This window comes from Streptomyces sp. NPDC043726 (assembly GCF_056436565.1).
In genome coordinates this window covers 115,344-173,014 of the sequence record NZ_JBWKCI010000008.1, presented here as the reverse complement: position 1 = coordinate 173,014, position 57,671 = coordinate 115,344, and the positions used below count along the sequence as shown (strand labels likewise).

At 70.7% G+C, this 57,671-nt stretch carries 52 protein-coding genes (2 of these 52 cut by a window edge); 45 read left to right on the top strand and 7 right to left on the bottom strand.

Translation table 11 applies throughout. The features are described from left to right. The 3 genes from AC068Z_RS23945 to thrS form a co-directional block, all read left to right on the top strand. A protein-coding gene (locus AC068Z_RS23945) for a DUF4365 domain-containing protein (protein ID WP_478559059.1) crosses the window boundary here: on the top strand, nt 1-172 show its 3' portion. It extends 395 nt beyond the left edge of the window; the window shows 172 of its 567 coding nt (coding positions 396-567); the start codon falls outside the window, past its left edge; it ends in the stop codon at nt 170-172. Beyond that, on the top strand, nt 169-1,389 hold the full coding sequence (locus tag AC068Z_RS23940; RefSeq protein ID WP_478559056.1) for a hypothetical protein: 1,221 nt from the start codon (nt 169-171) through the stop codon (nt 1,387-1,389). Before AC068Z_RS23945 ends, AC068Z_RS23940 begins: the two co-directional genes overlap by 4 nt. A gap of 91 nt (nt 1,390-1,480) precedes the next feature. Beyond that, nucleotides 1,481-3,457 (top strand): threonine--tRNA ligase, encoded by a 1,977-nt coding sequence (thrS, locus tag AC068Z_RS23935; RefSeq protein ID WP_478559053.1) that lies wholly within the window; start codon nt 1,481-1,483, stop codon nt 3,455-3,457. Nucleotides 3,458-3,484: 27 nt separating this feature from the next. Here the strand turns inward: thrS and AC068Z_RS23930 are convergent, their stop codons facing one another. Beyond that, nucleotides 3,485-4,144 (bottom strand): potassium channel family protein, encoded by a 660-nt coding sequence (locus tag AC068Z_RS23930; protein ID WP_478559050.1) that lies wholly within the window; start codon nt 4,142-4,144, stop codon nt 3,485-3,487. Nucleotides 4,145-4,222: 78 nt separating this feature from the next. Between AC068Z_RS23930 and AC068Z_RS23925 the strand changes: the two genes are divergently transcribed. Beyond that, a complete protein-coding gene (locus AC068Z_RS23925; protein WP_478559047.1) occupies nt 4,223-4,771 on the top strand; it encodes an HIT family protein in 549 nt (182 codons plus the stop codon). Between the two features lie 3 nt (nt 4,772-4,774). Here the strand turns inward: AC068Z_RS23925 and AC068Z_RS23920 are convergent, their stop codons facing one another. Both AC068Z_RS23920 and AC068Z_RS23915 read right to left on the bottom strand, forming a co-directional pair. Then, entirely contained in the window at nt 4,775-6,436 is a 1,662-nt protein-coding gene (locus tag AC068Z_RS23920; protein WP_478559044.1) for a hypothetical protein, read from the bottom strand. 222 nt (nt 6,437-6,658) lie between these two features. Continuing rightward, entirely contained in the window at nt 6,659-8,857 is a 2,199-nt protein-coding gene (locus AC068Z_RS23915) for an elongation factor G-like protein EF-G2 (protein ID WP_478559041.1), read from the bottom strand. A 206-nt stretch (nt 8,858-9,063) separates the two neighbouring features. Here AC068Z_RS23915 and pgsA point away from each other — a divergent pair, with 206 nt between their 5' ends. The 15 genes from pgsA to AC068Z_RS23840 all read left to right on the top strand — a co-directional run bounded on the left by pgsA (nt 9,064) and on the right by AC068Z_RS23840 (nt 24,705). Further along, entirely contained in the window at nt 9,064-9,834 is a 771-nt protein-coding gene (pgsA, locus tag AC068Z_RS23910; RefSeq protein WP_478559038.1) for a phosphatidylinositol phosphate synthase, read from the top strand. Continuing rightward, nucleotides 9,831-10,763 (top strand): phosphatidylinositol mannoside acyltransferase, encoded by a 933-nt coding sequence (locus AC068Z_RS23905; protein WP_478559035.1) that lies wholly within the window; start codon nt 9,831-9,833, stop codon nt 10,761-10,763. The genes pgsA and AC068Z_RS23905 overlap by 4 nt, the downstream gene beginning before the upstream one ends. Further along, nucleotides 10,760-11,926 (top strand): glycosyltransferase family 4 protein, encoded by a 1,167-nt coding sequence (locus AC068Z_RS23900; protein ID WP_478559032.1) that lies wholly within the window; start codon nt 10,760-10,762, stop codon nt 11,924-11,926. The genes AC068Z_RS23905 and AC068Z_RS23900 overlap by 4 nt, the downstream gene beginning before the upstream one ends. A 377-nt stretch (nt 11,927-12,303) precedes the next feature. Continuing rightward, nucleotides 12,304-12,846 (top strand): LemA family protein, encoded by a 543-nt coding sequence (locus AC068Z_RS23895; RefSeq protein ID WP_478559029.1) that lies wholly within the window; start codon nt 12,304-12,306, stop codon nt 12,844-12,846. Nucleotides 12,847-12,974: 128 nt separating this feature from the next. Further along, nucleotides 12,975-13,880 carry a pyridoxal 5'-phosphate synthase lyase subunit PdxS gene (gene pdxS / locus AC068Z_RS23890; RefSeq protein ID WP_478559026.1) on the top strand — a complete coding sequence of 302 codons (906 nt, stop codon included), beginning with the start codon at nt 12,975-12,977 and terminating at the stop codon, nt 13,878-13,880. Beyond that, on the top strand, nt 13,880-14,485 hold the full coding sequence (gene pdxT, locus AC068Z_RS23885; protein ID WP_478559023.1) for a pyridoxal 5'-phosphate synthase glutaminase subunit PdxT: 606 nt from the start codon (nt 13,880-13,882) through the stop codon (nt 14,483-14,485). The genes pdxS and pdxT overlap by 1 nt, the downstream gene beginning before the upstream one ends. Before the next feature lie 49 nt (nt 14,486-14,534). Beyond that, the gene (locus tag AC068Z_RS23880; protein WP_478559020.1) at nt 14,535-15,287 is read left to right on the top strand and encodes a YebC/PmpR family DNA-binding transcriptional regulator; all 753 of its coding nucleotides are present in this window, start codon (nt 14,535-14,537) and stop codon (nt 15,285-15,287) included. 120 nt (nt 15,288-15,407) lie between these two features. Beyond that, nucleotides 15,408-15,938: a crossover junction endodeoxyribonuclease RuvC gene (gene ruvC, locus AC068Z_RS23875; RefSeq protein ID WP_478559017.1), complete on the top strand. Its 531-nt coding sequence runs from the start codon at nt 15,408-15,410 to the stop codon at nt 15,936-15,938. Further along, on the top strand, nt 15,935-16,540 hold the full coding sequence (gene ruvA, locus AC068Z_RS23870) for a Holliday junction branch migration protein RuvA (protein WP_478559014.1): 606 nt from the start codon (nt 15,935-15,937) through the stop codon (nt 16,538-16,540). The genes ruvC and ruvA overlap by 4 nt, the downstream gene beginning before the upstream one ends. A gap of 21 nt (nt 16,541-16,561) precedes the next feature. After that, on the top strand, nt 16,562-17,632 hold the full coding sequence (ruvB, locus tag AC068Z_RS23865; protein ID WP_478559011.1) for a Holliday junction branch migration DNA helicase RuvB: 1,071 nt from the start codon (nt 16,562-16,564) through the stop codon (nt 17,630-17,632). Between the two features lie 185 nt (nt 17,633-17,817). Then, a complete protein-coding gene (gene yajC, locus AC068Z_RS23860; RefSeq protein ID WP_478559008.1) occupies nt 17,818-18,300 on the top strand; it encodes a preprotein translocase subunit YajC in 483 nt (160 codons plus the stop codon). Nucleotides 18,301-18,434: 134 nt separating this feature from the next. Continuing rightward, nucleotides 18,435-20,198, top strand: coding sequence for a protein translocase subunit SecD (secD, locus tag AC068Z_RS23855; RefSeq protein ID WP_478559005.1), 1,764 nt, complete (start codon nt 18,435-18,437; stop codon nt 20,196-20,198). 1 nt (nt 20,199) lies between these two features. Continuing rightward, nucleotides 20,200-21,321 carry a protein translocase subunit SecF gene (gene secF / locus AC068Z_RS23850; protein ID WP_478559002.1) on the top strand — a complete coding sequence of 374 codons (1,122 nt, stop codon included), beginning with the start codon at nt 20,200-20,202 and terminating at the stop codon, nt 21,319-21,321. Beyond that, nucleotides 21,318-21,857, top strand: a complete 540-nt coding sequence (locus tag AC068Z_RS23845) for an adenine phosphoribosyltransferase (RefSeq protein WP_478558999.1) — start codon at nt 21,318-21,320, stop codon at nt 21,855-21,857. Before secF ends, AC068Z_RS23845 begins: the two co-directional genes overlap by 4 nt. A 304-nt stretch (nt 21,858-22,161) precedes the next feature. Next, nucleotides 22,162-24,705: a RelA/SpoT family protein gene (locus AC068Z_RS23840; protein ID WP_478558996.1), complete on the top strand. Its 2,544-nt coding sequence runs from the start codon at nt 22,162-22,164 to the stop codon at nt 24,703-24,705. A 76-nt stretch (nt 24,706-24,781) separates the two neighbouring features. Here the strand turns inward: AC068Z_RS23840 and AC068Z_RS23835 are convergent, their stop codons facing one another. Then, complete coding sequence (locus tag AC068Z_RS23835) at nt 24,782-26,011, bottom strand: DUF349 domain-containing protein (RefSeq protein WP_478558993.1); 1,230 nt, start codon at nt 26,009-26,011, stop codon at nt 24,782-24,784. A 136-nt stretch (nt 26,012-26,147) separates the two neighbouring features. Beyond that, nucleotides 26,148-26,996, bottom strand: coding sequence for a peptidylprolyl isomerase (locus tag AC068Z_RS23830; protein WP_478558990.1), 849 nt, complete (start codon nt 26,994-26,996; stop codon nt 26,148-26,150). A gap of 179 nt (nt 26,997-27,175) precedes the next feature. On the opposite strand from AC068Z_RS23830, the gene AC068Z_RS23825 reads away from it, so the two are divergent. The 5 genes from AC068Z_RS23825 (at nt 27,176) to rpsD (ending at nt 32,330) form a co-directional block, all read left to right on the top strand. Beyond that, a complete protein-coding gene (locus AC068Z_RS23825) occupies nt 27,176-27,883 on the top strand; it encodes an MBL fold metallo-hydrolase (protein ID WP_478558987.1) in 708 nt (235 codons plus the stop codon). Between the two features lie 12 nt (nt 27,884-27,895). Next, on the top strand, nt 27,896-29,158 hold the full coding sequence (gene hisS, locus AC068Z_RS23820; protein ID WP_478558984.1) for a histidine--tRNA ligase: 1,263 nt from the start codon (nt 27,896-27,898) through the stop codon (nt 29,156-29,158). 208 nt (nt 29,159-29,366) lie between these two features. Beyond that, a complete protein-coding gene (locus AC068Z_RS23815; RefSeq protein ID WP_478558981.1) occupies nt 29,367-30,023 on the top strand; it encodes a vitamin K epoxide reductase family protein in 657 nt (218 codons plus the stop codon). A gap of 43 nt (nt 30,024-30,066) precedes the next feature. Then, nucleotides 30,067-31,422, top strand: coding sequence for a replication-associated recombination protein A (locus AC068Z_RS23810; RefSeq protein WP_478558978.1), 1,356 nt, complete (start codon nt 30,067-30,069; stop codon nt 31,420-31,422). Between the two features lie 293 nt (nt 31,423-31,715). Continuing rightward, nucleotides 31,716-32,330: a 30S ribosomal protein S4 gene (gene rpsD, locus AC068Z_RS23805; protein WP_015661793.1), complete on the top strand. Its 615-nt coding sequence runs from the start codon at nt 31,716-31,718 to the stop codon at nt 32,328-32,330. A 29-nt stretch (nt 32,331-32,359) separates the two neighbouring features. Here the strand turns inward: rpsD and AC068Z_RS23800 are convergent, their stop codons facing one another. Continuing rightward, nucleotides 32,360-34,531, bottom strand: coding sequence for an ATP-binding protein (locus AC068Z_RS23800; protein ID WP_478558973.1), 2,172 nt, complete (start codon nt 34,529-34,531; stop codon nt 32,360-32,362). A 152-nt stretch (nt 34,532-34,683) separates the two neighbouring features. Here AC068Z_RS23800 and AC068Z_RS23795 point away from each other — a divergent pair, with 152 nt between their 5' ends. The 14 genes from AC068Z_RS23795 (at nt 34,684) to nusB (ending at nt 47,965) form a co-directional block, all read left to right on the top strand. Next, a complete protein-coding gene (locus tag AC068Z_RS23795) occupies nt 34,684-35,127 on the top strand; it encodes a DUF948 domain-containing protein (RefSeq protein WP_451726008.1) in 444 nt (147 codons plus the stop codon). Between the two features lie 7 nt (nt 35,128-35,134). After that, complete coding sequence (locus AC068Z_RS23790; RefSeq protein WP_478558970.1) at nt 35,135-35,485, top strand: hypothetical protein; 351 nt, start codon at nt 35,135-35,137, stop codon at nt 35,483-35,485. After that, nucleotides 35,485-38,157: an alanine--tRNA ligase gene (alaS, locus tag AC068Z_RS23785; RefSeq protein ID WP_478558967.1), complete on the top strand. Its 2,673-nt coding sequence runs from the start codon at nt 35,485-35,487 to the stop codon at nt 38,155-38,157. Before AC068Z_RS23790 ends, alaS begins: the two co-directional genes overlap by 1 nt. Continuing rightward, entirely contained in the window at nt 38,157-38,621 is a 465-nt protein-coding gene (gene ruvX, locus AC068Z_RS23780; RefSeq protein WP_451726011.1) for a Holliday junction resolvase RuvX, read from the top strand. Before alaS ends, ruvX begins: the two co-directional genes overlap by 1 nt. Before the next feature lie 121 nt (nt 38,622-38,742). Beyond that, the gene (gene mltG / locus AC068Z_RS23775; RefSeq protein ID WP_478558963.1) at nt 38,743-40,449 is read left to right on the top strand and encodes an endolytic transglycosylase MltG; all 1,707 of its coding nucleotides are present in this window, start codon (nt 38,743-38,745) and stop codon (nt 40,447-40,449) included. 11 nt (nt 40,450-40,460) lie between these two features. Continuing rightward, on the top strand, nt 40,461-41,303 hold the full coding sequence (locus AC068Z_RS23770) for a shikimate dehydrogenase (RefSeq protein ID WP_478558960.1): 843 nt from the start codon (nt 40,461-40,463) through the stop codon (nt 41,301-41,303). 50 nt (nt 41,304-41,353) lie between these two features. Next, nucleotides 41,354-41,638 carry a hypothetical protein gene (locus AC068Z_RS23765; protein ID WP_478558957.1) on the top strand — a complete coding sequence of 95 codons (285 nt, stop codon included), beginning with the start codon at nt 41,354-41,356 and terminating at the stop codon, nt 41,636-41,638. Between the two features lie 182 nt (nt 41,639-41,820). Continuing rightward, the gene (aroC, locus tag AC068Z_RS23760) at nt 41,821-43,005 is read left to right on the top strand and encodes a chorismate synthase (protein WP_478558954.1); all 1,185 of its coding nucleotides are present in this window, start codon (nt 41,821-41,823) and stop codon (nt 43,003-43,005) included. Further along, nucleotides 43,002-43,514 (top strand): shikimate kinase, encoded by a 513-nt coding sequence (locus tag AC068Z_RS23755; protein WP_478558951.1) that lies wholly within the window; start codon nt 43,002-43,004, stop codon nt 43,512-43,514. Before aroC ends, AC068Z_RS23755 begins: the two co-directional genes overlap by 4 nt. Beyond that, a complete protein-coding gene (gene aroB, locus AC068Z_RS23750; protein ID WP_478558948.1) occupies nt 43,511-44,602 on the top strand; it encodes a 3-dehydroquinate synthase in 1,092 nt (363 codons plus the stop codon). The genes AC068Z_RS23755 and aroB overlap by 4 nt, the downstream gene beginning before the upstream one ends. A 165-nt stretch (nt 44,603-44,767) precedes the next feature. After that, nucleotides 44,768-45,640 (top strand): Pro-rich N-terminal domain-containing protein, encoded by an 873-nt coding sequence (locus AC068Z_RS23745; RefSeq protein WP_478558945.1) that lies wholly within the window; start codon nt 44,768-44,770, stop codon nt 45,638-45,640. Between the two features lie 165 nt (nt 45,641-45,805). After that, on the top strand, nt 45,806-46,912 hold the full coding sequence (locus AC068Z_RS23740) for an aminopeptidase P family protein (RefSeq protein WP_478558942.1): 1,107 nt from the start codon (nt 45,806-45,808) through the stop codon (nt 46,910-46,912). A gap of 52 nt (nt 46,913-46,964) precedes the next feature. Beyond that, on the top strand, nt 46,965-47,531 hold the full coding sequence (gene efp, locus AC068Z_RS23735; RefSeq protein WP_015661807.1) for an elongation factor P: 567 nt from the start codon (nt 46,965-46,967) through the stop codon (nt 47,529-47,531). Nucleotides 47,532-47,533: 2 nt separating this feature from the next. Then, a complete protein-coding gene (gene nusB, locus AC068Z_RS23730) occupies nt 47,534-47,965 on the top strand; it encodes a transcription antitermination factor NusB (RefSeq protein WP_478558937.1) in 432 nt (143 codons plus the stop codon). 185 nt (nt 47,966-48,150) lie between these two features. Here the strand turns inward: nusB and bldD are convergent, their stop codons facing one another. Continuing rightward, nucleotides 48,151-48,651, bottom strand: a complete 501-nt coding sequence (gene bldD, locus AC068Z_RS23725; RefSeq protein WP_030607052.1) for a transcriptional regulator BldD — start codon at nt 48,649-48,651, stop codon at nt 48,151-48,153. A 249-nt stretch (nt 48,652-48,900) separates the two neighbouring features. Between bldD and pyrR the strand changes: the two genes are divergently transcribed. From pyrR to AC068Z_RS23690, 7 genes are all read left to right on the top strand, one after another. Beyond that, nucleotides 48,901-49,458 carry a bifunctional pyr operon transcriptional regulator/uracil phosphoribosyltransferase PyrR gene (gene pyrR, locus AC068Z_RS23720; protein ID WP_478558932.1) on the top strand — a complete coding sequence of 186 codons (558 nt, stop codon included), beginning with the start codon at nt 48,901-48,903 and terminating at the stop codon, nt 49,456-49,458. Between the two features lie 86 nt (nt 49,459-49,544). Beyond that, nucleotides 49,545-50,522 carry an aspartate carbamoyltransferase catalytic subunit gene (locus AC068Z_RS23715; RefSeq protein ID WP_451726023.1) on the top strand — a complete coding sequence of 326 codons (978 nt, stop codon included), beginning with the start codon at nt 49,545-49,547 and terminating at the stop codon, nt 50,520-50,522. Between the two features lie 5 nt (nt 50,523-50,527). Next, on the top strand, nt 50,528-51,814 hold the full coding sequence (locus AC068Z_RS23710; RefSeq protein WP_478558929.1) for a dihydroorotase: 1,287 nt from the start codon (nt 50,528-50,530) through the stop codon (nt 51,812-51,814). Continuing rightward, nucleotides 51,811-52,371 (top strand): PH-like domain-containing protein, encoded by a 561-nt coding sequence (locus AC068Z_RS23705; protein ID WP_478558926.1) that lies wholly within the window; start codon nt 51,811-51,813, stop codon nt 52,369-52,371. The genes AC068Z_RS23710 and AC068Z_RS23705 overlap by 4 nt, the downstream gene beginning before the upstream one ends. Next, nucleotides 52,368-53,510, top strand: coding sequence for a glutamine-hydrolyzing carbamoyl-phosphate synthase small subunit (gene carA, locus AC068Z_RS23700; protein WP_478558923.1), 1,143 nt, complete (start codon nt 52,368-52,370; stop codon nt 53,508-53,510). Before AC068Z_RS23705 ends, carA begins: the two co-directional genes overlap by 4 nt. Continuing rightward, nucleotides 53,503-56,811 carry a carbamoyl-phosphate synthase large subunit gene (carB, locus tag AC068Z_RS23695; protein ID WP_478558920.1) on the top strand — a complete coding sequence of 1,103 codons (3,309 nt, stop codon included), beginning with the start codon at nt 53,503-53,505 and terminating at the stop codon, nt 56,809-56,811. The genes carA and carB overlap by 8 nt, the downstream gene beginning before the upstream one ends. Before the next feature lie 54 nt (nt 56,812-56,865). Then, a protein-coding gene (locus AC068Z_RS23690) for a quinone-dependent dihydroorotate dehydrogenase (RefSeq protein WP_478558917.1) crosses the window boundary here: on the top strand, nt 56,866-57,671 show its 5' portion. The gene runs 301 nt beyond the window's last position; only the first 806 of its 1,107 coding nucleotides appear in the window; it begins with the start codon at nt 56,866-56,868; the stop codon falls past the right edge of the window.

The following is a 57,671-nucleotide window of genomic DNA, read 5'->3' as shown; positions in this document are numbered from 1 at the left end:
CGCCAGCCACGACCGGCTCGACCTCAGGCACTGCTGCTACTGGGTCAACCTGGCGGGGCATCCGATCACCGGCCGCACCCGGACCACGGTGCGGATCCCGATCTCACGCATCTTCGACGACCGTGCGCTGTGCGAGATCATGACGCGGGTCGGGACGGGAGGCAGACCATGACGCACCGCCCGCTCGAGGAGCCGCTGCGGCCGGTCCGGCCGCACCCCGTCGACGCCGCCGTCTGGCACCGGCCGCCCGAGCCCGGCCAGGTCGACCCCGCCGTGCTCAGCGCCCTGCTGCGCCGGCACGGCTGGCAGCGACGCGGCGGCGCCGCCGGGCGCTACGGCCGCTGGACCCCGCCGGGCCCCGGAGGCGGCGGTACGAGCCTGCTCGTCCCGGAGAACCGCGCCTTCCCCGACAGCGAGGACCTGCTCGGCGAGGCGCTGGTCGCCCTGTCCCGCAGCGGCACTCCCTCCGCGCGCGAGGTGCTGGTCTCCCTCGCCGTGCCCAGCGACGAGATCCGCTGGTGGCGGGATGTCCCGACCGGGCCGGCGGGCACCACCTCGTGGACCGTGGAGGAGCAACTGCGCGCCTCCGCCCGCCAGACGCTCCTCGCCGCCGCCCTCGCCACCCGCGCGCGGGCCGGCTACTACGGTGCCCGGCACCGCCGCCCCGCCGCCGCGATGCTGGAGAACGTCCTGGTCGGCTCCCCGGCCGGTGGCCGCCGGCTGACCGCCTTCGTGCCGGTCGGCACCGGCAGGCCGCTCGCCGTACGCCTGTACCAGGCGCTGTACGCCACCCGCGAGGCCATCGACTACCAGCGGGCCACCGGCGGCATGGACGCCTTCGACGGCGCCGTCGAGGCGGGCGTCAGCCGAGAGCTCACCGAGGCGCTGATCGCCCTGGTCCGGGGTACCGAGGGCGCCCGCGTCGCCGTGGAGTGGGCGCCCGCCGCCGGGGTGCCCGAGGACTGCGCGGCCGGCGCCGAGGCGGTGGAGTTCTCGCCGGGCGATCTGTCGGTGCTGCGCGAGGCCGGGGCCCGCTATCTGCGCGAGGAGCCGTCCGTGTCGGTGCGCATCACCGGCGCGGTGGTCCGGATGCGCCGCTCGGGCCCGCGCGGGGAGGGCACGGTACGACTGCGGGTGCTGGCCGGCGCGGAGATCCCGCACGTCCGGCTCGCCCTCGACGAGGAGTCCTACCGCATCGCGGGCCACGCCCATCTGGTCGGCCTGCCGGTGCGGGTGTTCGGGCGGCTGGAGAGCCGGGGCGGCTTCCGCAAGCTCACGGGCGTCACGGGCGTCGCCCCCGTGCAGGTGGACGAGGCCGAGCGGGACCGGCTGATGAAGTCGCTCCAGGAGAATCTGGACTTCTTCGAGGAGGCCTGCGGAGGGGACTGATTTCGCCCTGGGCGGGTGAGGGTCGGTACGATCGCTTATTGCGCGCGCTCCCGGTATGGCGCCGCACCCCACCTGCAGTCAGGAGAGACCGGTGTCAGACGTCCGTGTGATCATCCAACGCGATTCCGAGCGGGAAGAGCGCGTGGTGACGACGGGGACAACGGCCGCCGAGCTCTTCGCAGGCGAGCGCTCGATCATCGCCGCGCGGGTGGGCAGTGAGCTCAGGGACCTGTCGTACGTCCCGGCCGACGGCGAGGAGGTCGAGGGCGTCGAGATCTCCTCCGAGGACGGCCTGAACATCCTGCGCCACTCCACCGCGCACGTCATGGCGCAGGCCGTGCAGGAGCTGTTCCCCGAGGCCAAGCTGGGTATCGGCCCGCCGGTCAAGGACGGCTTCTACTACGACTTCGACGTCGAGAAGCCGTTCACGCCCGAGGATCTCAAGGCCATCGAGAAGAAGATGCAGGAGATCCAGAAGCGCGGGCAGAAGTTCGCCCGCCGCGTGGTGACGGACGAGGCGGCTCGCGAGGAGCTGGCGGACGAGCCGTACAAGCTGGAGCTGATCGGCCTCAAGGGCTCCGCCTCCTCGGACGACGGCGCGGACGTCGAGGTCGGCGCCGGCGAGCTGACGATCTACGACAACCTGGACGCCAAGACCGGCGAGCTGTGCTGGAAGGACCTGTGCCGCGGTCCCCACCTGCCGTCGACCCGCGCGATCCCGGCGTTCAAGCTGATGCGCAACGCGGCCGCCTACTGGCGCGGCAGCGAGAAGAACCCGATGCTCCAGCGCATCTACGGCACCGCCTGGCCGTCCAAGGACGAGCTGAAGGGCTACCTGGACTTCCTCGCCGAGGCCGAGAAGCGCGACCACCGCAAGCTGGGCAACGAGCTCGACCTGTTCTCCATCCCGGAGCAGATCGGCTCCGGCCTCGCCGTCTTCCACCCCAAGGGCGGCATCGTCCGCCGGGTGATGGAGGACTACTCGCGCCGCCGGCACGAGGAGGAGGGCTACGAGTTCGTCTACACCCCGCACGCGACGAAGGGGAAGCTCTTCGAGACGTCCGGGCACCTGGACTGGTACGCCGAGGGCATGTACCCGCCCATGCAGCTCGACGAGGGCGTGGACTACTACCTCAAGCCCATGAACTGCCCGATGCACAACCTGATCTTCGACGCGCGCGGCCGGTCCTACCGCGAACTGCCGCTGCGCCTCTTCGAGTTCGGGACCGTGTACCGGTACGAGAAGTCCGGCGTCGTGCACGGCCTGACCCGCGCGCGGGGCTTCACGCAGGACGACGCGCACATCTACTGCACCCGTGAGCAGATGTCGGAGGAGCTCGACAAGACGCTCACCTTCGTCCTCGGCCTGCTGCGCGACTACGGCCTGACCGACTTCTACCTGGAGCTGTCCACCAAGGACCCGGAGAAGTTCGTCGGCTCCGACGAGGTCTGGGAGGAGGCGACCGAGACCCTGCGCCAGGTCGCCGAGAAGCAGGGCCTGCCGCTCGTCCCGGACCCGGGCGGCGCCGCCTTCTACGGTCCGAAGATCTCCGTCCAGACCAAGGACGCCATCGGCCGTACCTGGCAGATGTCGACGATCCAGCTCGACTTCAACCTGCCGGAGCGCTTCGACCTGGAGTACACCGGCGCGGACGGCGCCAAGCAGCGTCCGGTCATGATCCACCGGGCTCTGTTCGGCTCGATCGAGCGGTTCTTCGCGGTGCTGCTGGAGCACTACGCGGGCGCCTTCCCGGCGTGGCTGGCGCCCGTGCAGGCGATCGGCATCCCGATCGGTGACGCGCACGTGGACTACCTGGCCAAGTTCGCCGCGGCCGCCAAGAAGAAGGGCCTGCGGGTCGAGGTGGACTCCTCCTCCGACCGGATGCAGAAGAAGATCCGCAACGCCCAGAAGCAGAAGGTGCCCTTCATGGTCATCGCGGGCGACGAGGACATGGCCAACAACGCCGTCTCCTTCCGCTACCGCGACGGCTCGCAGGAGAACGGCATCCCGTTCGACGACGCCATCGCCAAGATCGCGCAGGTCGTCGAGGAGCGGACGCAGGTCTGATCCCACGACTGAGGCCCCCGGAGAGACTCACTTCTCCGGGGGCCTGTTGTCGCTCTCACGGGAGAAGACCTGCAGGAGCCACGAGGAAAATGATCCCGTGACCGCGCCGAGCAGGGCGAGGCCGCCGGCCATCATCCCGATCGCGATCGTCCGGCCGGCCGCGGTCACCGGGGTGACATCGCCGTAGCCGACCGTGCTGAGGGTCGCTGCCGCCCACCACAGCGCGTCCCCGAAGGTCCGCATGTCGGCTCCCGGCGCCCCGCGTTCCGCCTGGTAGACCGCGAGCGAGCCGGCGAAGCCGAGCAACAGGGTCGCCAGACTCGCGTAGGCGATCACCCGCGCGTGCAGCGGAAGCCGGGGCTCCCCCTGCCGGCGCTGGATGACGTCGTAGAGCGGCACGATCCGCAGCGGCCGCAGGAGCGGCAGGACGACCACGACCGTGTGCAGGAAGTGGGACCGGGCGAAGCGCAGCAGGCGCCCCCCGAGCAGTCGCCAGCGCACCACGTAGTCCACGGCGAACAGCACCCAGAGCGCGGCCATCGTGTACCCGCACACGTCCTTCCAGCCGGACGGCATGCTCACGGCGAGAACGCGGGCGGCGTAGGCGGCGAGGAAGAGCAGTGACGCCAGGAACAGCGGGATCTCGGTGCGCTGCTCCCAGCGCCGGTAAGGGCTGTCTTCGTCCACCGGCCCAGCTTGGCCGGTGGCGGCCCTCCCGTCGCCCCGGCGACACGCCGTGAAAGGACGAAGCCATATGCTGCACGCATGACGAGTGAGCCGGAGCAGCAGTGGGGAGTGGGGACGCAGGACGCGTTCCAGCGCCTGTGGACACCTCATCGGATGGCCTACATCCAGGGCGAGAACAAGCCGACCGGCCCCGGGGCCGACGACGGCTGTCCCTTCTGCTCGATCCCGGCCAAGTCCGACGAGGACGGGCTCGTCGTCCGGCGCGGTGAGCAGGTCTACGCCGTGCTGAACCTGTACCCCTACAACGGCGGCCACCTGATGGTCGTGCCCTACCGGCACGTCGCGGACTACACCGACCTCACCGAGGCCGAGACGATCGAGCTGGCCGCTTTGACCAAGCAGGCGATGACGGCTCTGCGCACCGCTTCCGGGGCGCACGGCTTCAACATCGGCATGAACCAGGGCACGGTCGCCGGGGCCGGTATCGCGGCCCACCTCCACCAGCACATCGTGCCGCGCTGGGGAGGCGACACGAACTTCATGCCGGTGGTCGGCCACACGAAGGTGCTGCCGCAGCTGCTGGCGGACACCCGCAAGATGCTGGCGGAGGCCTGGCCGACCGCCTAGGCCTCACGCATCGTAGAGGTCGGCCTTCCTCGGGGACGGGTCCTGGACCGCGCCGCTGAGGAACGCCGACCGGTTGCCGAACTTCTCCGTGTCGACGCCGTTGTCCTCGAGGACCCGGATCGCCGCCGCGTGCACCACGCGCAGCACGGGCGTCGCGGCGCGCATCGCGTCGTCGGCCATGAAGCGGTGGCGCCACGGCTTGTCCGCCCAGACGTGCCGCAGGCCGAACGGCTCGGGCAGGCCTATCGTCCCGCCCAGCCAGTTGAGCAGCGGCGGGTACCAGGACAGCGGCGCGCGCACGGCGAGCCGTACGACCTCGTTGGTGGGGACCAGCGGGAGCTTCACCGTGCGGCTCTCCCACGGCTTGAAGGACTTCGCGACCTCCTTCGTCGGGTCCTCGGGCTTCCCCATGAACAGGGGGTTGACCGGGCCCAGCGCGTGTCCCGTCACCTCGATGCGCAGGGTCTCGTGCAGCACGGTCACGGTGATCATCATGGTGAGGATCAACTGGCCGTCCCACAGCGTCCACTGCACGCCGAGGTAGTGCCGGTCACCGCTGCCGAACTGCTGCTTGTTGCAGATCTCCTGTATGGAGTGCGGCTTGTGCTGGAACGCCTCCACGTCCGCCGACTGCTCGGTGCGGGCGACCCCCTTGGCGTTCTCCCCGATCGGCGTGACGATCCAGTGCCGTACCGACGCCTTGGGGAAGCCGCCGGTGTTGATCGTGTTCCGCTCCAGCATGCGCAGCCGGTCGTGGATCGCGCGGATGACGTCCCAGCTGCGGAAGGGGTTGATCTCGCGGGCGGGGTCGGCGGGCGTGAGGTCCTCGGCGAGCTGCCAGCTGCCCCAGCGGGTGCCCATGCCGAGGATGCCCTTGGGCCCGGCGTAGAAGACGGCGTTGGAGTGCTGCTCGCGGTTGAGCTTGGCCAGTGACTGGCGCAGCTGCTCGGCCCGGGCCTCGCTGGGGCTGCTCGGCACCGCCTCGGGCACCTGGGCGCCGACGCTGCTGCCCGCGAGCAGGCCGTCCCAGCGGGCGCGCAGGTCCCTCGTCGAGCGCTCGCAGATCTGCTTGGCCCAGAACCAGCCGAGGACGGGAGCGACCACGCACGCGCGTGCGTACCAGCCCCAGAATCCGCCGAACGGCATCCGGATCAGGAAGAGGACCGCGAGCGCCCCGACGGCCACGAGCAGGGCCGTGGCGAGGGCGGAGGCCCTCTTGTTGGTGTTCTTGTCGATGTTGGTGCGCAGGATGAACACCAGCAGCCAGACCAGCAGTCCGGGCAGGAACAGCACGCCGCACACCATCATGACGGCGGACAGCCGCTTGTCGCGGTCCCGGCGCAGCCGGTAGGCGGCCAGGCAGTGGTCGACGACGACCTGGGGCTCGGTCCCGAAGGACTGGATCAGCGGCTTGCGGCCGGTACCGAGCATGCGCTCGATCACCGCCCGGGAGAACGCCTCGCCCAGGTTCGGCCGGAAGAGCCCGCCGGCCCACTTCTGGCCGCCCTTGACGGTCGTCTCGTGCCACTCGCTGTTGGCCTTGGTGATGTCCTCGACCGGGTTGTCCCGGTAGGCCGCGGAGGCGAGGGCGAAGGTGGCCGTCTGCCCCTCGTCGCCCGTGAGGGGAACTTGCGGTCCGAAGACGTCCTCAATCCCTACGGTCATTCCCGCCCCCGATCGCCGCCCACTGTCGTCCTGCGGCCTTCCCGACTTCCGTACCCGGCACACCTGTTGATCAGGTCATCAGCGTATCCGTAGCCACCGACAGTTCGTCGGCGGACGGCCGAAGCCGTCCGCCGACTCGGAGGGGAGCGTTCCACAAAAGCCTGTCGGGTGGGGCCCGTTGGCCCTCGGGCCGGGCCCCACCTGGGTTGTGCCCGGTGCCAACTACGCGGAATCCCGCGTCTCTTCCCGGATCCTTTCGGCGATCTGCGACGGCATCGGCTCGTGCCGGGCGTAGGAGCGGTTGAAACGGGCGGTGCCGTGCGAGAGGGAGCGCAGATCGACGGCGTACCGGCCGATCTCGATCTCCGGCACCTCGGCGCGCACCAGGGTGCGCCCGCCGGCGGTCTGCTCGGTGCCGAGCACCCGGCCGCGCCGCCCGGACAGGTCGCTCATCACGGCGCCCACGTACTCGTCGCCGACCAGCACGCTCACCTCGGCGACCGGCTCCAGCAGATGGATCTTCGCGTCGGCCGCGGCCTCCCGCAGCGCCAGCGCGCCCGCCGTCTGGAAGGCGGCGTCGGAGGAGTCCACCGAGTGCGCCTTGCCGTCGAGGAGCGTGATCCGGACGTCGATCAGCGGATGGCCGGCGGCGACGCCCTTGGCGGCCTGGGCCCGTACACCCTTCTCGACGGACGGGATGAACTGGCGCGGCACCGCTCCGCCGACCACCTTGTCCACGAACTCGATGCCGGAGCCGCCGGGCAGCGGCTCGACCTCGATCTCGCAGATGGCGTACTGCCCGTGCCCGCCGGACTGCTTCACGTGCCGGCCGCGCCCGGCCGACTTGCCGGCGAACGTCTCCCGGAGGGAGACCCGGTGCGGCACGACGTCGACCTGGACGCCGTAGCGGCTGCGCAGCCGTTCCAGGGCGACGTCCGCGTGGGCCTCGCCGAGGCACCACAGGACCACCTGGTGGGTGTCCTGGTTCTGCTCCAGGCGCATGGTCGGGTCCTCGGCGACCAGCCGGGACAGGCCCTGGGAGAGCTTGTCCTCGTCCGCCTTGCTGTGCGCCTGGATGGCGAGCGGCAGCAGCGGGTCGGGCATCTGCCAGGGCTCCATCAGCAGCGGGTCGTCCTTCGCGGAGAGCGTGTCGCCGGTCTCCGCGCGGTTGAGCTTGGCCACGCACGCCAGGTCGCCCGCGATGCAGTGGGTCAGCGCGCGCTGATGCTTGCCGAACGGCCGGGACAGCGCCCCGATCCGCTCGTCGACGTCGTGGTCCTCGTGCCCGCGGTCGGTGAGCCCGTGGCCGGAGACGTGGACGGTCGCGTCGGGGCGCAGGGTGCCGGAGAAGACGCGCACGAGCGAGACGCGGCCCACGTACGGGTCGGACGCCGTCTTCACGACCTCCGCGACCAGCGGCCCGTCCGGATCGCACAGCTTCAGCTCACGGGGCTTGCCGTCGATCGTCGTGACGCGGGGTGCCTCGCGCTCCAGCGGGGTCGGGAAGCCGCCGGTGACCAGCTCCAGCAGCTCGACCGTGCCGAGCCCCTGCCGGGCGCCCTCGGCCGCGGGGGCGGCGGCCAGGACGGGGAAGAAGACCCCGCGCGCGACGGCCCGCTCCAGGTCCTCGATCAGCGTCTTGACGTCGATCCGCTCGCCGCCGAGATAGCGGTCCATCAGGGTCTCGTCCTCGCTCTCGGCGATGATCCCCTCGATGAGCCGGTTGCGGGCCTCCTCGATCAGCGGCAGCTGGTCCTCGCCCGGCTCGGACTCCTTGCGCTCACCGGAGGCGTAGTCGAACAGCTTCTGCGACAGCAGCCCGATGAGACCGGTCACGGGCGCGTGCCCGTCCGGGGCCTGCGGGCCGTGCAGCGGCAGGTAGAGCGGGAGCACGGCGTCGGGGTCGTCGGCGCCGAAGGCCTCGGCGCAGATCCGCGTCATCTCCTCGTAGTCCGCCCGCGCGGCCTCCAGGTGTGTGATCACGATGGCGCGCGGCATGCCGACGGCCGCGCACTCCTCCCAGACCATGCGGGTCGAGCCGTCCACGCCGTCGGAGGCCGAGACGACGAAGAGGGCCGCGTCCGCCGCCCGCAGACCGGCCCTGAGTTCCCCGACGAAGTCGGCGTATCCGGGAGTGTCCAGAAGATTGACCTTGATGCCGTCCCATTCGACGGGCACCAGGGAGAGCTGTACCGACCGTTGCTGCCGGTGCTCGATGTCGTCGTAGTCCGAGACCGTGCCGCCGTCCTCCACGCGGCCCGCCCGGTTCACTGCCCCCGCGGTGAGCGCGAGGGCTTCCACCAACGTGGTCTTGCCCGATCCGGAGTGGCCGACCAGCACCACATTCCGTACGGACGCGGGGTGGTCGGCCGCTGTTGCCCTGCCGGCGGCTCCGGGGTGTGCGTTCGCCTTGTCGCCCATGGCCTTGCCTCCCGTGCACGGTGAGGTCTTCAGTGGGCGCGGACATACCGATCCGCGTGCGGTGGCGGCTCCGGTGACGCCCGCGGTCCTTCGAGCTTTCCACTCCCGTCACGGTGCGTCCATACGGCGGACGTGATCGCGAGCGCCCGTCGCGCCCGCAGCGGTAGTGGGCGCCCGGCCGCCGCCCGCGCGCGGGCGTGGCTACGATGGGCCAGCCGGTGGCCAGCAGGGGCCGCGCGGCCACACCGAACCTCGGGAAGGCCATGCTGAACAAGTACGCGCGTGCATTCTTCACGCGTGTCCTCACACCGTTCGCCGCGTTTCTGATCCGGCGGGGCGTGAGCCCCGACGCGGTCACGCTGATCGGCACCGCCGGCGTCATGGCGGGCGCGCTGGTGTTCTACCCGCAGGGCGAGTTCTTCTGGGGCACGGTCGTGATCACGCTCTTCGTGTTCTCCGACCTGGTCGACGGCAACATGGCCCGGCAGCTGGGCCGCTCCAGCCGCTGGGGCGCCTTCCTGGACTCCACGCTCGACCGTGTCGCCGACGGCGCGATCTTCGGCGGTTTCGCCCTCTGGTACGCCGGTGGCGGCGACGACCTCGTCCTGTGCGCCGTCTCGATCTTCTGCCTGGCGAGCGGCCAGGTGGTGTCGTACACCAAGGCGCGCGGCGAGTCGATCGGACTGCCGGTCGCGGTGAACGGCCTGGTGGAGCGTGCCGAGCGGCTGGTGATCTCCCTGGTCGCGGCCGGGCTCGCGGGCCTGCACGACTTCGGGGTACCCGGCATTCAGTACCTGCTGCCGGTCGCGCTGTGGATCGTGGCCGTGGGCAGCCTGGTCACGCTGATCCAGCGCGTCGTCACCGTGCGCCGGGAGTCCGCGGAGGCGGACGCCGAGGCAGACGGGGCGGCCGACGCGACGGCCGACGGGGCGGCCGCGCGGGAGAACGCGCCCCAGGGGAGCGAGGCGGCGAAATGAGCGCCCAGGAGCGTCTGACGGACGCGCTGTACGGCCTGGGCTGGGGCACCGTCAAGAAGCTCCCCGAACCGGTCGCGGTACGGCTCGGCCGTACCATCGCCGACGCCGCCTGGAAGCGACGCGGCAAGGGAGTGCTGCGGCTGGAGAGCAACTACGCGCGCGTGGTGCCCGACGCGAGCCCCGAGCGCCTCGCGGAGCTCTCCCGCGCGGGCATGCGGTCGTACCTGCGCTACTGGATGGAGTCCTTCCGGCTCCCCGCGTGGAGCGCGGAGCGCGTCAAGAACGGTTTCGACCCCAAGGACCTGCACTACCTGACCGAGGGCCTGGCCGCCGGCAAGGGCGTCGTCCTGGCGCTCCCGCACCTCGGCAACTGGGACCTCGCGGGCGCCTGGGTCACCACCAAGCTGGAGACGCCGTTCACGACGGTCGCCGAGCGCCTGAAGCCGGAGACCCTGTACGACCGGTTCGTCGCCTACCGGGAGGGCCTCGGCATGGAGGTCCTGCCGCACAGCGGCGGCTCGGCCTTCGGCACGCTGGCCCGCAGGCTGCGCGACGGCGGCCTGGTCTGCCTGGTCGCCGACCGTGATCTGTCCGCGTCCGGCGTCGAGGTCAAGTTCTTCGGCGAGACGGCCAGGATGCCGGCCGGACCCGCCCTGCTCGCCCAGCAGACCGGCGCGCTGCTGCTGCCCGTGACGCTCTGGTACGACGACTCCCCCGTGATGCGGGGTCGCGTGCATCCCCCGGTCGAGGTGCCCGAGACAGGTACCCGGGCCGAGAAGACGTCTGTCATGACACAGGCGCTGGCCGACGCCTTCGCCACGGGGATCGCCGAGCATCCGGAGGACTGGCACATGCTGCAGCGCTTGTGGGTGGCCGATCTGGATCCCGGTAAGGGCTCGTCCGCGGACCCCGGGAAGGGCGCGTCGTGAGAATCGGCATCGTCTGCCCGTACTCCTGGGACGTGCCGGGCGGCGTCCAGTTCCACATCCGCGACCTCGCCGAGTACTTCATCCGGCTCGGCCACGAGGTGTCCGTGCTCGCCCCGGCCGACGACGACACCCCGCTGCCGCCGTACGTCGTCTCGGCGGGCCGCGCGGTCCCGGTGCCGTACAACGGCTCGGTGGCACGGCTGAACTTCGGGATCCTCTCGGCCGCCCGCGTCCGGCGCTGGCTGCACGACGGCGCGTTCGACGTGGTGCACATCCACGAGCCGTCCTCGCCGTCGCTCGGGCTGCTGGCCTGCTGGGCCGCGCAGGGCCCGCTGGTCGCCACCTTCCACACCTCCAACCCGCGCTCCAAGGCGATGATCGCCGCGTACTCGATCCTCCAGGCCGCCCTGGAGAAGATCAGCGCGCGGATCGCGGTGAGCGAGTACGCCCGGCGCACGCTGGTGGAGCACCTGGGCGGCGACGCGGTGGTCATCCCCAACGGCGTCGACGTGGACTTCTTCGCCAAGGCCGAGCCGAAGGCGGAGTGGCAGGGCGACACGATCGGCTTCATCGGCCGGATCGACGAGCCGCGCAAGGGACTGCCGGTCCTGATGAAGGCGCTGCCGCGGATCCTCGCGGTCCGGCCGCAGACCCGGCTGCTGGTCGCCGGGCGCGGTGACACGGAGGAGGCGGTGGCGGACCTGCCGGAGGAGCTGCGCTCGCGCGTGGAGTTCCTCGGCATGGTCAGCGACGAGGACAAGGCCCGGTTCCTGCGCAGCGTCGACCTGTACGTCGCGCCCAACACCGGGGGCGAGAGCTTCGGGATCATCCTGGTCGAGGCGATGTCCGCCGGAGCGCCGGTGCTCGCCTCCGACCTGGACGCCTTCGCCCAGGTGCTGGACCAGGGCGCGGCGGGCGAGCTGTTCGCCAACGAGGACGCCGACGCGCTGGCCGAGTCGGCCGTACGGCTCCTGGAGGACCCGGCGCGGCTCGCGGAGCTGCGGGAGCGCGGGAGCAACCATGTCCGCCGGTTCGACTGGTCGACGGTCGGCGCGGACATCCTGTCGGTGTACGAGACGGTGACCGACGGAACGACGGCGGTGGCAGCCGCGGACGACGAACGCCCGGGCCTGCGGGCGCGCCTGGGGCTGGCGCGGGACTGAGGGGGTACGGGCGCGGGCGGGGGCGTGACTGGGCGGGTGCGGGGGCTGGACCGAGCGCGTGCGGAGCGCGTGACCGGCCGCGCGTGAGTCGCTGAACTGACGCCTGCGGGGTGCGTGACCGGCCGCGTGTGAGTCGCTGGACTGACGGCCTGCGGGGTGCGTGACCGGCCGCGTGCGGGGCGCTGACCTGGCCGAGCGCGTGTGGGCCGCCTTGCCGGCCGTCCGAGGGCCGCTGACCGAGCACGCGCGGCCCGCCTGGCCGGCCACGCGCGCGTGGGGCTCGCACGGGTCCGTTCGCACGGCCCCCGTCGTGCGCTGACGCCCGCGCGCGTGGGGGCTCGTAAGGCCGGGGCGGTACGTCGGTAACCTTGCCGCCCGTGACCGCAACCCTGATCTGGATCCTCGTCGCCCTCGTCGCGATCGGCCTGTACCTGAGCTGGACCGCGGGCCGTCTGGACCGGCTGCACGCCCGCATCGACGCCACCCGCGCCGCTCTCGACGCCCAGCTGCTCCGGCGGGCCTCGGTGACCCAGGAACTCGCGACCTCCGCGGTGCTCGACCCGGCCGCCTCCATCGTCCTCTACGAGGCGGCCCACGCCGCCCGGCAGGCCGAGGAGGACCATCGGGAGGTCGCCGAGAGCGAGCTGAGCCAGGCGCTGCGGGCCGTGTTCGCCGAGTCCCAGCAGGTGGAGGAGGTCCGCCAGGCGCCCGGCGGAGAGTCGGCCGCCCGCGAACTGACCGAGGCGGTGCGCAGGGTGCCGATGGCCCGCCGCTTCCACAACGACGCGGTCCGCGCCGCCCGCGCCCTGCGCCGCCACCGCAAGGTCCGCTGGTTCCGGCTGGCCGGCCACGCCCCCTTCCCCATGGCCTTCGAGATGGACGACGAGCCCCCGGCGGCCCTGGTCGACCGGGCCGGCTGACCAGGGCCGACGCAGCCGCGGACGGGAAAAGGATCCACCGGCTTGCCATTGGCCCTTGCTGTGGCCTGGTCCATTCACGTTTCCTCAGTGCTGCAGAAACCCTCTTTTCACGTATGTGAGGTCAATCCGTGTCCATCACCGAGAACCAGGCTCCCGCAACCGGCACCGCCCGCGTGAAGCGCGGCATGGCCGAGCAGCTCAAGGGCGGCGTGATCATGGACGTCGTCACGCCGGAGCAGGCGAAGATCGCCGAAGACGCGGGCGCCGTCGCCGTCATGGCCCTGGAGCGGGTCCCGGCCGACATCCGCAAGGACGGCGGCGTGGCCCGTATGTCCGACCCGGACATGATCGAGGGCATCATCGACGCGGTCTCCATCCCGGTGATGGCCAAGTCCCGCATCGGCCACTTCGTCGAGGCCCAGGTCCTGCAGTCGCTCGGCGTCGACTACATCGACGAGTCCGAGGTCCTCACCCCGGCCGACGAGGTCAACCACAGCGACAAGTTCGCCTTCACGACCCCCTTCGTCTGCGGTGCCACCAACCTCGGTGAGGCCCTGCGCCGGATCGCCGAGGGCGCCGCGATGATCCGCTCCAAGGGCGAGGCGGGCACCGGCAACGTCGTCGAGGCCGTCCGTCACCTGCGCCAGATCAAGAACGAGATCGCCAAGCTGCGCGGCTTCGACAACAACGAGCTGTACGCCGCCGCCAAGGAGCTGCGCGCCCCGTACGAGCTGGTCAAGGAAGTCTCCGAGCTGGGCAAGCTCCCGGTCGTGCTGTTCTCCGCCGGTGGTGTCGCCACCCCCGCCGACGCCGCGCTGATGCGCCAGCTCGGCGCCGAGGGCGTCTTCGTCGGCTCCGGCATCTTCAAGTCCGGCGACCCGGCCAAGCGCGCCGCCGCCATCGTGAAGGCCACCACCTTCTACGACGACCCGAAGATCATCGCCGACGCCTCCCGCAACCTCGGCGAGGCCATGGTCGGCATCAACTGCGACACGCTCCCCGAGGCCGAGCGTTACGCGAACCGGGGCTGGTGATGACCACTCCCGTAGTCGGAGTGCTCGCACTCCAGGGCGACGTACGGGAGCACCTGATCGCCCTGGCCGCGGCCGACGCCGTGGCCAGGGCGGTGCGGCGCCCCGAGGAACTCGCCGAGGTGGACGGCCTGGTCATCCCCGGCGGCGAGTCCACCACGATCTCCAAGTTGGCCGTTCTCTTCGGCGTGATGGAGCCCCTGCGCGCACGCGTGCGTGCCGGCATGCCCGTCTACGGCACCTGCGCCGGCATGATCATGCTCGCGGACAAGATCCTCGACCCGCGCTCCGGTCAGGAGACCGTCGGCGGCATCGACATGATCGTGCGCCGCAACGCCTTCGGCCGTCAGAACGAGTCCTTCGAGGCCGCACTCGACGTGAAGGGCATCGCGGGCGATCCTGTGGAGGGCGTCTTCATCCGCGCCCCCTGGGTGGAGTCCGTCGGCGCCGAGGCCGAAGTGCTCGCCGAGCACGACGGGCACATCGTCGCGGTCCGCCAGGGCAACGCGCTCGCCACGTCGTTCCACCCGGAGCTGACCGGCGACCACCGCGTCCACGGGCTCTTCGTCGACATGGTGCGAGCCAACCGGACGGGCGAATCCTTGTAGGATCTCTGGCGTTCGTTGTTTGGATGGGTTACGCGAAGGAGACAGGCAGATGTCCGGCCACTCTAAATGGGCTACGACGAAGCACAAGAAGGCCGTGATCGACGCCAAGCGCGGCAAGCTCTTCGCGAAGCTGATCAAGAACATCGAGGTCGCGGCCCGGATGGGCGGCGTCGACGTCGAGGGCAACCCCACCCTTTACGACGCCATTCAGAAGGCCAAGAAGCAGTCGGTTCCCAACAAGAACATCGACTCCGCGGTCAAGCGGGGCGGCGGTCTCGAGGCCGGTGGCGCCGACTACGAGACGATCATGTACGAGGGCTACGGCCCGAACGGAGTCGCGGTCCTCATCGAGTGCCTCACCGACAACCGCAACCGCGCCGCCTCCGACGTCCGCGTCGCCATGACCCGCAACGGCGGCAACATGGCCGACCCGGGCTCGGTGTCGTACATGTTCAGCCGCAAGGGCGTGATCATCGTCCCCAAGGGCGAGCTGTCCGAGGACGACGTCCTGGGTGCCGTCCTGGACGCGGGCGCCGAGGAGGTCAACGACCTCGGTGAGACCTTCGAGGTCATCAGCGAGGCCACCGACCTGGTCGCGGTCCGCACCGCCCTCCAGGACGCCGGCATCGACTACGACTCCGCCGACTCCAGCTTCGTGCCGTCCGTCCAGGTCGAGCTGGACGAAGAGGGCGCCAAGAAGATCTTCAAGCTGATCGACGCGCTCGAGGACAGCGACGACGTGCAGAACGTCTTCGCCAACTTCGACGTCAGCGACGAGATCATGGAGAAGGTCGACGCGTAGCGCTGCCGTGAGTTGAGCGGGTTTCAGGCGGGCCGGTGGGACACACCCACCGGCCCGCCTCCGTTGTCAGTGGCACCGGATAGCCTGCACAAACAGGCGATCGAGAGGGAGGGGCGCGGCGTGCGCGTACTGGGGGTGGACCCGGGGCTGACGCGGTGCGGTGTCGGCGTCGTCGAAGGAGTCGCCGGGCGCCCGCTCACCATGCTGGGCGTCGGCGTCGTACGGACCCCCGCGGACGCCGAGTTGGGACAGCGCCTGGTCGCCGTCGAGCAGGGCATCGAACAGTGGCTGGACGAGTACCGGCCCGAATGCGTCGCAGTGGAGCGGGTGTTCAGCCAGCACAACGTCCGTACGGTCATGGGCACCGCCCAGGCCAGCGCCGTCGCCATGCTCTGCGCCGCCCGCCGGGGCATCCCCGTCGCCCTGCACACCCCCAGCGAGGTCAAGGCGGCCGTCACCGGCAGCGGCCGGGCGGACAAGGCCCAGGTCGGCGCCATGGTCACCCGCCTGCTCCGGCTCGCCGCACCGCCCAAGCCCGCGGACGCCGCCGACGCCCTCGCACTCGCCATCTGCCACATCTGGCGCGCCCCCGCGCAGAACCGACTCCAGCAGGCCGTGGCCCTGCACGCATCGAAAGGCCGTACGACATGATCGCCTTCGTCAGCGGCACAGTGGCCGCACTCGCCCCGGACGCCGCGGTCGTCGAGGTCGGCGGGGTCGGCATGGCCGTTCAGTGCACGCCGAACACCCTGTCCACCCTGCGGATGGGCCAGGCCGCCAAGCTGCACACCTCGCTCGTGGTCCGCGAGGACAGCCTCACGCTGTACGGATTCGCGGACGACGACGAACGCCAGACGTTCGAGCTGCTCCAGACCGCCAGCGGAGTCGGGCCCCGCCTGGCCCAGGCGATGCTCGCGGTGCACTCGCCCGACGCCCTGCGCAGAGCCGTCGCGACCGGCGACGAGAAGGCGCTCACCGCCGTCCCCGGCATCGGCAAGAAGGGCGCCCAGAAGCTGCTGCTGGAGCTCAAGGACCGGCTCGGCGAGCCGATCGGCGCCCCCGCCGTCGGCGCTCCGGTCACCCAGGGCTGGCGCGACCAGCTGCACGCGGCCCTGATCGGCCTCGGGTACGCGACCCGGGAGGCCGATGAGGCCGTGTCCGCCGTGGCACCCCAGGCGGAGGCCGCCGAGGGTGCGCCGCAGGTCGGGCAGCTGCTGAAGGCGGCCCTTCAGACGCTGAACCGCGCCCGCTAGTCCGTACCGAGGAGAACTTCCGTGAACTGGGACGACACGACCGACCCCGCCGCCGAAGAGCGGCTCGTCGGTGCGTCCGCCGACCGTGACGACCAGGCCGTGGAGGCGGCGCTGCGCCCCAAGGACCTGGGCGAGTTCATCGGTCAGGAGAAGGTCCGCGAACAGCTCGATCTGGTGCTGCGCGCCGCCCGCGCGCGGGGCGCCACCGCCGACCATGTGCTGCTCTCCGGCGCTCCCGGCCTTGGCAAGACCACCCTCTCGATGATCATCGCGGCCGAGATGGGCGCCCCCATTCGCATCACCAGCGGCCCCGCCATCCAGCACGCCGGCGACCTCGCCGCGATCCTCTCCTCCCTCCAGGAGGGCGAGGTCCTCTTCCTCGACGAGATCCACCGCATGTCGCGGCCGGCCGAGGAGATGCTCTACATGGCGATGGAGGACTTCCGCGTCGACGTCATCGTCGGCAAGGGTCCCGGCGCCACCGCCATCCCCCTGGAGCTGCCCCCGTTCACGCTGGTCGGCGCCACCACGCGCGCGGGACTGCTGCCGCCCCCGCTGCGCGACCGCTTCGGCTTCACCGCGCACATGGAGTTCTACGAGCCCACCGAGCTGGAGCGCGTCGTCCACCGCTCCGCGAGCCTCCTGGACGTCGAGATCGACCCGGCCGGCGCCGCCGAGATCGCCGGCCGCTCCCGCGGCACGCCCCGGATCGCCAACCGCCTGCTGCGCCGCGTCCGCGACTACGCCCAGGTCAAGGCAGACGGCCTGATCACCCAGGACATCGCTTCGGCGGCCCTCGCGGTCTACGAGGTCGACGCCCGCGGCCTGGACCGCCTGGACCGGGCGGTCCTGCAGGCCCTGCTCAAGCTGTTCGCCGGCGGCCCGGTCGGCCTGTCGACCCTCGCCGTGGCGGTGGGGGAGGAGCGCGAGACCGTCGAGGAGGTCGCCGAGCCCTTCCTCGTCCGGGAGGGACTACTGGCCCGTACTCCCCGTGGCCGCGTGGCCACGCCCGCCGCATGGGCGCATCTCGGCCTCACTCCGCCCCGCGCCCAGACCGCCGGAAACGGACAAGGGGACCTGTTCGGGACGTGAGGACGCCGCAGCGGCGCCCGCACGGCGCGGTATTGGCCGGGTCAGGAACCTGGGTGCCATGCTGAGCGTTGTTCCTTGCGCGCGGACTCGCTTAGACTCCGCCGATGCCGCCGTTGTCGGCGGCACACATACCCCCAACCATCAGGCCGCTCACCATCGCGGTCGTGTGAAGGAAGTTCCGACCCGTGAGTCTCGTGACCCTCCTCCCGTTCATCGTGCTCATCGGGGCCATGTTCCTGATGACCCGGTCGGCCAAGAAGAAGCAGCAGCAGGCGGCCGACATGCGGAACCAGATGCAGCCCGGTTCCGGCGTCCGCACCATCGGGGGCATGTATGCCACGGTCAAGGAGGTCAACGAGGACACCGTCCTCCTCGACGCCGGCCCGGGCGTGGAACTGCTCTTCGGAAAGAACGCCATCGGCGCCGTCCTCACCGACGACGAGTACAACCGCATCGTCCATGGCATCGAGCACGACCTGAAGGCCGATGTCGTCCCGGACGACGCCTCCTCCCTCACCGAGTCCGACGACGCTGCCGCCGCTGACGAGAAGTCCGTCGACCTCGGCAAGAAGGACGCCGACGAGGAGCCCGCCGACGGCGTCGCGGCCGCCGAGGCCAAGGCCGACAGCGAGCCGAAGAAGTCCGACGGCGACACCGACGCGAAGTAGCCGCCGCCTCCCGGAGCGCGCGGGCGTGACCCGCGCGCCCCGGGCACGCGTGGCTCTCGGACGGGATCCCGACTACATGTCATGGCCGCCGGCGCCGACCCGGCGAGAGGCGGCCCGAGAGGGAGTACGAGAAGGTGGCAGCACCTAAGAAGGGCCGGAGCGCGAGCGCCCAGAGCAGGCCGGGGCGCTCGCTGGTCCTCATCCTGATCGCCATGGTGGCGCTCACCGGGGGAATGTTCCTCTCCGGGCACACCACCCCGCGTCTCGGTATCGACCTGGCCGGCGGTACGAGCATCACGCTCCGCGCGGAGGCCGAGCCGGGCCAGGAATCCGCGATCAACAAGACCAACATGGACACCGCCGTCGACATCATGGAGCGGCGCGTCAACGGTCTTGGTGTCTCGGAGGCCGAGGTCCAGACCCAGGGCGACAAGAACATCATCGTCAACATCCCCAAGGGCACGAACTCCAAGGAAGCCCGGGACCAGGTCGGCACCACCGCCAAGCTGTACTTCCGCCCGGTCATCGCCACCGAGGTCACCGGCGCCGCCGCGACGACCAGCCCGTCCGCGAGCCCCTCCGGCAGCGCGACGGACAAGGCCACGGACAAGGCGACCGACAAGGCCACCTCCTCCTCGTCCCCCTCGGCGACCGGTACGCCGTCGGCGACCGCCACCACCCAGGGCCGCGCCGCGAGCGACGCCCTCAAGGCCGACCCCACGCCGTCGACGAGCGCGAGCTCCAGCGCCTCCCCGTCGGCCAGCGCCAGCCCCTCCGGCTCCGCCGACAGCAGCAAGCTCGAGGCGCAGTACGCCGCGCTCGACTGCACGGACAAGACGGCCCGCGCCAAGGCCGGCGACGGCGCCAAGCCCTCCGCCTCCACCGTCGCCTGCGGCCAGAACGCCGGCGGCCAGTGGCAGAAGTACATCCTGGGCCCGGCCGAGGTCGACGGTACGGACGTCGACGAGGCCGAGGCGGTCTTCAACACGCAGACCGCCGCGGGCTGGACCGTCACCATGAAGTTCACCGGTGAGGGCCGCAAGAAGTTCGGTGACATCACCGGCAAGCTCGCCCAGAACCAGCAGCCGCAGAACCAGTTCGCCATCGTCCTGGACAACGAGGTCGTCTCCGACCCGTCCGTGAGCCAGGCGCTGACCGGCGGCAACGCCGAGATCTCCGGCAACTTCGACCAGGCGTCGGCCCAGTCCCTCGCCAACATGCTGTCGTACGGCGCCCTGCCGCTGACCTTCAGCGAGGACAGCGTCACCACGGTGACCGCCGCGCTCGGTGGCGAGCAGCTGAAGGCCGGTCTGATCGCCGGTGCCATCGGCCTTGCCCTGGTCGTGATCTACCTGGTGGTCTACTACCGGGGTCTGTCGCTCATCGCCGTCGCCTCGCTGCTGGTCTCCGCCGCGCTCACCTACGTGATCATGTCCCTGCTCGGCCCGGCCATCGGCTTCGCGCTGAACCTGCCGGCCGTCTGCGGCGCCATCGTCGCCATCGGCATCACAGCGGACTCGTTCATCGTGTACTTCGAACGCGTCCGCGACGAGATCCGCGAGGGCCGCTCGCTGCGCCCCGCCGTTGAGCGGGCCTGGCCGCGCGCCCGGCGCACCATCCTGGTCTCCGACTTCGTGTCGTTCCTGGCCGCCGCGGTGCTCTTCGTGGTCACCGTCGGCAAGGTCCAGGGCTTCGCGTTCACGCTCGGCCTGACCACCGTGCTCGACGTGGTCGTGGTGTTCCTGTTCACCAAGCCTCTGCTGACGCTTCTGGCCCGCCGGAAGTTCTTCGCCAACGGCCACCCCTGGTCCGGTCTCGACCCCAAGCGCCTCGGGGCGCAGCCGCCGCTGCGCCGTACCCGCCGTCCCTCCGCCCCCGTCGAGACGAAGGAGGCGTGAGATGTCGAAGCTCGGCAACCTCGGCGCCCGACTGCACCGTGGCGAAATCGGCTACGACTTCATCGGCAACCGCAAGATCTGGTACGGCCTGTCCATCCTGATCACCATCACGGCGATCGTGGGCCTCGCGGTGCGCGGCCTGAACATGGGCATCGAGTTCCAGGGCGGCGCGGTCTTCACCACACCGAAGACCTCCGTCTCGGTCAGCCAGGCGCAGGAGTACGCGGAAGAGGCCTCCGGCCACGACGCCATCGTCCAGAAGCTCGGCGACGGCAAGCTCCGCATCCAGGTCGCGGGCATCGAGACCAAGGAGGCCGACCGGGTCTCGGCGGAGCTCGCCAAGGACCTGAAGGTCGACGAGAACGACGTCACCGGCGAGCTGGTCGGCCCCAGCTGGGGTGAGCAGATCGCCAACAAGGCCTGGCAGGGCCTCGGGATCTTCCTGGTCCTGGTGGTGATCTATCTGGCGATCGCGTTCGAGTGGCGCATGGCCGTCGCCGCGTTCGTCGCCCTGATCCACGACATCACCATCACGGTCGGCATCTACGCCCTCGTGGGCTTCGAGGTCACCCCGGGTACGGTGATCGGTCTGCTGACCATCCTCGGTTATTCGCTCTACGACACGGTCGTCGTCTTCGACAGCCTCAAGGAGCAGACGAAGGACATCACCAAGCAGACCCGCTGGACCTACAGCGATGTCGCCAACCGGTCGATCAACAGCACGCTGGTCCGTTCCATCAACACCACGGTGGTCGCGCTACTGCCGGTGGCGGGCCTGCTCTTCATCGGTGGCGGCTTCCTCGGCGCGGGCATGCTGAACGACATCTCGCTGTCGCTGTTCGTCGGCCTCGCGGCCGGTGCGTACTCCTCGATCTTCATCGCCACGCCGCTCGTCGCCGACCTCAAGGAGCGCGAGCCGCAGATGAAGGCGCTGCGCAAGCGCGTCCTGGCCAAGCGGGCCCAGGCCGCGGCCAAGGGCGAGCCGCTGCCCGCCGGCGGTCCCGTCGACGAGTCCGGCCTTGACGACGAGCAGGACGACGCCGCTCCGGCGGTCGTCGGCCCGCGCAACCAGCCCGCGTCCCGCACCCGGGGCCGAGGCCGTCCCTCGGGGAAGCGCCGATGACCGACATCCAGGAGCTGCTGCTCAGCCGTATCCGCGATGTGGCCGACTACCCGGAGCCGGGCGTGATGTTCAAGGACATCACCCCGCTGCTGGCGGACCCGGCGGCGTTCACCGCGCTCACCGACGCCCTCGCCGGGATCGCCGAGCGCACCGGAGCCACCAAGGTCGTCGGTCTGGAGGCCCGGGGCTTCATCCTCGGCGCTCCCGTGGCGGTCCGGGCCGGACTGGGCTTCATCCCGGTGCGCAAGGCGGGCAAGCTCCCCGGAGCGACGCTCAGCCAGGCCTACGACCTGGAGTACGGCTCGGCGGAGATCGAGGTGCACGCCGAGGACCTGAGCGCGGACGACCGCGTCCTGGTCGTCGACGACGTCCTCGCCACCGGCGGCACCGCCGAGGCATCGATCCAGCTGATCCGCAGGGCGGGCGCCGAGGTCTCGGGCCTCGCCGTCCTGATGGAGCTCGGCTTCCTGGGCGGCCGGACCCGGCTGGCACCGGCGCTCGACGGGGCTCCGCTGGAGGCCCTGCTCAAGATCTGAGCCACTGGGCTCAAGATCCGAGTCACTGGGGCGACCCGACGCACGCGGGGCGCACGCTTCCCGGAAGGGAGGTGTGCGCCCCGCGCGCATGTCCGCCCGGGCGCCGCCCGGACACCGCCGCGCGAGCCTCCGGAAGGCCTTCGTCCACCCGGACGACACCGCTGAGGAATCCCTGACCCGCCCCTTGTGTTTCTTCCGTACAAGGGCCTCACATCGGCCTGAAGGCGATCCTGCGGCGCAGGATCGCTACCATGGGGTCTCCGGAGCCTGACCGGGGGACCCGGATCGCGCACGAGGAGCCCTCTTGCCAGACGAGGCCCAGCACCTGACCGCCGCCAAGCCCGACGCCGCCTCGGGCCCCGCGGCCAAGCCCGCGCCGAACACGTCGAACGCGAAGACCGCGAAGAACGACGCCCGCGGGCCGGTCGAGCACGCCCAGTCCGCGCCCGTCGGCAAGTCGGCCGAGCAGTCCCGCCCCAAGCCGGCCCCGCCCGAGCAGACCGGCACGCCCGCGGTCCGCCCCAACACTGGCCAGCCGCCGCGATCCGGCTCCTCCAACCGCGTCCGCGCCCGCCTCGCCCGCCTCGGCGTGCAGCGCTCCAACCCGTACAACCCGGTGCTGGAGCCGCTGCTGCGGATAGTGCGCAGCAACGACCCGAAGATCGAGACCGCGACCCTCCGCCAGATCGAGAAGGCCTACCAGGTCGCCGAGCGCTGGCACCGCGGGCAGAAGCGCAAGAGCGGCGACCCGTACATCACCCACCCCCTCGCCGTCACCACGATCCTCGCCGAGCTGGGCATGGATCCGGCCACGCTCATGGCGGGCCTGCTGCACGACACCGTCGAGGACACCGAGTACGGCCTGGACCAGCTGCGCCGCGACTTCGGCGACCAGGTCGCCCTGCTCGTCGACGGCGTCACCAAGCTCGACAAGGTCAAGTTCGGCGAGGCCGCGCAGGCCGAGACCGTACGCAAGATGGTCGTCGCCATGGCCAAGGACCCGCGCGTCCTGGTCATCAAGCTCGCCGACCGTCTGCACAACATGCGCACCATGCGCTACCTCAAGCGCGAGAAGCAGGAGAAGAAGGCGCGCGAGACCCTGGAGATCTACGCGCCGCTCGCCCATCGCCTGGGCATGAACACCATCAAGTGGGAGCTGGAGGACCTCGCCTTCGCGATCCTCTACCCCAAGATGTACGACGAGATCGTCCGGCTGGTGGCCGAAAGGGCGCCGAAGCGTGACGAGTATCTGGCCATAGTGACCGACGAGGTCCAGCAGGACCTGCGCGCCGCCCGGATCAAGGCCACCGTCACCGGCCGCCCGAAGCACTACTACAGCGTCTACCAGAAGATGATCGTCCGCGGCCGTGACTTCGCGGAGATCTACGACCTGGTCGGCATCCGCGTCCTGGTGGACACCGTCCGCGACTGCTACGCGGCCCTGGGCACCGTCCACGCCCGCTGGAACCCGGTTCCGGGGCGGTTCAAGGACTACATCGCGATGCCCAAGTTCAACATGTACCAGTCGCTGCACACGACGGTCATCGGCCCCAACGGCAAGCCCGTCGAGCTGCAGATCCGCACCTTCGACATGCACCGCCGCGCCGAGTACGGCATCGCCGCGCACTGGAAGTACAAGCAGGAGGCCGTCGCCGGCGCCTCCAAGGTGCGTACCGACGTGCCGAAGGCCGGCAAGGGCAAGGACGACCACCTCAACGACATGGCGTGGCTGCGCCAGCTGCTGGACTGGCAGAAGGAGACCGAGGACCCGGGCGAGTTCCTGGAGTCCCTGCGCTTCGACCTGTCCCGCAACGAGGTCTTCGTCTTCACCCCCAAGGGTGACGTCATAGCGCTCCCCGCGGGTGCCACCCCGGTGGACTTCGCCTACGCGGTGCACACCGAGGTCGGCCACCGCACCATAGGGGCGCGGGTCAACGGCCGTCTCGTGCCGCTCGAATCCACCCTGGACAACGGCGACCTGGTCGAGGTCTTCACCTCCAAGGCGGCAGGCGCGGGCCCCTCCCGGGACTGGCTCGGCTTCGTGAAGTCGCCGCGCGCCCGCAACAAGATCCGGGCCTGGTTCTCCAAGGAGCGCCGGGACGAGGCGATCGAGCAGGGCAAGGACGCCATCGCCCGCGCGATGCGCAAGCAGAACCTGCCCATCCAGCGCATCCTCACCGGCGACTCCCTCGTCACGCTCGCGCACGAGATGCGCTACCCCGACATCTCCTCGCTGTACGCGGCGATCGGCGAGGGCCATGTGGCCGCGCAGAACGTCGTACAGAAGCTGGTGCAGGCCCTCGGCGGCGAGGAGGCGGCCACCGAGGAGATCGACGAGGCGGTCCCGCCGGCCCGTGGCCGCAGCCGCAAGCGGCGCAGCAGCCAGGACCCCGGTGTCGTGGTCAAGGGCGTCGACGACGTCTGGGTCAAGCTCGCCCGCTGCTGTACGCCCGTCCCCGGTGACCCGATCATCGGCTTCGTCACCCGTGGTAGTGGCGTATCGGTTCACCGCAGCGACTGTGTGAACGTGGAGTCACTGTCCCGGGAGCCCGAGCGGATCCTCGACGTCGAATGGGCGCCCACGCAGTCCTCGGTCTTCCTGGTCGCCATCCAGGTCGAGGCCCTGGACCGGTCCCGGCTGCTGTCGGACGTCACCCGGGTCCTGTCCGACCAGCACGTCAACATCCTCTCCGCGGCCGTGCAGACCTCCCGCGACCGCGTCGCCACCTCCCGCTTCACCTTCGAGATGGGCGACCCCAAGCACCTCGGGCACGTCCTGAAGGCGGTCAGGGGCGTCGAGGGCGTGTACGACGTGTACCGCGTGACGTCGGCGCGCAGCCGGGCGTGACAGGCGGGCGCAACCGCCGTAGGACAACGAAAAGGGGCTCCCCTCGGGGAGCCCCTTCTCATGTCGGCTGCGGTGCTCAGCCGCCGAACTCCTCCAGGCCCTTCAGAGCTTGGTCCAGCAGGGCCTGGCGGCCCTCCAGCTCGCGCTCCAGCTTGTCGGCCTTGGCGTTGTTGCCCTGGGCGCGCGCCTGCTCGATCTGGCCCTTGAGCTTGTCCACCGCGGCCTGGAGCTGACCGGTCAGACCCGCGGCACGCGCGCGTGCCTCCGGGTTGGTCCGGCGCCACTCGGCCTCCTCGGCCTCCTGGATCGCCCGCTCCACGGCGTGCATCCGGCCCTCGACCTTCGGCCGGGCGTCCCGCGGCACATGGCCGATGGCCTCCCAGCGCTCGTTGATCTGGCGGAAGGCGGCCCGCGCGGTCTTGAGGTCCGTCACCGGGAGGATCTTCTCGGCCTCGTGGGCCAGCTCCTCCTTCAGCTTGAGGTTCTCGGACTGCTCGGCGTCCCGCTCGGCGAAGACCGAGCTGCGCGCGGCGAAGAAGACGTCCTGGGCGCCGCGGAAGCGGTTCCACAGGTCGTCCTCGTGCTCGCGCTGGGCGCGGCCCGCGGCCTTCCACTCCGCCATCAGCTCGCGGTAGCGCGCCGCCGTCGGACCCCAGTCCGTCGACCCGGACAGCGACTCGGCCTCTGCGACCAGCCGCTCCTTGGTCTTGCGGGCCTCCTCGCGCTGAGCGTCCAGCGCCGCGAAGTGGGCCTTGCGCCGCTTGGAGAACGCCGAGCGCGCGTGCGAGAAGCGGTGCCACAGCTCGTCGTCCGACTTGCGGTCCAGACGCGGCAGGCCCTTCCAGGTGTCCACCAGCGCCCGCAGCCGCTCACCGGCCGCCCGCCACTGATCGGACTGGGCCAGCTCCTCCGCCTCGACGACCAGCGCCTCCTTGGCGTGCCGGGCCTCGTCGGACTGCTTCGCGCGCTGCTGCTTGCGCTCCTCGCGACGCTTCTCGACGGTCTCCACGAGCTTGTCCAGACGCTGCCGCAGCGCGTCCAGGTCACCGACCGCGTGGTGCGCGTCGACCTGCTCGCGGATGTGGTCGATCGCGGTCTGCGCGTCCTTAGCCGACAGGTCGGTGGTCTTCACTCGCTTCTCGAGGAGGCCGATCTCGACAACCAGGCCCTCGTACTTGCGCTCGAAGTAGGCCAACGCCTCCTCAGGGGAGCCGGCCTGCCAGGAACCGACGACCTGCTCGCCGTCGGCCGTACGCACGTACACGGTCCCCGTCTCGTCGACGCGGCCCCACGGGTCGCTGCTCACAGCGCCTCCTCCACATGATGCCTGCGTGGGGCTTCGGCGCCCCCGGGCATCGTCCACAGTTTCGTCACGGCCAACATAGGCGACCGGCGGGTTGCCTGTCCGCATCCCGCGCGACCGAAATTTCGCAGTTGGGGGGTCAGGATTTGCTGACAGTTGCCTTGTTGATCACCACGGTCGCGTTGGGTGCCGTGTTGCCCGTCGTGGGGTCCGCGGCCTGCGCTCCCGCGGCGGCGAGCTTCTTGAGAACCTTCATCCCCGACTCGGAGACGGTGCCGAACGGCGTGTAGTCGGCCGGCAGCGGACTGTCCTGGTAGACGAGGAAGAACTGGCTGCCGCCGGTGTCGCGGCCCTCCCCGGTCTGGGCGTTGTACTGGTTGGCCATCGCGACCGTGCCCGCCGGGTAGACGTCGTCCTTGACGACCTTGTCCTTGAGGTTCTCGTCCGGGATCGTGTACCCGGGCCCGCCGCTGCCGGTGGCCGTCGGGTCGCCGCACTGGAGCACGTAGATGCCGCTGTCGACCAGCCGGTGGCACTTGGTGTGGTCGAAGTAGCCCTTGCCCGCGAGGAAGTTGAACGAGTTCACGGTGTGCGGGGCGGCCGAGGCCTTGAGCGCTATGTCGATGTCGCCGCAGGTCGTCTCCAGCTTCATCGTGTAGTCCGCCGACTCGTCGATGGTCATGGCCGGCTCCTTCTTCCAGCTCATGGTCTCGACCTTGCCCGCGGCCGCCTTCTCGCACGGGTCCGGGGCCTTGCTGGTCGGCGTCGCGCTCGGGGTGACCTCGGCGCCCGCGTTGGCCTTGCCGTCGTCCCCGTCGAAGGCGCCCGCCGTGTAGAGGCCCAGGCTGCCGATGAGGACGACGCCGACCGCGGACGCGATGACGGCGTTGCGCGTGCGGGATCTGCGCCGCGCGTCCGTGCGCCGCTGCTGCTGCCGCAAGAACTTCTCCCGGGCGAGCTGACGCCGCCGCTGTTCCTGGCTGACCACGGGGTTGTCTCCTCAAGCGTCTTGGACGTCGACCGGTTCGGATGCGTGCCTCGGGCCGACCGTCTGCGTGTGCCCCGTACCGTATATGGGTTCGCTGAGGAATCGGCAGCGCCGGTAGGCTCTGACCTCAGGCGCAGCCCACCGACTTGTCACCCGAACCGACACAACGAAGGACGATCGTGCTCATTGCCGGGTTCCCCGCCGGGGCCTGGGGGACGAATTGCTACCTCGTCGCCCCCGCCGCCGGTGAGGAGTGCGTGATCATCGACCCGGGCCACGAGGCGGCCCCCGGAGTCGAGGAAGCACTCGAGAAGCATCGGCTCAAGCCCGTCGCCGTCGTCCTGACCCACGGTCATCTGGACCATGTGGCCTCCGTCGTCCCCGTGTGCGGAGCGCACGACGTACCGGCCTGGATCCACCCCGAGGACCGGTACATGATGAGCGACCCCGAGCGAGCGCTCGGCCGTTCCATCGGCATGCAGCTGATGGGGGAGCTGACCATCGGGGAGCCGGACGACGTCAAGGAGCTCACCGACGGCGCGAAGCTGGAGCTGGCGGGCCTGGAGCTGTCCGTCGCCCACGCGCCGGGCCATACCAAGGGGTCGGTGACCTTCGGCCTGCCCGAGGCGGCGGACATCCCGCCGATCCTGTTCTCGGGCGACCTGCTGTTCGCCGGCTCCATCGGCCGCACCGACCTGCCCGGCGGTGACCCGGCCGAGATCCTCCAGTCGCTGGCCCGTGTGTGCCTGCCGCTCGAGGACTCGACCGTGGTGCTGTCCGGCCACGGCCCCCAGACGACCATCGGCCAGGAGCGCGCCACCAACCCGTATCTGCGGCAGGTGGCGGCCGGCCAGGGAGCACAGCCCGCTCCCCGACGAGGAATGTGACGAGAGACTTCCGTGAGCACCTTCAAGGCCCCCAAGGGCACGTACGACCTGATCCCGCCGGACAGCGCCAAGTACCTGGCGGTCCGTGAGGCCATCGCCGCCCCGCTGCGGGGCGCGGGCTACGGCTACATCGAGACGCCGGGCTTCGAGAGCGTCGAGCTGTTCGCGCGCGGTGTCGGTGAGTCCACCGACATCGTGACCAAGGAGATGTACGCGTTCGAGACCAAGGGCGGCGACAAGCTCGCGCTGCGCCCCGAGGGCACCGCGTCCGTACTGCGCGCCGCGCTGGAGGCCAACCTGCACAAGGCGGGCAACCTCCCGGTCAAGCTCTGGTACTCCGGTTCGTACTACCGCTACGAGCGCCCCCAGAAGGGCCGCTACCGCCACTTCTCCCAGGTCGGCGCCGAGGCGATCGGTGCCGAGGACCCGGCGCTGGACGCCGAGCTGATCATCCTGGCGGACCAGGCGTACCGCTCGCTGGGCCTGAGCGACTTCCGCATCCTGCTCAACAGCCTGGGCGACAAGGAGTGCCGCCCGGTCTACCGCGCCGCCCTCCAGGACTTCCTGAACGGCCTGGACATCGACGAGGACACGCGGCGCCGCGCGGAGATCAACCCGCTGCGCGTCCTCGACGACAAGCGCGAGTCGGTCCAGAAGCAGCTCGGGGACGCCCCCCTGCTGCGCGACTACCTGTGCGACGCCTGCAAGGCGTACCACGAGGAGGTCCGCGAGCTGATCACGGCCGCCGGCGTCTCCTTCGAGGACGACCCGAAGCTGGTGCGCGGCCTGGACTACTACACGCGTACGACCTTCGAGTTCGTCCACGACGGTCTGGGCTCCCAGTCCGCGGTGGGCGGCGGCGGCCGGTACGACGGTCTGTCCGAGATGATCGGCGGCCCCGCGCTGCCGTCCGTCGGCTGGGCCCTCGGCGTCGACCGCACCGTCCTCGCCCTGGAGGCGGAGGGCGTGGAGCTCGAACTCCCCTCCACCACCAGCGTGTTCGCGGTCCCGCTGGGCGAGGAGGCCCGCCGGGTCCTGTTCGCGAAGGTCACCGAGCTGCGCAAGGTCGGCATCGCGGCGGACTTCTCCTACGGCGCCAAGGGCCTGAAGGGCGCCATGAAGAACGCCAACCGCAGCGGCGCCCGCTACACGGTGGTCGCCGGTGAACGCGACCTCGCCGAGGGCGTCGTACAGCTCAAGGACATGGAGTCCGGCGAGCAGAGCGCGATCGGCGTGAACGAGATCGTGGCGGAACTGGAGTCCCGGCTCGGCTGAGGGCTGACGGATCGCGGGTACGGCGGGGGTTGCGACCCCCGCCGTTCGCATGTCCGGAACCCCCCGCCGTACGTATGTCCAAAACCGCACGCCCCCGTCCCTCGCGTGGGTTTCCTTATCTCCAGCGAACGGTGGGAACGCACCCGTGTGCGGCACAATGGCCCCTGCCCGAAGGATGTCCTCCTCTCCAGCAGACGGAATCGGCGTGATGAGCAAGACCACTGTCAAAGACGTCTCCACCGAGCCCGAGCACGAGCGCGCCGTCGCGGCGCCGCGCACCGAGGGCGGCGGGCTCGCCTTCGCGCTGATGCTGCTGATCACGGGCGCGGCCGGGCTGCTCGCCTCGTGGGTCATCACGATCGACAAGTTCAAGCTGCTGGAGGCCAAGGTCGAGGGGAAGACCTTCGTCCCCGGGTGCAGCCTGAACCCGGTCGTCTCCTGCGGCAGTGTCATGGAGAGCGACCAGGCCTCGGCCTTCGGCTTTCCCAACCCGATGCTCGGCCTCGTCGCCTACGGCATGGTCGTCTGCGTCGGCATGAGCCTGCTCGCCCGGGCCCGCTTCCCGCGCTGGTACTGGCTCACCTTCAACGCCGGGACCCTCTTCGGCGTCGGCTTCTGCACCTGGCTGCAGTTCCAGTCGCTGTACCGCATCGGCGCCCTGTGCCTGTGGTGCTCCCTGGCCTGGGTCGCGACGATCATCATGTTCTGGTACGTGACCTCGTTCAACGTGCGCAAGGGCTTCCTGCCCGCGCCGAACTGGCTCAAGGGCTTCTTCGGCGAGTTCACCTGGGTGCTCCCGGTGCTGCACATCGGTGTCATCGGCATCCTGATCATGACCCGCTGGTGGGACTTCTGGACCAGCTGACAGCGCCGCGGGCATTGTCAGTGCCGTGATTTAGGGTTTCAGGGTGGAGCCCGACCTGTTCACCGCCGCAGCAGAAGAACGCCAGGAGAAGGACCCGACCGCGAGTCCCCTGGCCGTACGGATGCGCCCGCGCACCCTCGACGAGGTGGTGGGCCAGCAGCACCTGCTGAAGCCCGGTTCGCCGCTGCGCAGACTGGTCGGCGAGTCCGGCGGCGGCCCGGCCGGACCCTCCTCGGTGATCCTGTGGGGCCCGCCCGGCACCGGAAAGACGACCCTGGCGTACGTCGTCTCCAAGGCCACCAACAAGCGCTTCGTGGAGCTGTCCGCGATCACCGCGGGCGTCAAGGAGGTCCGCGCGGTCATCGAGGGCGCCCGCCGGGCCACCGGAGGATTCGGCAAGGAGACCGTCCTCTTCCTCGACGAGATCCACCGCTTCAGCAAGGCCCAGCAGGACTCCCTGCTCCCGGCGGTGGAGAACCGCTGGGTGACGCTGATCGCGGCGACCACGGAGAACCCCTACTTCTCGGTGATCTCCCCCCTGCTCTCCCGCTCCCTCCTGCTCACCCTCGAACCCCTCACGGACGACGACGTCAGGGGCCTGCTGCGGCGGGCGCTGAGCGACGAGCGCGGCCTCAAGGACGCCGTCGCCCTCCCCGAGGACGCCGAGGACCATCTGCTGCGCATCGCGGGCGGCGACGCCCGGCGCGCCCTGACCGCCCTGGAGGCCGCCGCCGGGGCCGCCCTCGACAAGGGCGAGACGGAGATCGGGCTCCAGACCCTGGAGGAGACCGTCGACCGCGCGGCCGTGAAGTACGACCGCGACGGCGATCAGCACTACGACGTGGCGAGCGCCCTGATCAAGTCGATCCGCGGCTCCGACGTCGACGCCGCCCTGCACTACCTGGCCCGGATGATCGAGGCCGGCGAGGATCCCCGCTTCATCGCCCGCCGGCTGATGATCTCGGCCAGCGAGGACATCGGCCTCGCCGATCCGAACGCCCTGCCGATCGCGGTCGCCGCGGCCCAGGCCGTCGCCATGATCGGCTTCCCGGAGGCCGCCCTCACCCTCAGCCACGCCACCATCGCCCTCGCCTTGGCCCCGAAGTCCAACTCCGCGACGACCGCGATCGGCGCCGCCATGGAGGACGTACGCAAGGGACACGCGGGACCCGTGCCGCCGCACCTTCGGGACGGGCACTACAAGGGCGCCGCCAAGCTGGGGCACGCGCAGGGGTACGTCTATCCGCACGACCTGTCCGAGGGCATCGCCGAGCAGCAGTACGCCCCGGACGCCCTCAAGGACCGCGAGTACTACACCCCGACCCGGCACGGCGCCGAGGCGCGGTACGCGGACGCCGTGGAGTGGACCAGGAAGCACCTCGGTCGCAGACGGTCCTAGCCACCGGGTAGAATGCTCCGAAGTGCTGAGTCCCGCGCAGTCAGAGCGGGACACCCAGCCGGAACCCCTCGTGGGTTCCAGGAGCGTCGCGCACCGTCGATCGGTGTCGCGGGCAGCCCACCACCATCCGTCGCAGGACGGGACCGGTCGGTGGGCCACTCGCGTGCTGCACGTATGTGCCCAGACCAGGGGAGCGGCTGCCCATCACGCCCATCGGGCGCGAGGGGATTCCCCGGCTGCGGATGCGACCTCCCGCCAACACTGACGAGCCGAACACCAAGAAATGAGAGATTGTGGCGAACCAGTCCCGCCCCAAGGTCAAGAAGTCGCGTGCCCTCGGCATCGCGCTGACCCCGAAGGCCGTCAAGTACTTCGAGGCCCGTCCCTACCCGCCGGGTGAGCACGGCCGTGGCCGCAAGCAGAACTCGGACTACAAGGTCCGTCTGCTCGAGAAGCAGCGTCTGCGTGCGCAGTACGACGTGTCCGAGCGTCAGCTCGTCCGCGCCTACGAGCGTGCCTCCAAGGTTCAGGGCAAGACCGGTGAGGCCCTGATCATCGAGCTCGAGCGCCGTCTCGACGCCCTGGTCCTGCGTTCGGGCATCGCCCGCACCATCTACCAGGCCCGTCAGATGGTCGTGCACGGCCACATCGAGGTCAACGGCCAGAAGGTCGACAAGCCGTCGTTCCGCGTCCGTCCCGACGACGTCGTGATGGTCCGCGAGCGCAGCCGCGAGAAGACCCTCTTCTCCATCGCCCGTGAGGGCGGCTTCGCCCCCGAGGGCGAGACCCCGCGCTACCTCCAGGTGAACCTCAAGGCCCTGGCGTTCCGCCTGGACCGTGAGCCGAACCGCAAGGAGATCCCGGTGATCTGCGACGAGCAGCTCGTCGTCGAGTACTACGCCCGTTGATCCTTCAGCGGTCGTAGGACACCTGCGCCTCAGCCCGCCGTCTCCCCACCCTTCCGGGTGGGCGAGGCGGCGGGTTCGTGCATGTCGAGGGTGACCCGGGCGTGCCGCACCGGTCCGCGCGGCCCCGGCAGCGCCTCCAGCGCCCGGGCCGCCGGACGCCCCAGACCCAGCGCCCGGTCCACCGCGGCCTCCCGGTCCAACAGCGCCCCCACCCGTACGCACTGCTCGTACCGGTCGTCGCCGAGCCGCTCCCGGGCCATCGCCTCGCACAGTTCGTGCGGGGCGTTGTAGTACGCCGAGCCGAACAGCGGCAGCCCCACCGAGGGCCACATCCGCCCGGCCGCCCCTTGCAGCACCGCGGCCTCCGCCGCGTCGCCGTCGGTCGCGGTGACCAGGGCCAGCAGCTCCACCGTGAGCACCGAGCCGAGCAGGTCGTGGAAGGAGTGGGCCCCGCCCAGGCAGTCCGTCAGCAGCTCCCGCGCCCGCGGCTGATCGCCCTCGCGCCAGGCCGCGTAGGCCAGCACGTACAGCGCGTACGACCGGGCCCAGCGCTCGCCGTGGTCCTCGCAGACCCGGCGGACGTCCTCGCTCAGCCGCACCGCCTCCTCCAGGTCGCCCTGGAAGGCCCGGGTCATCGCGAGCTCGACCTGGCCCATCAGGACGTTGCTGTTGAGCTCGCCGATCTCCTGGTAGCCGTCCAGCGCCGAGCGCAGCAGCGTTTCAGCACCTTCCATGTCGTCGCTGACCAGGGCCAGGCAACCGGTGCGATGCTCGGCGTAGGCCGCCGCGGTGGGGTTCGCGCAGAGCTCCGCCTCCTCCCGGCACTCGTGCAGCGCGGCCAGGGCTGCCACCGTGTCGCCCTGGAGGACCGCCACATAGCCGAGCACCCACAGGGCCTTCAGCCGGGACTGCTCGTGCCCCGAGTCCAGCCGGACCGCCTGGTCCAGCCAGTGCCGCCCCTCCGAGAGACGGCCGCAGCCCACCCAGTAGAACCACAGGGAGCCCGCCAGCAGCTGGCCCAGATGGGCCTCGTCGGGCTCGGACAGGCAGTGCTCCAGGGCGCTGCGCAGATTCGGCAGCTCCGCCTCCACGCGCGCGGCGACCTCGGCCTGGCGCGGCGAGAACCAGTCCAGCTCGCACCAGGTCGCCAGTCCCAGGTACCAGTCGCGGTGCCGGCGCCGCAGCCGGTCCGCGTCCCCGGTGGCCTCCAGCCAGTCGGCGCCGTAGACCCGGACGGTGTCCAGCATGCGGTAGCGCACGCCCGCGGTGGTCTCCTCGCGGGAGACCACCGACTGCGCGAGGAGTTCGGAGAGCACGTCGAGGACGTCGTCCGCGTGCAGCCCGTGCCCGCTGCACACGTACTCGACGGCCTCCAGGTCGAAGCGTCCGGCGAACACCGACAGCCGCGCCCACAGCAACCGCTCCTCGGGCGTGCACAGTTCATGGCTCCAGCCGATCGCCGTGCGCAGGGTCCGGTGCCGCCAGGGCGTGTCCCCGCCGGTCCGGGTCAGCAGCCGGAACCGGTCGTCGAGCCGGGTCAGCAACTGCCCCGGCGACAGCGCCCGCAGCCGTCCGGCCGCCAGTTCCACGGCCAGCGGAATGCCGTCCAGGCGCCGGCACAGCTCCCGCACGTCGGTGCCGTCCGCGACCCGGACCCCGTGCAGCCGGGCCCGGTCCGTGAAAAGCTCGACCGCCTCGTCCTCGCCCATCGGCGCCAGCGGCACCAGGTGCTCGCCCGGCACCGCGAGCGGTCTGCGGCCCACCGCGAGCACCGAGAGGCCCGGCGCCCGGCCCAGCAGCTCGGTCACCAGCTCGGCGCAGGCCTCCACCAGATGCTCGAACCCGTCGAGGAGCAGCAGGAGTTCACGCCCGGCGAGATGGGCGAGGAGGGTCTCGCGCGGTGGGCGGGTGGTGTGGTCGGTGAGGCCCAGCGCCGCCACCACCGCGTGGTCGACGAACGCCGGATCACGCACCGGCGCCAGCTCCACCCGCCAGACCCCGTCCGCGGGCGCGCAGCGCCGGGCGGCGCGGGCGGCGAGCCGCGACTTGCCGACCCCGCCCACTCCGGTCACGGTCACCAGACGCGCCTGGCCGAGCGCCTCGGCCAGGCCCGCGAGTTCGGCCGTACGTCCGACGAACGCGTCGAGCTCCAAGGGCAGATTGCCCGCCACCGGGGTGTCCTCAGGCTGTCGATCCCGCATGGGATACGGAGCGTACTCAACCGTATTCACTCCGTACAATCGCTTCGCGCAACTCGGCCGCGCGCGGGCGGTAATCCGGTACGGAGCCCCGCGCCCGGCGCGATAGGCTCGACCCAGGACTTTTCGATGTTGAGGCACGTATCAGGGAGCGGGTGCACACAGTGTCCGGTGGAGAGGTGGCCGGGATCCTGGTGGCCGTGTTCTGGGCGATCCTGGTCTCCTTCCTCGCCGTGGCACTGGTGAGGCTGGCCCAGACGCTCCGGGCCACCACCAAGCTGGTCGCGGAAGTGACCGATCAGGCCGTCCCGCTCCTGGCGGACGCGTCGTCGGCGGTGCGCTCGGCGCAGACCCAGATCGACCGGGTCGACGCCATCGCCTCCGACGTCCAGGAGGTCACCTCCAACGCCTCCGCGCTGTCCACCACGGTGGCCTCCACCTTCGGCGGCCCCCTGGTCAAGGTGGCGGCCTTCGGCTACGGCGTGCGCCGGGCCATCGCGGGCCGCAAGGACGACGTGCCCGTCAAGGAACCCCGGCGTACCGTGATCGTGGGCCGCACGGTTCCGGCCGCACGGCGGGACAAGCGGAAGAAGGGCTGACCGAGCGATGTTCCGCCGTACCTTCTGGTTCACCACGGGTGTCGCGGCCGGTGTGTGGGCCACCACCAAGGTCAACCGCAAGATCAAGCAGCTGACCCCCGAGCACCTGGCCACGCAGGCCGCCAACAAGGCGCTCGAGGCCGGGAACCGGCTCAAGGACCGCGCCGTGGGCTTCGCGCTCGACGTCCGCGACAACATGGCCCAGCGGGAGGCCGAGCTGGAGGACGCGCTGGGCATCCACGCGGACCCCGAACTCCCCGCGCCGCGGCGCCACGCCGCGATCGAGAACCGCAACAAGCCGAAGAAGTACGTCATCGACGACACGACGTACTCGTACAACCGGAATGAGGACCACTGATGGAGTCGGCTGAGATCCGCCGCCGCTGGCTGAGCTTCTTCGAGGAGCGCGGGCACACCGTCGTCCCTTCGGCGTCGCTCATCGCGGACGACCCGACTCTGCTCCTCGTCCCGGCCGGCATGGTGCCCTTCAAGCCCTACTTCCTGGGTGAGGTCAAGGCGCCCTACGCCCGCGCCACCAGCGTCCAGAAGTGCGTGCGCACCCCGGACATCGAAGAGGTCGGCAAGACCACCCGGCACGGCACGTTCTTCCAGATGTGCGGCAACTTCTCCTTCGGCGACTACTTCAAGGAAGGCGCCATCAAGTACGCCTGGGAGCTGCTCACCAGCCCCCAGGACAAGGGTGGTTACGGCCTGGAGCCGGAGAAGCTCTGGATCACCGTCTACAAGGACGACGACGAGGCCGAGCGCATCTGGCACGAGGTCGTCGGGGTGCCTAAGGAGCGCATCCAGCGCCTCGGCATGAAGGACAACTACTGGTCCATGGGCGTCCCCGGCCCCTGCGGCCCGTGCTCCGAGATCAACTACGACCGCGGCCCCGAGTTCGGCGTCGAGGGCGGCCCCGCCGTCAACGACGAGCGGTACGTGGAGATCTGGAACCTCGTCTTCATGCAGTACGAGCGGGGCGAGGGCATCGGCAAGGACAACTTCGAGATCCTCGGAGACCTGCCGAGCCAGAACATCGACACCGGCCTCGGCCTCGAGCGGCTCGCCATGATTCTGCAGGGCGTGCAGAACATGTACGAGATCGACACCTCCATGGCCGTCATCAAGAAGGCCACCGAGCTGACCGGCGTGGCCTACGGCGACGCCCACGACTCGGACGTCTCCCTGCGCGTGGTCACCGACCACATGCGCACCTCCGTGATGCTCATCGGCGACGGCGTGACCCCCGGCAACGAGGGCCGCGGCTACGTCCTGCGCCGCATCATGCGCCGCGCCATCCGCAACATGCGCCTGTTGGGCGCCACCGGTCCGGTCGTCAAGGACCTGATCGACGTCGTGATCGGCATGATGGGCCAGCAGTACCCCGAGCTGGTCACCGACCGCGAGCGCATCGAGAAGGTCGCCCTGGCCGAGGAGAACGCCTTCCTCAAGACGCTCAAGGCCGGCACCAACATCCTCGACACCGCCGTCACCGACACCAAGTCCGCCGGCGGCACCGTCCTCTCCGGCGACAAGGCGTTCCTGCTCCACGACACCTGGGGCTTCCCGATCGACCTCACCCTGGAGATGGCCGCCGAGCAGGGCCTGTCCGTGGACGAGGACGGCTTCCGGCGCCTGATGAAGGAGCAGCGCGAGCGCGCCAAGGCCGACGCCCAGGCCAAGAAGACCGGTCACGCCGACATGGGCGCCTACCGCGAGATCGCGGACAGCGCCGGTGAGACCGAGTTCATCGGCTACAGCGACACCGAGGGCGAGTCCACGATCGTCGGCATCCTCGTCGACGGCGCCTCCTCCCCGGCCGCCACCGAGGGCGACGAGGTCGAGATCGTCCTCGACCGCACCCCCTTCTACGCCGAGGGCGGTGGCCAGATCGGCGACACCGGCCGCATCAAGGTCGACTCGGGTGCCGTCATCGAGATCCGCGACTGCCAGAAGCCGGTCCCGGGCGTCTACGTCCACAAGGGCGTCGTCCAGTTCGGCGAGGTCACCGTCGGCGCCAAGGCCCACGCCTCGATCGACGGCCGCCGGCGTACCGCCATCGCCCGCGCCCACTCGGCCACCCACCTCACCCACCAGGCCCTGCGCGACGCCCTCGGCCCGACGGCCGCCCAGGCCGGTTCCGAGAACCAGCCCGGCCGCTTCCGCTTCGACTTCGGTTCGCCGTCCGCCGTTCCGACGGCCGTGATGACCGACGTCGAGCAGAAGATCAACGAGGTGCTCGCCCGCGATCTCGACGTGCACGCCGAGGTCATGGGCATCGACGAGGCCAAGAAGCAGGGCGCCATCGCCGAGTTCGGCGAGAAGTACGGCGAGCGGGTCCGCGTGGTGACCATCGGCGACTTCTCCAAGGAGCTGTGCGGCGGTACCCACGTCCACAACACCGCCCAGCTCGGCCTGGTCAAGCTGCTCGGCGAGTCCTCCATCGGCTCGGGCGTGCGCCGTATCGAGGCCCTGGTCGGCGTGGACGCCTACAACTTCCTCGCCCGTGAGCACACCGTGGTCGCCCAGCTCCAGGAGCTGATCAAGGGCCGTCCCGAGGAGCTCCCGGAGAAGGTCTCCGCCATGCTCGGCAAGCTGAAGGACGCCGAGAAGGAGATCGAGAAGTTCCGCGCCGAGAAGGTCCTCCAGGCCGCGGCCGGGCTCGTCGAGTCCGCCAAGGACATCCGCGGCATCGCGGTGGTCACCGGCCAGGTCCCGGACGGCACGACCCCCGACGACCTGCGCAAGCTGGTCCTCGACGTGCGCGGCCGCATCCAGGGCGGCCGGGCCGCCGTGGTCGCCCTGTTCACCGTGAACAACGGCAAGCCGCTCACGGTCATCGCCACCAACGAGCCCGCCCGCGAGCGCGGCCTGAAAGCCGGTGACCTGGTCCGTACGGCCGCCAAGACCCTCGGCGGCGGCGGTGGCGGCAAGCCGGACGTCGCCCAGGGCGGCGGCCAGAACCCGGCCGCGATCGGCGAGGCCGTCGACGCCGTGGAGCGTCTGGTCGGGGAGACGGCCAAGTAATGCGCAGAGGACGTCGGCTCGCCATCGACGTCGGGGACGCCCGGATCGGGGTCGCCTCGTGCGACCCCGACGGGATCCTCGCCACTCCGGTGGAGACGGTCCCCGGCCGGGACATCCCCGCGGCCCAGCGCCGGTTGAAGCAGCTGGTCGAGGAGTACGAGCCGATCGAGGTCGTCGTCGGGCTCCCGCGCTCCCTCAAGGGGGGCGAGGGCCCGGCCGCGGTCAAGGTCCGCGGCTTCGCCCAGGAGCTCGCCCAGGGCATCGCGCCCGTCCCGGTGCGGCTCGTGGACGAGAGAATGACCACGGTGACGGCCAGTCAGGGACTGCGCGCCTCGGGCGTGAAGTCGAAAAAGGGCAGATCGGTCATCGACCAGGCAGCCGCTGTGATCATCCTCCAGCAGGCGCTCGAATCCGAACGGGTGTCAGGTAAAGCACCGGGCGAGGGCGTCGAAGTGGTCATCTGATCGCGATACGGTAACGTTCCGCGCGATGCGGCGGTGTTCGAACAGCCGCCGCACAGAGAGAGGCGGAACGGAAGCCGGGCCGGAAGCCGCGCGACCGCCGCCTCGCGGCTCTAGGGGATCGATGACTGAGTATGGCCGGGGCCAAGGCTCCGAACCGTGGCATCCCGAGGACCCGTACTACGGGGACGACGGATGGGGAGGACAGCAGGCCCAGCAGGGTCAGCAGTCCCCCTACGGCGGCCAGCCGCAGCACTATCCAGAGCAGCCGCAGCAGCCGCAGTACGGCGACTGGGGCACCGGTCAGCAGGGCGGATACGGCCAGGAGCAGCAGCAGTACCCGCACCAGTACGACCAGCAGCAGTACCAGGGCCAGCAGCAGTACCAGCAGGGACACGGCCAGCAGTACCAGGGGCAGGGCCAGCAGGGGTACGGGGACGGCGGCTGGGGCACCGGCACGCATCCGCATGTCCAGTACCCCGACCCCTCGGACCCGTACGGCCAGCAGGCCGCGACCTACGGCGGACAGCAGCCGGACTACTACGGCACGCCCGAGGCGTACCCCCCGCCGGAGCCGCCGGGCCGCCGGCAGGCCGAGCCGGAGCCGCAGACCGACTGGGACCCGGGCCCCGACCAGGGGGAGCACGCCTTCTTCGCGGGCGGTGGCGGCGACGATGACGACGACCTCGACGACGAGCCGGGCGACCGGCGCGGGCGGGGCGAACGACGGGGCCGGGGCGGCAAGGAGAAGAAACGCCGCAGCGGGTGCGCCTGTCTGGTGGTACTGCTGGTGTTCGGCGGCGGTGTCGCCGGAGTCGGGTATTTCGGGTACCAGTTCTACCAAAATCGTTTCGCCTCGGCCCCGGACTACGCGGGCGACGGCACCGACGAGACGGTCTCCATCACCGTTCCCAAGGGCGCCGGCGGCGCCGCCATCGGGCGGATGCTCAAGGACGCGGGCGTGGTCAAGAGCGTCGACGCGTTCGTCTCCGCGTTCACCCAGAACGACCGGGCGGGCACCATCCAGGCCGGCTCGTACCTGCTGAACAAGCAGATGTCCGCCGAGAGCGCGGTCGAGATGATGCTCGACCCCAAGAGCCAGAACAACCTGGTCGTCCCCGAAGGCACGCGTAATGTCGCGGTCTACAAGGAGATCGACACCCGTCTCGGCCTGGAGAAGGGCACCACGGCGAAGGTCGCCGAGGAGAAGTACGACGACCTCGGGCTGCCCGACTGGGCGCAGGGTCACGAGGACGTGAAGGACCCGCTCGAAGGCTTCCTGTACCCCTCCAGCTACGCGGCCGGAAAGGGCGACAAGCCGGAGGACGTCCTGAAGGAGATGGTCGCCCGGGCCACGGAGAAGTACGAGGAGCTCGGCCTGGAGAAGAAGGCCGAGAGCCTGGGACTCGACGGGCCCTGGGAACTGCTCACCGTGGCGAGCCTGGCGCAGGCCGAGGGCACCAGCCACGACGACTTCCGGAAGATGGCCGAGGTCGTCTACAACCGCCTGGAGCCGGGCAACCCGCAGACGTACGGCGCTCTGGAGTTCGACTCCACGTACAACTACATCAAGAACCAGAGCAAGATCGACCTGACGATCGCCGAGCTGAAGCAGTACAACAACCCGTACAACACGTACTACGTCAAGGGGCTGCCGCCCGGTCCCATCGACAACCCCGGGGAAGAGGCGCTGAAGGGCGCGCTGAACCCGACCAGTGACGGCTGGTACTACTTCATCTCGCTGGACGGCAAGACCAGCAAGTTCACCAAGACGCTCGCCGAGCACGAGAAGCTCGTCGAGAAGTTCAACGCCTCGCGGAACGACGACTGAGGACAGGTTCCATGACAGCTCGGGCCGCAGACGCCCGCCGCCGGGCCGCCGTGCTCGGCTCGCCCATCGCCCACTCCCTCTCACCGGTGCTGCACCGCGCCGCCTACGAGGAGCTGGCGCTCACCGGTTGGACGTACGACCGGTTCGAGGTGGACGAGGCAGCGCTGCCCGGGTTCTTCGCGGAACTCGGTCCCGAGTGGGCCGGGCTGTCGCTGACCATGCCGCTGAAGCGGGCGGTCATCCCGCTGCTCGACGAGATCAGCGAGACGGCCCGCTCGGTGGAGGCGGTCAACACCGTCGTCTTCACCGAGGACGGCCGCCGGGTCGGCGACAACACCGACATCCCCGGCATGGTCGCCGCACTGCGCGAACGCGGCATCGAACAGGTCGACTCCGCGGCGATCCTGGGCGCCGGCGCCACCGCGTCCTCCGCGCTGGCCGCCCTCGCGCGCGTCTGCACCGGCGAGGTCGTGGCCTACGTCCGCAGCGCCGCCCGCGCCGCGGAGATGCGGCAGTGGGGCGAGCGGCTCGACATCGAGGTGCGTACGGCGGACTGGGCCGACGCCGCCGAGGCACTCCACGCGCCCCTGGTCGTCGCCACCACCCCGGCCGGTACGACCGACGAGCTGGCCTCCGCCGTACCGGAGCGGCCGACGACCCTGTTCGACGTGCTCTACGAGCCGTGGCCCACCGAACTCGCCGCCCGCTGGTCCATGTTCGGCGGGGCGGTCGTCAGCGGACTCGACCTCCTGGTGCACCAGGCCGTGCTCCAGGTCGAGCAGATGACGGGCCTCGCCCCGGCCCCGCTGGACGCCATGCGGAAAGCGGGCGAACACGCGCTCGAGGCCCGCTAAGATCCACTCCGGTTCCGCAGGGGGCGGGACCGGGAGGGGAAGAACGTTCGATGTCCAACGGCATGTCGCTGGCGTCCGCCAAGAGCCAGATCTTCGAGAGCCTGCTGTGGTTCCTGCCCGACTGGGTGCAGAACACCGTGCTCGTCCTGATCGTCGTGGCCGTTCTGGCGGCCTGGGGCCTGAAGCTCCGCAACAAGATCGCTCACCGTCGCGCCCTGCGCCAGGCTCAGGCCCAGCCCGTCCCGGCGGCCGCGCGGTACGACCAGGGCAGCGGCGCCGATTACCTGGGCGCGTACGCCCCGCAGCGGCGGGCGGAGGACGGCTCCGTCCGATGACGTGGCCGCGCCGCGGGCTGACACATTCGCGTCCGACTGATGGACCGGCGGCCGGGGACCGGCCCGGGACGTGGGAGGATCGGAAGTGGCGGGCCGGGGCCGCGCACCTGGTTCAGCCGTCGCCGTACGCGAGGACACGCGTACGAAGGGCAGTACCAGGGCGCGAGCACTGAGGAGCATCGTTGAGCAGGTTGCGCTGGCTGACCGCGGGGGAGTCCCACGGCCCCGCACTCGTGGCGACGCTGGAGGGCCTTCCGGCCGGCGTGCCGATCACGACGGAGATGGTGGCGGACCACCTGGCCCGGCGCCGGCTCGGCTATGGCCGCGGTGCGCGGATGAAGTTCGAGCGCGACGAGGTCACCTTCCTCGGCGGCGTCCGGCACGGCCTGACCCTCGGCTCCCCGGTGGCCGTCATGGTCGGCAACACCGAGTGGCCCAAGTGGGAGCAGGTCATGGCGGCCGACCCGGTCGACGAGGAGATCCTCGCCGGGCTCGCCCGCAACGCGCCGCTGACCCGGCCCCGCCCCGGTCACGCGGACCTCGCCGGCATGCAGAAGTACGGCTTCGACGAGGCCCGGCCGATCCTGGAGCGCGCCTCGGCGCGTGAGACGGCGGCGCGGGTGGCGCTCGGCGCGGTGGCGCGGTCGTACCTGAAGGAGACCGCCGGGATCGAGATCGTCAGCCATGTCGTGGAGCTGTGCTCGGTGAAGGCCCCGCACGGTGTGTACCCGACGCCGGCCGACGTCGAGAGGCTGGACGCCGACCCGCTGCGCTGCCTGGACGCGGACGCGTCGAAGGCGATGGTCGCGGAGGTCGACCAGGCCCACAAGGACGGTGACACTCTCGGCGGCGTGGTCGAGATCCTGGCCTACGGCGTGCCGGTGGGCCTCGGCTCGCATGTGCACTGGGACCGCAAGCTGGACGCTCGGCTCGCCGGGGCCCTCATGGGGATCCAGGCGATCAAGGGTGTCGAGGTCGGTGACGGGTTCGAGCTGGCGCGGGTGCCGGGCTCTCAGGCGCACGACGAGATCGTCAACACGCCGGAGGGCATCAAGCGGGTCTCCGGGCGTTCCGGTGGCACCGAGGGTGGTCTGACCACCGGTGAGCTGCTGCGGGTCCGCGCGGCGATGAAGCCCATCGCGACCGTGCCGCGCGCCCTGCAGACGGTGGACGTCACCACCGGCGAGGCCGCCCAGGCCCACCACCAGCGCTCGGACGTCTCGGCGGTCCCGGCCGCGGGTATCGTCGCCGAGGCCATGGTGGCCCTCGTCCTCGCGGACGCGGTGGCGGAGAAGTTCGGCGGCGACAACGTGGCGGAGACCCGTCGCAACGTCCGGTCGTACCTCGACAACCTGGCGATCCGATGACCCCGGTGGTGGTGCTCGTCGGCCCGATGGGCGTGGGCAAGTCCACCGTCGGGCGGCTGCTGGCCGAGCGGCTCGGGGTGGGGTACCGGGACTCGGACGACGACATCGTCGCCGAGCAGGGCCGGACCATCGCCGAGATCTTCGTCGACGAGGGCGAGACCGCCTTCCGCGCGATCGAGAAGCAGGCCGTGCTGCGGGCGCTGACCGAGCACGAGGGCGTCCTCGCGCTGGGCGGCGGCGCGATCCTGGACGAGGGCACGCGCGCCGCGCTCGCCGGACTGCAGGTCGTCTATCTCTCGATGGACGTCGAGGAGGCGGTCCAGCGCACCGGCCTCAACGCCGCTCGCCCGCTGCTCGCCGTCAACCCGCGCAAGCAGTGGCGCGAGCTGATGGAGGCGCGCCGGCACCTGTACGAGGGGATCGCCACGGCGGTCGTCGCCACGGATGGCCGTACGCCCGAGGAAGTCACCGAAGCCGCCCTGGACGCACTGGAGTTGAAGGAAGCATGAGCGAGGCAGTGACGCGGATCCAGGTCGGCGGCACGGCGGGCAGTGAGCCGTACGAGGTCCTGGTGGGCCGTCAGCTCCTGGGCGAGCTCGGCGGGTTGATCGGCGACCGGGTCAAGCGGGTCGCGGTCATCCACCCCGAGGCGCTCGCGGAGACCGGCGACGCGCTGCGCGCCGACCTCGTCGAGCAGGGCTACGAGGCCGTCGCCATCCAGGTGCCGAACGCGGAGGAGGCCAAGACCGCCGAGGTCGCCGCCTACTGCTGGAAGGCGCTCGGTCAGTCCGGCTTCACCCGCACCGACGTCGTCGTCGGCGTCGGCGGCGGCGCCACCACCGACCTCGCCGGGTTCGTCGCGGCGACCTGGCTGCGCGGGGTGCGCTGGATCGCGGTGCCCACCACCGTCCTGGCGATGGTCGACGCGGCCGTCGGCGGCAAGACCGGCATCAACACCGCCGAGGGCAAGAACCTCGTCGGCGCCTTCCACCCGCCCGCCGGCGTCCTGTGCGACCTGGCCGCGCTGGACTCGCTCCCGGTCAACGACTACGTCTCCGGACTCGCCGAGATCATCAAGGCCGGCTTCATCGCCGACCCGGCGATCCTCGACCTCATCGAGTCCGACCCCCAGGCCGCCCGCACCCCCGAGGGCCCGCACACCGCCGAGCTGATCGAGCGCTCGATCCGGGTGAAGGCCGAAGTGGTCTCCTCCGACCTCAAGGAGTCGGGCCTGCGCGAGATCCTCAACTACGGCCACACCCTCGGCCACGCCATCGAGAAGAACGAGCGCTACCAGTGGCGCCACGGCGCCGCGGTGGCCGTCGGCATGCACTTCGCCGCCGAACTGGGGCGACTCGCGGGCCGTCTGGACGACGCGACCGCCGACCGGCACCGTTCGATCCTGGAGGCGGTGGGCCTTCCGCTGCACTACCGCTACGACCAGTGGCCCAAGCTGCTGGAGACCATGAAGGTCGACAAGAAGTCCCGCGGCGACCTGCTCCGCTTCATCGTCCTGGACGGCCTCGCCAAGCCGACCGTTCTGGAGGGTCCGGATCCGGCGGTGCTGCTCGCCGCCTACGGAGAAGTGGGCCAGTAAGTCCCCGGGCACGTCGTAACGCCCGATTTTCCTGTGGGGATGGGCACTTCGGACCGCCCCCGGCCGTTCACCAATCGGCGGCCGGGGGCGGTACCGTTCGGTAGGGAGCGGGGCCAGCGCCTCGCTGCCAGCGCCCATGGCCCGTACGAGATGGAGTGGCACCGGATGCAGCACGCAGTGGGTTCTCCGCTGCCGCCGCCCCACCAGCCGGGGCACGGACCGGCCGTCGGCTGGTCACCGGCCGCACAGCACGCAGGTCCCCCGCACCAGGGGGCAGCGCCGGTACCCCCGGGATACGCGGCTCCGCCTCCGGGCCCGGTTCCGCCGGCCCCGCAGCACTCGGCACCCGCGCACGTGCCGCAGCCCCCGGCGCCTCAGCACGTCCCGCAGTCGCCGCCCCCGGACACCACCGGCCATGTGCCGCTGCCGCCCGGTGGCCCGGTCGCCATGCCGAGCACCCCGGCCGTGCCCGATCCGGCCGCCACGACCCTCGCGGTGCTGCTGATCGGCCCGGCGGGCGCCGGCAAGACGAGCGTCGCCAAGTACTGGGCCGACCATCGCCGGGTCCCCACGGCCCACATCAGCCTCGACGACGTCCGCGAGTGGGTCCGCTCCGGCTTCGCCGACCCGCAGACCGGCTGGAACGACCACTCCGAGGCCCAGTACCGCCTGGCCCGCCGCACCTGCGGCTTCGCCGCGCGGAACTTCCTGGCCAACGGCATCTCCTGCATCCTCGACGACGCCGTCTTCCCGGACCGCCCCGTCGTCGGCCTCGGCGGCTGGAAGCGGCACGTGGGCCCGGGACTGCTGCCGGTGGTCCTGCTGCCGGGCCTGGAGATCGTCCTGGAGCGCAACGCGGAACGCTCGGGCAACCGCCGCCTCACCGACGAGGAGGTCGCCCGCATCCACGGCCGCATGGCGGGCTGGTACGGCTCGGGCCTGCCGATCATCGACAACTCCCAGCTCGACGTCCCACAGACGGCACAGGTCCTGGACGACGTACTGGCACGGTCGATAGCGAGCCCGCCGAGCTGGTAGGGAACTCAAGGGCGCCGGGGACCTGTACGTACCTATAAGGGGCGCCGGGGAACTGCGCGAGCAACCCCCACCAGGCCGCACCCGGCGCACGACCGCTCCTGGCACCCCGTCCCCCGAACGCCCTCCCAACCAGCACAAACCCGACAAGACTCCTACGCTCGAGTCATGTCAGAGGTGTACGCCACCCGCAGAGCAACACTCAGGGACCGCTGCCAAGCCGGCGGCAGCCAAGCCGCACTGGTCACCCGCCCCGCCAACGTGCGGTACCTCGCGGGCGCCGCCCCCAAGCGAGCCGTTCTGCTGATCGGCCGCACCGAGGACGTCCTGGTGTGCACCGACCCGCCCGACGACCGCCCCGCGGAAGCCCGCCTGGACGAGTCCCTGCGCGTGCACAAACTCCCCGGCGCCGGCGGCGACCCGGCGGTGGCCGCCGCGGATCTCGCCGAGGCGCAGCGCGCGGACTGCCTCGCCGTCGAGGAACACCACCTCACCGTCGCCCGGCACCGGGCGATCCGCTCCGTGGCCCCCCGGCTCCGCCTGGCCGATCTCGGGGGAGCGGTGGAACAGCTCAGGGTGGTCAAGGACGAGGAGGAGATCTCCTGCCTCCGCATCGGCGCCGAGATCGCCGACCAGGCCCTCGGCGAGCTGCTGGAGTCCATCCTCGTCGGCCGCACCGAACGGCATCTCGCGCTGGAACTGGAGCGCCGGCTCGTCGACCACGGCGCCGACGGTCCCGCCTTCCCCACTTCCGTCGCGACCGGTCCGAACTCCGGCCGACGCGCTCACCGCCCGACGGACCGGCGTGTCGAGGAGGGCGACTTCCTCTCCGTGTGCCTGGGGGCCACCTACCGCGGCTACCGCTGCGAGATCGGCCGTACCTTCGTCATCGGCACGTCTCCCGCGGACTGGCAGATCGAGCTGTACGACCTCGTCTTCGCCGCTCAGCGCGCCGGGCGGGAGTCCCTCGCGCCCGGCATGGCCTACCGGGACGTGGACCGTGCGGCACGTCAGGTACTGGACTCCGCGGGGCATGCGGAGGGGCTGCCACCGCTCACCGGTCACGGCGTCGGACTCGAAATCGACGAGGACCCGCAGTTGGCCCCCGCGGCCATGGGTAAACTGGACGCTTGCGTGCCGGTCACCGTCGAACCGGGGGTTCACCTCCCGGGCCGGGGCGGCGTCCGGATCGATGACACGCTCGTCGTCCGCCCCGAGGCGGACGGCGGACCCGAGCTACTCACCATCACGACCAAGGAGCTGCTCGCACTATAGGCAGGTGCGTGCCCCCGGGGTCGTCCACGTCAGTCCAGGAGATTCCGCAACCGTGGCTTCCACGAACGACCTCAAGAACGGCATGGTGCTCAAGCTCGAAGGCGGCCAGCTCTGGTCCGTCGTCGAGTTCCAGCACGTCAAGCCCGGCAAGGGCCCGGCCTTCGTGCGCACCAAGCTCAAGAACGTGCTGTCCGGGAAGGTCGTCGACAAGACCTTCAACGCCGGCGTGAAGGTCGAGACGGCCACCGTCGACAAGCGGGACATGCAGTTCTCCTACATGGACGGCGAGTACTTCGTCTTCATGGACATGGAGACCTACGACCAGCTCATGGTCGACCGCAAGGCCGTCGGCGACGCCGCCAACTTCCTGATCGAGGGCTTCACCGCCACCGTCGCGCAGCACGAGGGCGAGGTGCTCTTCGTCGAGCTGCCGGCCGCCGTCGAGCTCGTCATCCAGGAGACCGAGCCGGGCGTCCAGGGCGACCGCTCCACCGGTGGCACCAAGCCCGCCACCCTGGAGACCGGCCACCAGATCCAGGTCCCGCTCTTCATCACCACCGGTGAGAAGATCAAGGTCGACACCCGCACGAGCGACTACCTCGGCCGGGTGAACAGCTAACCGTGGCTGCCCGCAACACGGCCCGCAAGCGCGCCTTCCAGATCCTCTTCGAGGGCGACCAGCGCGGCGCCGACGTCCTGACGGTCCTCGCGGACTGGGTCCGGCTCTCCCGGGCCGACACCCGGCAGCCGCCGGTGAGCGAGTACACGATGCAGCTGGTCGAGGGCTACGCGGAGCACGCGAGGCGGATCGACGAGCTGATCGCCCAGTACTCGGTCGGCTGGACGCTGGACCGCATGCCGGTCGTCGACCGCAACATCCTGCGGCTCGGCGCCCACGAGCTGATCTGGGTCGACGAGACCCCGGACGCCGTCGTGCTGGACGAGATGGTGCAGCTGGCCAAGGAGTTCTCCACGGACGAGTCGCCGGCCTTCGTCAACGGCCTGCTCGGCCGTCTGAAGGAGCTCAAGCCCACGCTGCGCCGCGAGGCGTGAGCCGCGGTACAACGAACGCCGGGGGCCCGCAGCGACACGCTGCGGGCCCCCGGCGTCTGTGCGCCCGGCGACTCCCTGACGGCGCCGTGAAGCACGCGCCCGCGGGGCAAGCAAAAAGCCGCCGGGCACCAGAACCTCTCGGTCCTGGTGCCCGGCGGCACGTTTCTGCTCAGTCGGCAGAAGGGTCAGCTCTCCTCGTGGGCCACCGCGCGACGGGCGTCGGCGTCCAGCACACCCCAGCTGATCAGCTGCTCGGTGAGGACCGAGGGGGACTGGTCGTAGATGACGGCCAGTGTGCGCAGGTCGTCCTGGCGGATCGAGAGCACCTTGCCGTTGTAGTCACCGCGCTGCGACTGGATCGTCGCGGCGTAGCGCTGGAGGGGGCCGGCCTTCTCGGCCGGGACGTGGGCCAGCCGCTCCAGGTCCAGGACCAGCTTCGGCGGCGGCTCGGCGGCGCCGCCCGGCGTGGTGCCCGGGAGCAGCTCCTGGACCGGAACGCCGTAGAAATCCGCCAACTCGGCAAGGCGCTGTACGGTCACGGCTCGGTCGCCGCGCTCGTACGAACCGACCACCACGGCCTTCCAGCGTCCCTGGGACTTCTCCTCGACACCGTGGAGGGAAAGGCCCTGCTGGGTGCGGATGGCCCGGAGCTTGGCCCCGAGCTGTTTGGCGTATTCGCTGGACATATAGCTCCCCGGACACTGTGTCGACGCGGCCGGCCTTCCTGCCGCGCGGCTGGTAACTCACTGTGAGGTTACGCAGCGTGACTCTTGTGCGTCAAGCCGAATGGTCCACACCGACTCTTCCGTGGTGGCGGCGATCCGTTGGGCCAAGGGGGTGATCCGGGTCCGTTTCCCGGCCTGCTACGGTGGATGACGCAAACCCGACGTCCTTTAAGGTCCGTCCCGTGAGGCGGAGAAGGAGGTCCTTTTCGTATGGACATTCAAGCGTCCGATGCGCGGCCCGTTCTCGAAGGCCCCGACATCGCGCGGGTCTTGACCCGCATCGCCCACGAGATCGTCGAACGCGCCAAGGGCGCCGACGACGTGGTGCTCCTCGGCATCCCCACCCGCGGCGTCTTCCTCGCCCGGCGGCTCGCCGTCAAGCTCGAAGAGATCACCGAACGCAAGATCCCGGTCGGCTCGCTGGACATCACCATGTACCGCGACGACCTGCGCATGCACCCGCCGCGTGCGCTGGCCCGCACCGAGATCCCCGGTGACGGGATCGACGGCCGCCTCGTCGTCCTCGTCGACGACGTGCTCTTCTCCGGCCGCACCATCCGCGCCGCCCTCGACGCGCTGGGCGACATCGGCCGCCCGCGCGCGGTGCAGCTCGCCGTGCTCGTCGACCGCGGCCACCGGGAACTGCCCATCCGCGCCGACTACGTCGGCAAGAACCTCCCCACGTCGTTGCGGGAGACGGTCAAGGTCCAGCTCACCGAGGAGGACGGTCGCGACACCGTGCTGCTCGGTGTGAAGCAGACCCAGTAGCAGGCCGACGGGACATGCCGGCCCTCGGCATGCCCTGACCTGCCCCGAATCTCCCGAAACCTGAACTGCCTTACGGAGCCTGACAGATGCAGCGTCATCTCATCTCGGCCGCCGACCTCACCCGCGACGACGCCGTCCAGATCCTCGACACCGCCGAGGAGATGGCCCGGGTGGCCGACCGGCCCATCAAGAAACTGCCGACCCTGCGCGGCCGTACCGTCGTCAACCTCTTCTTCGAGGACTCCACGCGCACCCGGATCTCCTTCGAGGCGGCCGAGAAGCGGCTGTCCGCGGACGTCATCAACTTCTCCGCCAAGGGATCCAGCGTCTCCAAGGGCGAGTCCCTGAAGGACACCGCCCAGACGCTGGAGGCCATGGGCGTCGACGCCGTGGTGATCCGGCACGGCGCCTCGGGAGCGCCGTACCGCCTCGCCAACTCGGGCTGGATCGACGCCGCCGTCATCAACGCCGGTGACGGCACCCACCAGCACCCGACCCAGTCGCTGCTCGACGCCTTCACCATGCGCCGCCGGCTGGTCGGCCGGGACGCCGGGCTCGGCCAGGACCTGGCCGGCAAGCGGATCACGATCGTCGGCGACGTCCTGCACAGCCGTGTCGCCCGCTCCAACGTCGACCTGCTGCACACGCTCGGCGCCGAGGTCACCCTGGTCGCCCCGCCGACGCTGGTGCCGGTCGGCGTGGAGACCTGGCCCTGCGAGGTGAGTTACGACCTCGACAGCACGCTTCCCAAGTCCGACGCGGTGATGATGCTCCGCGTCCAGCGCGAGCGGATGAACGCCGCGTTCTTCCCGACCGAGCGCGAGTACTCGCGGCGCTACGGTCTCGACGGCGACCGCATGGCGAAGATGCCCGAGCACGCCATCGTGATGCACCCGGGCCCGATGGTCCGGGGCATGGAGATCACCGCCGAGGTCGCCGACTCCGAGCGCTGCACCGCCATCGAGCAGGTCGCAAACGGAGTCTCCATCCGGATGGCCGTCCTGTACCTGCTGCTGGGCGGCAGCGAGCCCGCCGTCAGCCACACCCGTATCGAGGAGAAGTAAGACAGATGAGCAAGATCCTGATCCGTGGTGCGAAGGTGCTCGGCGGCGAGCCGCAGGACGTGCTGATCGACGGCGACGTGATCGCCGAGGTGGGAGCCGGTCTGTCGGCCGAGGGCGCCGAGGTCGTCGAGGCGGCCGGCAAGGTGTTGCTGCCGGGCCTGGTCGACCTGCACACCCATCTGCGCGAGCCGGGCCGCGAGGACTCCGAGACCGTCCTGACCGGCACCCGCGCCGCCGCCTCCGGCGGCTACACCGCCGTGTTCGCCATGGCCAACACCTTCCCCGTCGCCGACACCGCCGGCGTCGTCGAGCAGGTCTGGCGGCTCGGCAAGGAGCACGGCTACTGCGACGTGCAGCCCATCGGCGCCGTCACCGTCGGCCTGGAGGGCAAGAAGCTCGCCGAGCTGGGCGCCATGCACGAGTCGGCCGCCGGGGTCACCGTCTTCTCCGACGACGGCAAGTGCGTCGACGACGCCGTGATCATGCGGCGGGCGCTGGAGTACGTGAAGGCCTTCGGCGGTGTCGTCGCCCAGCACGCGCAGGAGCCCCGGCTGACCGAGGGCGCCCAGATGAACGAGGGCGTCGTCTCCGCCGAGCTGGGCCTCGGCGGCTGGCCGGCGGTGGCCGAGGAGTCGATCATCGCCCGGGACGTCCTGCTCGCCGAGCACGTCGGCTCCCGCGTCCACATCTGCCACCTCTCGACCGCCGGCTCGGTGGAGATCGTCCGCTGGGCCAAGTCCCGCGGCATCGACGTGACCGCCGAGGTCACCCCGCACCACCTGCTCCTCACCGACGAGCTGGTCCGCACGTACAACCCGGTCTACAAGGTCAACCCGCCGCTGCGCACCGAGCGTGACGTGATGGCGCTGCGCGAAGCCCTCGCGGACGGCACGATCGACATCGTCGCCACCGACCACGCCCCGCACCCGCACGAGGACAAGGACTGCGAGTGGGCCGCCGCCGCCATGGGCATGGTCGGCCTGGAGACCGCGTTGTCAGTGGTACAGGAGACCATGGTCGACACCGGGCTCCTCGACTGGGCCGGGGTCGCCGCGCGCATGTCCTTCAAGCCCGCCGAGATCGGGCAGGCGAAGGGCCACGGCCGTCCCGTCTCGGCTGGTGAGCCCGCCAACCTCACGCTCCTCGACACGGAATACCGTGGGTCCGTGGACCCCGCGGGCTTCGCCTCGCGCAGCCGCAACACTCCGTACCAGGGGCGTGAGCTGCCGGGCCGTGTCACGCACACGTGGCTCCGGGGCAAGGCCACGCTCGTCGACGGGAAGCTCACGTGACACCACTCCTGACCATCGCCGCCGAACAGAAGTCGGCCGAGGTGACCGACTGGGCCGCCCGCATCGGCTGGCTCGTCGGCCTCGCCCTCTTCGTCGCGCTCGTCTACTGGCTGATGCGCGAGGGCTGGAAATGGCGCGGCACGCTCCAGGGCGACCTGCCGGAGCTGCCCAGCGCGCCCGAAGAGCCGGGCCCGGTCAGACTGAGCATGAGCGGCCGGTACCACGGCTCCACGACCGCGGGGCAGTGGCTCGACCGCATCGTGGCGCACGGCCTCGGTACCCGCAGCCGGGTCGAGCTCACCCTGACGGACGCGGGCCTGGACGTCGTACGCCCCGGCGCGAACGACTTCTTCGTCCCGGCCGAACAGCTGCGCGAGGCCCGGCTCGACAAGGGCATCGCCGGCAAGGTCCTCACCGAGGGCGGACTGCTCGTCGTGACCTGGGCGCACGGCGACCGAATGATCGACTCCGGCTTCCGCTCGGACACGGCCGCCGAGCACACCGAGTGGGTCGACACCCTGAACCAGATGATCAACAAGACGGAAGGCGCACGATGACGACCTCCACAAGGGGAGCCACCAAGGTTCCCGCCGTCCTCGTCCTGGAGGACGGCCGGATCTTCCGCGGCCGTGCCTACGGGGCCGTGGGGGTGACCTTCGGCGAGGCCGTGTTCTCCACCGGCATGACCGGCTACCAGGAGACCCTCACCGACCCGTCGTATCACCGCCAGGTCGTCGTGATGACCGCGCCGCACGTCGGCAACACCGGCGTCAACGACGAGGACCCGGAGAGCAAGCGGATCTGGGTCGCCGGTTACGTCGTGCGCGACCCCGCGCGCGTGCCGTCCAACTGGCGCTCCCGGCGCTCGCTGGACGACGAGCTGCGCCACCAGGGCGTCGTCGGGATCTCCGGCATCGACACCCGCGCGCTCACCCGCCACCTGCGCGAGCGCGGCGCCATGCGCGTCGGCATCTTCTCCGGCAACGCCCTGCCCGACGAGGGCACCATGCTCGCCGAGGTCCGCCAGGCCCCGGAGATGAAGGGCGCCGACCTCTCCGCCGAGGTCGCGACCAAGGAGGCGTACGTCGTCCCCGCGGTCGGCGAGAAGAAGTTCACCGTCGCCGCCGTCGACCTCGGCATCAAGGGCATGACCCCGCACCGGATGGCCGAGCGCGGCATCGAGGTGCACGTGCTGCCGGCCACGGCGACCGCCGAGGACGTCTACGCCGTGAACCCGGACGGCGTGTTCTTCTCCAACGGCCCCGGTGACCCGTCCACCGCCGACCACCCGGTCTCCGTCATGCGGGCGGTCCTGGAGCGCGGCACCCCGCTCTTCGGGATCTGCTTCGGCAACCAGATCCTCGGCCGCGCCCTCGGCTTCGGCACCTACAAGCTGAAGTACGGCCACCGCGGCATCAACCAGCCCGTGCAGGACCGTACGACCGGCAAGGTCGAGGTCACCGCGCACAACCACGGCTTCGCCGTCGACGCGCCGCTCGACCAGGTCTCCGAGACCCCCTACGGCCGCGCCGAGGTCTCCCACGTCTGCCTCAACGACAACGTGGTGGAGGGCCTGCAGCTCCTCGACCGGCCGGCCTTCAGCGTCCAGTACCACCCCGAAGCGGCAGCGGGACCGCACGACGCCGCCTACCTGTTCGACCGCTTCGTTTCCCTGATGGAGGGCCAGCGTGCCTAAGCGCACCGATATCCAGTCCGTCCTGGTCATCGGCTCCGGCCCGATCGTCATCGGCCAGGCCGCCGAGTTCGACTACTCCGGGACCCAGGCGTGCCGCATCCTGCGCGCCGAGGGCCTGCGTGTCATCCTCGTGAACTCCAACCCGGCGACGATCATGACCGACCCGGAGATCGCGGACGCGACCTACGTCGAGCCGATCACCCCGGAGTTCGTCGAGAAGATCATCGCCAAGGAGCGCCCGGACGCCCTGCTGCCCACGCTGGGCGGTCAGACGGCGCTGAACACGGCGATCTCGCTGCACGCGGCAGGCACGCTGGAGAAGTACAACGTCGAGCTGATCGGCGCCAACGTCGAGGCGATCAACAAGGGCGAGGACCGCGACCTCTTCAAGGAGGTCGTCGAGGCAGTCCGAGGCAAGATCGGGCACGGCGAGTCCGCCCGCTCGGTCATCTGCCACTCCATGGACGACGTCCTCAAGGGCGTCGAGACCCTCGGCGGCTACCCGGTCGTGGTCCGCCCGTCCTTCACCATGGGCGGCGCCGGCTCCGGCTTCGCGCACGACGAGGAGGCGCTGCGCCGCATCGCCGGGCAGGGCCTGACGCTCTCGCCGACCACCGAGGTGCTCCTGGAGGAGTCCATCCTCGGCTGGAAGGAGTACGAGCTGGAGCTGATGCGCGACAAGCACGACAACGTCGTGGTCGTCTGCTCCATCGAGAACTTCGACCCGATGGGCGTGCACACCGGCGACTCCATCACCGTCGCCCCGGCGATGACGCTGACGGACCGCGAGTACCAGGTGCTGCGCGACGTCGGTATCGCGATCATCCGCGAGGTGGGCGTCGACACCGGTGGCTGCAACATCCAGTTCGCGGTGAACCCCGAGGACGGCCGGGTCATCGTCATCGAGATGAACCCGCGCGTGTCCCGCTCCTCCGCGCTCGCCTCCAAGGCGACCGGTTTCCCGATCGCGAAGATCGCGGCGAAGCTGGCCGTCGGCTACACCCTGGACGAGATCCCGAACGACATCACGCAGGAGACCCCGGCCTCCTTCGAGCCGACGCTCGACTACGTGGTCGTGAAGGCCCCGCGGTTCGCGTTCGAGAAGTTCCCGTCCGCGGACTCCACGCTGACGACCACCATGAAGTCGGTCGGCGAGGCCATGGCGATCGGCCGGAACTTCACCGAGGCCTTCCAGAAGGCGATGCGCTCCCTGGAGAAGAAGGGTTCGCAGTTCACCTTCGTCGGGGAGCCCGGCGACAAGGCCGCCCTGCTCGCCGAGGCCGTCCGTCCCACCGACGGCCGGATCAACACGGTCATGCAGGCGATCCGCGCGGGCGCCACGCCGGAGGAGGTCTTCGAGTACACGAAGATCGACCCCTGGTTCGTCGACCAGCTCTTCCTGATCAAGGAGATCGCGGACGAACTCGCCGAGGCGCGCGAGCTCACCCCCGAGCTGCTCGCCGAGGCCAAGCGGCACGGCTTCTCCGACCAGCAGATCGGCGAGATCCGCGGGCTGCGCGAGGACGTCGTGCGCGAGGTGCGGCACGCGCTGGGCCTGCGCCCGGTCTACAAGACGGTCGACACCTGCGCGGCCGAGTTCGCCGCGAAGACGCCGTACTTCTACTCCTCCTACGACGAGGAGACCGAGGTCGCGCCGCGCGAGAAGCCCGCGGTGATCATCCTGGGCTCGGGCCCGAACCGCATCGGCCAGGGCATCGAGTTCGACTACTCCTGCGTCCACGCCTCCTTCGCGCTGAGCGAGGCCGGGTACGAGACCGTGATGGTCAACTGCAACCCGGAGACCGTCTCCACGGACTACGACACCTCCGATCGCCTGTACTTCGAGCCGCTGACCCTCGAGGACGTCCTGGAGATCGTCCACGCGGAGTCCCTGGCCGGCCCGATCGCGGGTGTGGTGGTCCAGCTCGGTGGTCAGACCCCGCTGGGCCTGGCGCAGGCGCTGAAGGACAACGGCGTGCCGATCGTCGGCACCTCCCCGGAGGCCATCCACGCCGCCGAGGACCGCGGCGCCTTCGGCCGCGTCCTGCACGAGGCCGGCCTCCCGGCCCCCAAGCACGGCACCGCCACCACCTTCGCCGAGGCCAAGGCCATCGCCGACGAGATCGGCTACCCGGTCCTCGTCCGGCCGTCGTACGTCCTCGGCGGGCGCGGCATGGAGATCGTCTACGACGAGACCCGCCTCGCCGCCTACATCGCCGAGTCGACCGAGATCAGCCCGACCCGGCCGGTCCTCGTCGACCGCTTCCTGGACGACGCGATCGAGATCGACGTGGACGCGCTCTACGACGGCACCGAGCTCTACCTCGGCGGCGTGATGGAGCACATCGAGGAGGCCGGCATCCACTCCGGCGACTCCGCGTGCGCGCTGCCCCCGATCACGCTCGGCGGCCACGACATCAAGCGGCTGCGGGCCTCCACGGAGGCCATCGCCCGCGGTGTCGGAGTGCGCGGTCTGATCAACATCCAGTTCGCCATGGCCGGTGACATCCTCTACGTCCTGGAGGCCAACCCGCGCGCCTCCCGCACGGTCCCGTTCACCTCCAAGGCGACCGCGGTGCCGCTGGCGAAGGCCGCCGCCCGGATCTCGCTGGGCGCGACCATCGCCGAGCTGCGGGCCGAAGGGCTGCTGCCGCGGAACGGCGACGGCGGCGAGCTGCCGCTGGACGCGCCGATCTCCGTCAAGGAGGCCGTCATGCCGTGGTCGCGGTTCCGCGACATCCACGGCCGCGGTGTCGACACGGTGCTGGGCCCGGAGATGCGCTCCACCGGCGAGGTCATGGGCATCGACTCGGTCTTCGGCACGGCGTACGCGAAGTCCCAGGCGGGCGCCTACGGTCCGCTGCCGACCAAGGGCCGTGCCTTCATCTCGGTGGCCAACCGCGACAAGCGCTCGGTGATCTTCCCCGCGCGTGAGCTGGTCGCGCACGGCTTCGAGCTGCTCGCGACCTCCGGCACCGCCGAGGTCCTCAAGCGCAACGGCATCAACGCCACCGTCGTGCGCAAGCAGTCCGAGGGCACCGGACCCAACGGCGAGAAGACCATCGTCCAGCTCATCCACGACGGCGAGGTCAACCTCATCGTCAACACCCCGTACGGCACCGGCGGCCGCCTCGACGGCTACGAGATCCGTACGGCGGCCGTGGCGCGGTCCGTGCCGTGTCTGACGACCGTGCAGGCCCTGGCCGCCGCGGTCCAGGGCATCGACGCCCTCAACCACGGTGACGTGGGCGTCCGTTCGCTCCAGGAACACGCCGAGCACCTGACGGCGGCCCGCGACTAGCAGCCCTGAGGGGGACACCGGAAACGGTGTCCCCCTTCTGGTGAGGACACCAACATGTACAAGCTTTTCTTCGGTCTGGTCTTCCGGCGGATGGACCCGGAGCAGGCGCACCACCTGGCGTTCCGCTGGATCCGGCTCGCCGTCGCGATCCCCGTGCTGCGCACCTTCGTCGCCGCCGCGCTCGCGCCCCGCCACAAGGAACTGCGCACCGAGGCCTTCGGACTGCGCATGCACGGGCCCTTCGGACTCGCCGCCGGCTTCGACAAGAACGCGGTCGCCATCGACGGCATGTCGATGCTGGGCTTCGACCACGTCGAGATCGGCACGGTCACCGGCGAGGCGCAGCCCGGCAACCCCAAGCAGCGGCTGTTCCGGCTCGTGCCCGACCGGGCGCTGATCAACCGCATGGGCTTCAACAACGAGGGCTCTCTGGCCGTCGCCGCCCGGCTGGCCTCCCGCACGCCCGTGTTCGGCACGGTCGTGGGCGTCAACATCGGCAAGACCAAGGTGGTTCCGGAGGCCGAGGCCACCGGCGACTACGTGAAGTCGACCGAGCGGCTCGCGCCGTACGCCGACTACCTGGTCGTGAACGTCTCCTCGCCCAACACGCCGGGGCTGCGCAACCTCCAGGCGGTCGACCACCTGCGCCCGCTGCTGAGCGCCGTGCGCGAGGCGGCCGACCGTACCGTCACCACGCGCCGGGTCCCGCTGCTGGTCAAGATCGCGCCGGACCTCGCCGACGAGGACATCGACGCCGTGGCCGACCTCGCCGTCGAACTGGGCCTGGACGGGATCATCGCCACCAACACCACCATCGCGCGCGAAGGCCTCGGGCTGCGCTCCGGACCCGCCCTGGTCCA

Excerpts from the sequence above, each read along its gene's own strand:
- AC068Z_RS23940 (WP_478559056.1), top strand. The coding sequence starts at position 169 with ATGACGCACCGCCCGCTCGAGGAGCCGCTGCGGCCGGTCCGGCCGCAC.
- AC068Z_RS23925 (WP_478559047.1), top strand. The coding sequence starts at position 4,223 with ATGACGAGTGAGCCGGAGCAGCAGTGGGGAGTGGGGACGCAGGACGCG.
- AC068Z_RS23920 (WP_478559044.1), bottom strand. The coding sequence starts at position 6,436 with ATGACCGTAGGGATTGAGGACGTCTTCGGACCGCAAGTTCCCCTCACG.
- AC068Z_RS23915 (WP_478559041.1), bottom strand. The coding sequence starts at position 8,857 with ATGGGCGACAAGGCGAACGCACACCCCGGAGCCGCCGGCAGGGCAACA.
- pgsA (WP_478559038.1), top strand. The coding sequence starts at position 9,064 with ATGGGCCAGCCGGTGGCCAGCAGGGGCCGCGCGGCCACACCGAACCTC.
- AC068Z_RS23905 (WP_478559035.1), top strand. The coding sequence starts at position 9,831 with ATGAGCGCCCAGGAGCGTCTGACGGACGCGCTGTACGGCCTGGGCTGG.
- pdxT (WP_478559023.1), top strand. The coding sequence starts at position 13,880 with ATGACCACTCCCGTAGTCGGAGTGCTCGCACTCCAGGGCGACGTACGG.
- AC068Z_RS23880 (WP_478559020.1), top strand. The coding sequence starts at position 14,535 with ATGTCCGGCCACTCTAAATGGGCTACGACGAAGCACAAGAAGGCCGTG.
- ruvA (WP_478559014.1), top strand. The coding sequence starts at position 15,935 with ATGATCGCCTTCGTCAGCGGCACAGTGGCCGCACTCGCCCCGGACGCC.
- secF (WP_478559002.1), top strand. The coding sequence starts at position 20,200 with ATGTCGAAGCTCGGCAACCTCGGCGCCCGACTGCACCGTGGCGAAATC.
- AC068Z_RS23845 (WP_478558999.1), top strand. The coding sequence starts at position 21,318 with ATGACCGACATCCAGGAGCTGCTGCTCAGCCGTATCCGCGATGTGGCC.
- AC068Z_RS23815 (WP_478558981.1), top strand. The coding sequence starts at position 29,367 with ATGAGCAAGACCACTGTCAAAGACGTCTCCACCGAGCCCGAGCACGAG.
- AC068Z_RS23800 (WP_478558973.1), bottom strand. The coding sequence starts at position 34,531 with ATGCGGGATCGACAGCCTGAGGACACCCCGGTGGCGGGCAATCTGCCC.
- AC068Z_RS23790 (WP_478558970.1), top strand. The coding sequence starts at position 35,135 with ATGTTCCGCCGTACCTTCTGGTTCACCACGGGTGTCGCGGCCGGTGTG.
- alaS (WP_478558967.1), top strand. The coding sequence starts at position 35,485 with ATGGAGTCGGCTGAGATCCGCCGCCGCTGGCTGAGCTTCTTCGAGGAG.
- ruvX (WP_451726011.1), top strand. The coding sequence starts at position 38,157 with ATGCGCAGAGGACGTCGGCTCGCCATCGACGTCGGGGACGCCCGGATC.
- mltG (WP_478558963.1), top strand. The coding sequence starts at position 38,743 with ATGACTGAGTATGGCCGGGGCCAAGGCTCCGAACCGTGGCATCCCGAG.
- AC068Z_RS23770 (WP_478558960.1), top strand. The coding sequence starts at position 40,461 with ATGACAGCTCGGGCCGCAGACGCCCGCCGCCGGGCCGCCGTGCTCGGC.
- AC068Z_RS23765 (WP_478558957.1), top strand. The coding sequence starts at position 41,354 with ATGTCCAACGGCATGTCGCTGGCGTCCGCCAAGAGCCAGATCTTCGAG.
- AC068Z_RS23755 (WP_478558951.1), top strand. The coding sequence starts at position 43,002 with ATGACCCCGGTGGTGGTGCTCGTCGGCCCGATGGGCGTGGGCAAGTCC.
- aroB (WP_478558948.1), top strand. The coding sequence starts at position 43,511 with ATGAGCGAGGCAGTGACGCGGATCCAGGTCGGCGGCACGGCGGGCAGT.
- AC068Z_RS23745 (WP_478558945.1), top strand. The coding sequence starts at position 44,768 with ATGCAGCACGCAGTGGGTTCTCCGCTGCCGCCGCCCCACCAGCCGGGG.
- AC068Z_RS23740 (WP_478558942.1), top strand. The coding sequence starts at position 45,806 with ATGTCAGAGGTGTACGCCACCCGCAGAGCAACACTCAGGGACCGCTGC.
- bldD (WP_030607052.1), bottom strand. The coding sequence starts at position 48,651 with ATGTCCAGCGAATACGCCAAACAGCTCGGGGCCAAGCTCCGGGCCATC.
- pyrR (WP_478558932.1), top strand. The coding sequence starts at position 48,901 with ATGGACATTCAAGCGTCCGATGCGCGGCCCGTTCTCGAAGGCCCCGAC.
- AC068Z_RS23715 (WP_451726023.1), top strand. The coding sequence starts at position 49,545 with ATGCAGCGTCATCTCATCTCGGCCGCCGACCTCACCCGCGACGACGCC.
- AC068Z_RS23710 (WP_478558929.1), top strand. The coding sequence starts at position 50,528 with ATGAGCAAGATCCTGATCCGTGGTGCGAAGGTGCTCGGCGGCGAGCCG.
- carA (WP_478558923.1), top strand. The coding sequence starts at position 52,368 with ATGACGACCTCCACAAGGGGAGCCACCAAGGTTCCCGCCGTCCTCGTC.